Annotated in this window: 51 protein-coding genes (1 of these 51 only partly in view); 29 read left to right on the plus strand and 22 right to left on the minus strand. The window is 71.3% G+C overall.

Annotated features, from left to right (window positions below):
• The first annotated feature begins 306 nt into the window (after positions 1-306).
• Positions 307-756: a DUF192 domain-containing protein gene (locus tag ACQYVW_RS05130; RefSeq protein ID WP_434936934.1), complete on the plus strand. Its 450-nt coding sequence runs from the start codon at positions 307-309 to the stop codon at positions 754-756.
• A 51-nt stretch (positions 757-807) separates the two neighbouring features.
• Complete coding sequence (locus ACQYVW_RS05135) at positions 808-1,653, plus strand: SirB1 family protein (RefSeq protein WP_434936932.1); 846 nt, start codon at positions 808-810, stop codon at positions 1,651-1,653.
• Between the two features lie 16 nt (positions 1,654-1,669).
• Here the strand turns inward: ACQYVW_RS05135 and ACQYVW_RS05140 are convergent, their stop codons facing one another.
• On the minus strand, positions 1,670-1,849 hold the full coding sequence (locus ACQYVW_RS05140) for a rubredoxin (protein ID WP_434936930.1): 180 nt from the start codon (positions 1,847-1,849) through the stop codon (positions 1,670-1,672).
• A 32-nt stretch (positions 1,850-1,881) separates the two neighbouring features.
• Here ACQYVW_RS05140 and thiE point away from each other — a divergent pair, with 32 nt between their 5' ends.
• The 3 genes from thiE to ACQYVW_RS05155 are packed head-to-tail and all read left to right on the plus strand — an operon-like array spanning position 1,882 to position 4,530.
• The gene (gene thiE, locus ACQYVW_RS05145) at positions 1,882-2,574 is read left to right on the plus strand and encodes a thiamine phosphate synthase (RefSeq protein WP_434946267.1); all 693 of its coding nucleotides are present in this window, start codon (positions 1,882-1,884) and stop codon (positions 2,572-2,574) included.
• A gap of 37 nt (positions 2,575-2,611) precedes the next feature.
• Positions 2,612-3,907: a glutamate-1-semialdehyde 2,1-aminomutase gene (gene hemL, locus ACQYVW_RS05150; RefSeq protein WP_434933705.1), complete on the plus strand. Its 1,296-nt coding sequence runs from the start codon at positions 2,612-2,614 to the stop codon at positions 3,905-3,907.
• On the plus strand, positions 3,904-4,530 hold the full coding sequence (locus ACQYVW_RS05155; protein ID WP_434946268.1) for an HAD-IA family hydrolase: 627 nt from the start codon (positions 3,904-3,906) through the stop codon (positions 4,528-4,530). The genes hemL and ACQYVW_RS05155 overlap by 4 nt, the downstream gene beginning before the upstream one ends.
• Positions 4,531-4,664: 134 nt before the next feature.
• On the opposite strand, the gene ACQYVW_RS05160 is transcribed toward ACQYVW_RS05155, so the two are convergent.
• Together ACQYVW_RS05160 and ACQYVW_RS05165 are read right to left on the minus strand one after the other, a co-directional pair.
• A complete protein-coding gene (locus tag ACQYVW_RS05160; protein ID WP_434946269.1) occupies positions 4,665-5,888 on the minus strand; it encodes an acetylornithine/succinylornithine family transaminase in 1,224 nt (407 codons plus the stop codon).
• A gap of 142 nt (positions 5,889-6,030) precedes the next feature.
• Positions 6,031-6,468, minus strand: coding sequence for a VOC family protein (locus ACQYVW_RS05165; RefSeq protein WP_434933702.1), 438 nt, complete (start codon positions 6,466-6,468; stop codon positions 6,031-6,033).
• 72 nt (positions 6,469-6,540) lie between these two features.
• Here ACQYVW_RS05165 and ACQYVW_RS05170 point away from each other — a divergent pair, with 72 nt between their 5' ends.
• The gene (locus tag ACQYVW_RS05170; RefSeq protein WP_434946270.1) at positions 6,541-7,674 is read left to right on the plus strand and encodes a trans-sulfuration enzyme family protein; all 1,134 of its coding nucleotides are present in this window, start codon (positions 6,541-6,543) and stop codon (positions 7,672-7,674) included.
• Between the two features lie 52 nt (positions 7,675-7,726).
• On the opposite strand, the gene ACQYVW_RS05175 is transcribed toward ACQYVW_RS05170, so the two are convergent.
• Positions 7,727-8,545 carry an SDR family oxidoreductase gene (locus ACQYVW_RS05175; RefSeq protein ID WP_434933700.1) on the minus strand — a complete coding sequence of 273 codons (819 nt, stop codon included), beginning with the start codon at positions 8,543-8,545 and terminating at the stop codon, positions 7,727-7,729.
• 84 nt (positions 8,546-8,629) lie between these two features.
• Complete coding sequence (locus tag ACQYVW_RS05180) at positions 8,630-9,292, minus strand: protein kinase family protein (RefSeq protein ID WP_434946271.1); 663 nt, start codon at positions 9,290-9,292, stop codon at positions 8,630-8,632.
• A gap of 47 nt (positions 9,293-9,339) precedes the next feature.
• Between ACQYVW_RS05180 and ACQYVW_RS05185 the strand changes: the two genes are divergently transcribed.
• Entirely contained in the window at positions 9,340-11,355 is a 2,016-nt protein-coding gene (locus ACQYVW_RS05185) for a bifunctional DedA family/phosphatase PAP2 family protein (RefSeq protein WP_434946272.1), read from the plus strand.
• 52 nt (positions 11,356-11,407) lie between these two features.
• On the opposite strand, the gene ACQYVW_RS05190 is transcribed toward ACQYVW_RS05185, so the two are convergent.
• Entirely contained in the window at positions 11,408-11,977 is a 570-nt protein-coding gene (locus ACQYVW_RS05190) for an LON peptidase substrate-binding domain-containing protein (RefSeq protein ID WP_434946273.1), read from the minus strand.
• A gap of 64 nt (positions 11,978-12,041) precedes the next feature.
• Positions 12,042-13,424, minus strand: a complete 1,383-nt coding sequence (mpl, locus tag ACQYVW_RS05195; protein ID WP_434933695.1) for a UDP-N-acetylmuramate:L-alanyl-gamma-D-glutamyl-meso-diaminopimelate ligase — start codon at positions 13,422-13,424, stop codon at positions 12,042-12,044.
• A gap of 110 nt (positions 13,425-13,534) precedes the next feature.
• Between mpl and ACQYVW_RS05200 the strand changes: the two genes are divergently transcribed.
• Positions 13,535-14,047 (plus strand): DUF411 domain-containing protein, encoded by a 513-nt coding sequence (locus ACQYVW_RS05200; RefSeq protein WP_434933694.1) that lies wholly within the window; start codon positions 13,535-13,537, stop codon positions 14,045-14,047.
• Between the two features lie 21 nt (positions 14,048-14,068).
• On the opposite strand, the gene ACQYVW_RS05205 is transcribed toward ACQYVW_RS05200, so the two are convergent.
• Complete coding sequence (locus ACQYVW_RS05205; protein ID WP_434933693.1) at positions 14,069-14,647, minus strand: adenylate kinase; 579 nt, start codon at positions 14,645-14,647, stop codon at positions 14,069-14,071.
• A gap of 126 nt (positions 14,648-14,773) precedes the next feature.
• On the opposite strand from ACQYVW_RS05205, the gene ACQYVW_RS05210 reads away from it, so the two are divergent.
• The 3 genes from ACQYVW_RS05210 to ACQYVW_RS05220 all read left to right on the plus strand — a co-directional run bounded on the left by ACQYVW_RS05210 (position 14,774) and on the right by ACQYVW_RS05220 (position 16,626).
• Positions 14,774-16,030, plus strand: a complete 1,257-nt coding sequence (locus ACQYVW_RS05210) for a 6-phosphofructokinase (protein ID WP_434933692.1) — start codon at positions 14,774-14,776, stop codon at positions 16,028-16,030.
• Positions 16,031-16,144: 114 nt separating this feature from the next.
• Entirely contained in the window at positions 16,145-16,417 is a 273-nt protein-coding gene (locus ACQYVW_RS05215; protein ID WP_434933690.1) for a helix-hairpin-helix domain-containing protein, read from the plus strand.
• Between the two features lie 8 nt (positions 16,418-16,425).
• On the plus strand, positions 16,426-16,626 hold the full coding sequence (locus ACQYVW_RS05220; RefSeq protein WP_434933689.1) for a hypothetical protein: 201 nt from the start codon (positions 16,426-16,428) through the stop codon (positions 16,624-16,626).
• A 103-nt stretch (positions 16,627-16,729) separates the two neighbouring features.
• On the opposite strand, the gene ACQYVW_RS05225 is transcribed toward ACQYVW_RS05220, so the two are convergent.
• Both ACQYVW_RS05225 and ilvD read right to left on the minus strand, forming a co-directional pair.
• Positions 16,730-17,557 carry a phosphate/phosphite/phosphonate ABC transporter substrate-binding protein gene (locus tag ACQYVW_RS05225; RefSeq protein ID WP_434946274.1) on the minus strand — a complete coding sequence of 276 codons (828 nt, stop codon included), beginning with the start codon at positions 17,555-17,557 and terminating at the stop codon, positions 16,730-16,732.
• Positions 17,558-17,674: 117 nt separating this feature from the next.
• Entirely contained in the window at positions 17,675-19,513 is a 1,839-nt protein-coding gene (gene ilvD, locus ACQYVW_RS05230; protein WP_434946853.1) for a dihydroxy-acid dehydratase, read from the minus strand.
• Positions 19,514-19,874: 361 nt separating this feature from the next.
• On the opposite strand from ilvD, the gene ilvC reads away from it, so the two are divergent.
• From ilvC to gdhA, 8 genes are all read left to right on the plus strand, one after another.
• Entirely contained in the window at positions 19,875-20,867 is a 993-nt protein-coding gene (gene ilvC / locus ACQYVW_RS05235) for a ketol-acid reductoisomerase (protein WP_434946275.1), read from the plus strand.
• Positions 20,867-22,630 (plus strand): acetolactate synthase 2 catalytic subunit, encoded by a 1,764-nt coding sequence (ilvG, locus tag ACQYVW_RS05240; RefSeq protein WP_434933685.1) that lies wholly within the window; start codon positions 20,867-20,869, stop codon positions 22,628-22,630. The genes ilvC and ilvG overlap by 1 nt, the downstream gene beginning before the upstream one ends.
• Positions 22,614-22,850: an ACT domain-containing protein gene (locus ACQYVW_RS05245; RefSeq protein WP_434933683.1), complete on the plus strand. Its 237-nt coding sequence runs from the start codon at positions 22,614-22,616 to the stop codon at positions 22,848-22,850. Before ilvG ends, ACQYVW_RS05245 begins: the two co-directional genes overlap by 17 nt.
• 56 nt (positions 22,851-22,906) lie before the next feature.
• Positions 22,907-23,842 (plus strand): aminotransferase class IV, encoded by a 936-nt coding sequence (locus ACQYVW_RS05250; protein WP_434933682.1) that lies wholly within the window; start codon positions 22,907-22,909, stop codon positions 23,840-23,842.
• Positions 23,842-24,957 carry a threonine dehydratase gene (locus tag ACQYVW_RS05255; protein ID WP_434946276.1) on the plus strand — a complete coding sequence of 372 codons (1,116 nt, stop codon included), beginning with the start codon at positions 23,842-23,844 and terminating at the stop codon, positions 24,955-24,957. The genes ACQYVW_RS05250 and ACQYVW_RS05255 overlap by 1 nt, the downstream gene beginning before the upstream one ends.
• Complete coding sequence (locus ACQYVW_RS05260) at positions 24,954-26,504, plus strand: 2-isopropylmalate synthase (RefSeq protein ID WP_434946277.1); 1,551 nt, start codon at positions 24,954-24,956, stop codon at positions 26,502-26,504. The genes ACQYVW_RS05255 and ACQYVW_RS05260 overlap by 4 nt, the downstream gene beginning before the upstream one ends.
• A gap of 100 nt (positions 26,505-26,604) precedes the next feature.
• Positions 26,605-27,699: a 3-isopropylmalate dehydrogenase gene (leuB, locus tag ACQYVW_RS05265; RefSeq protein ID WP_434933680.1), complete on the plus strand. Its 1,095-nt coding sequence runs from the start codon at positions 26,605-26,607 to the stop codon at positions 27,697-27,699.
• Positions 27,700-27,758: 59 nt separating this feature from the next.
• The gene (gene gdhA / locus ACQYVW_RS05270) at positions 27,759-29,099 is read left to right on the plus strand and encodes an NADP-specific glutamate dehydrogenase (protein ID WP_434933678.1); all 1,341 of its coding nucleotides are present in this window, start codon (positions 27,759-27,761) and stop codon (positions 29,097-29,099) included.
• Between the two features lie 587 nt (positions 29,100-29,686).
• On the opposite strand, the gene leuD is transcribed toward gdhA, so the two are convergent.
• Positions 29,687-30,334, minus strand: a complete 648-nt coding sequence (gene leuD, locus ACQYVW_RS05275) for a 3-isopropylmalate dehydratase small subunit (RefSeq protein ID WP_434933677.1) — start codon at positions 30,332-30,334, stop codon at positions 29,687-29,689.
• Between the two features lie 10 nt (positions 30,335-30,344).
• Complete coding sequence (gene leuC / locus ACQYVW_RS05280; protein ID WP_434933676.1) at positions 30,345-31,772, minus strand: 3-isopropylmalate dehydratase large subunit; 1,428 nt, start codon at positions 31,770-31,772, stop codon at positions 30,345-30,347.
• A gap of 130 nt (positions 31,773-31,902) precedes the next feature.
• Here leuC and ACQYVW_RS05285 point away from each other — a divergent pair, with 130 nt between their 5' ends.
• Entirely contained in the window at positions 31,903-32,784 is an 882-nt protein-coding gene (locus tag ACQYVW_RS05285; protein ID WP_434933675.1) for a LysR family transcriptional regulator, read from the plus strand.
• 104 nt (positions 32,785-32,888) lie between these two features.
• Here the strand turns inward: ACQYVW_RS05285 and ACQYVW_RS05290 are convergent, their stop codons facing one another.
• Both ACQYVW_RS05290 and ACQYVW_RS05295 read right to left on the minus strand, forming a co-directional pair.
• Entirely contained in the window at positions 32,889-36,179 is a 3,291-nt protein-coding gene (locus ACQYVW_RS05290; protein WP_434946278.1) for an efflux RND transporter permease subunit, read from the minus strand.
• Positions 36,180-36,257: 78 nt separating this feature from the next.
• Positions 36,258-37,385, minus strand: a complete 1,128-nt coding sequence (locus tag ACQYVW_RS05295) for an efflux RND transporter periplasmic adaptor subunit (RefSeq protein WP_434946279.1) — start codon at positions 37,383-37,385, stop codon at positions 36,258-36,260.
• Between the two features lie 70 nt (positions 37,386-37,455).
• On the opposite strand from ACQYVW_RS05295, the gene ACQYVW_RS05300 reads away from it, so the two are divergent.
• The 3 genes from ACQYVW_RS05300 (at position 37,456) to ACQYVW_RS05310 (ending at position 40,279) form a co-directional block, all read left to right on the plus strand.
• Positions 37,456-38,121 (plus strand): TetR/AcrR family transcriptional regulator, encoded by a 666-nt coding sequence (locus ACQYVW_RS05300; RefSeq protein WP_434936702.1) that lies wholly within the window; start codon positions 37,456-37,458, stop codon positions 38,119-38,121.
• A 134-nt stretch (positions 38,122-38,255) separates the two neighbouring features.
• On the plus strand, positions 38,256-38,909 hold the full coding sequence (locus ACQYVW_RS05305) for a protein-L-isoaspartate O-methyltransferase family protein (protein WP_434936704.1): 654 nt from the start codon (positions 38,256-38,258) through the stop codon (positions 38,907-38,909).
• A 32-nt stretch (positions 38,910-38,941) separates the two neighbouring features.
• Positions 38,942-40,279 (plus strand): TolC family outer membrane protein, encoded by a 1,338-nt coding sequence (locus tag ACQYVW_RS05310; protein WP_434936706.1) that lies wholly within the window; start codon positions 38,942-38,944, stop codon positions 40,277-40,279.
• 310 nt (positions 40,280-40,589) lie between these two features.
• On the opposite strand, the gene waaA is transcribed toward ACQYVW_RS05310, so the two are convergent.
• Positions 40,590-41,891 carry a lipid IV(A) 3-deoxy-D-manno-octulosonic acid transferase gene (waaA, locus tag ACQYVW_RS05315; RefSeq protein ID WP_434946280.1) on the minus strand — a complete coding sequence of 434 codons (1,302 nt, stop codon included), beginning with the start codon at positions 41,889-41,891 and terminating at the stop codon, positions 40,590-40,592.
• A gap of 91 nt (positions 41,892-41,982) precedes the next feature.
• Between waaA and lpxL the strand changes: the two genes are divergently transcribed.
• Positions 41,983-42,897, plus strand: a complete 915-nt coding sequence (gene lpxL, locus ACQYVW_RS05320; protein WP_434946281.1) for an LpxL/LpxP family Kdo(2)-lipid IV(A) lauroyl/palmitoleoyl acyltransferase — start codon at positions 41,983-41,985, stop codon at positions 42,895-42,897.
• 207 nt (positions 42,898-43,104) lie between these two features.
• On the opposite strand, the gene ACQYVW_RS05325 is transcribed toward lpxL, so the two are convergent.
• From ACQYVW_RS05325 to ACQYVW_RS05345, 5 genes are all read right to left on the minus strand, one after another.
• The gene (locus tag ACQYVW_RS05325) at positions 43,105-44,445 is read right to left on the minus strand and encodes an O-antigen ligase family protein (protein WP_434946282.1); all 1,341 of its coding nucleotides are present in this window, start codon (positions 44,443-44,445) and stop codon (positions 43,105-43,107) included.
• Positions 44,402-45,541, minus strand: coding sequence for a glycosyltransferase (locus ACQYVW_RS05330; RefSeq protein WP_434946283.1), 1,140 nt, complete (start codon positions 45,539-45,541; stop codon positions 44,402-44,404). Before ACQYVW_RS05330 ends, ACQYVW_RS05325 begins: the two co-directional genes overlap by 44 nt.
• A 19-nt stretch (positions 45,542-45,560) precedes the next feature.
• Positions 45,561-45,761 carry a zinc-finger domain-containing protein gene (locus ACQYVW_RS05335; protein ID WP_434937070.1) on the minus strand — a complete coding sequence of 67 codons (201 nt, stop codon included), beginning with the start codon at positions 45,759-45,761 and terminating at the stop codon, positions 45,561-45,563.
• Positions 45,762-46,116: 355 nt separating this feature from the next.
• Entirely contained in the window at positions 46,117-46,821 is a 705-nt protein-coding gene (locus tag ACQYVW_RS05340; protein WP_434946854.1) for a YceI family protein, read from the minus strand.
• Positions 46,822-46,918: 97 nt separating this feature from the next.
• On the minus strand, positions 46,919-47,506 hold the full coding sequence (locus ACQYVW_RS05345; protein ID WP_434937080.1) for a malonic semialdehyde reductase: 588 nt from the start codon (positions 47,504-47,506) through the stop codon (positions 46,919-46,921).
• 74 nt (positions 47,507-47,580) lie between these two features.
• Here ACQYVW_RS05345 and ACQYVW_RS05350 point away from each other — a divergent pair, with 74 nt between their 5' ends.
• A complete protein-coding gene (locus ACQYVW_RS05350) occupies positions 47,581-48,567 on the plus strand; it encodes a mitochondrial fission ELM1 family protein (protein WP_434946284.1) in 987 nt (328 codons plus the stop codon).
• Positions 48,568-48,703: 136 nt separating this feature from the next.
• Here the strand turns inward: ACQYVW_RS05350 and ACQYVW_RS05355 are convergent, their stop codons facing one another.
• Positions 48,704-49,057 (minus strand): EF-hand domain-containing protein, encoded by a 354-nt coding sequence (locus ACQYVW_RS05355; protein WP_434935544.1) that lies wholly within the window; start codon positions 49,055-49,057, stop codon positions 48,704-48,706.
• Positions 49,058-49,106: 49 nt separating this feature from the next.
• Positions 49,107-50,315 (minus strand): DesA family fatty acid desaturase, encoded by a 1,209-nt coding sequence (locus ACQYVW_RS05360; protein ID WP_434935546.1) that lies wholly within the window; start codon positions 50,313-50,315, stop codon positions 49,107-49,109.
• 107 nt (positions 50,316-50,422) lie between these two features.
• Here ACQYVW_RS05360 and ACQYVW_RS05365 point away from each other — a divergent pair, with 107 nt between their 5' ends.
• The 4 genes from ACQYVW_RS05365 to ACQYVW_RS05380 form a co-directional block, all read left to right on the plus strand.
• On the plus strand, positions 50,423-51,247 hold the full coding sequence (locus tag ACQYVW_RS05365; RefSeq protein WP_434946285.1) for an ABC transporter ATP-binding protein: 825 nt from the start codon (positions 50,423-50,425) through the stop codon (positions 51,245-51,247).
• Positions 51,240-52,067, plus strand: a complete 828-nt coding sequence (mutM, locus tag ACQYVW_RS05370; protein ID WP_434935549.1) for a bifunctional DNA-formamidopyrimidine glycosylase/DNA-(apurinic or apyrimidinic site) lyase — start codon at positions 51,240-51,242, stop codon at positions 52,065-52,067. Before ACQYVW_RS05365 ends, mutM begins: the two co-directional genes overlap by 8 nt.
• A 70-nt stretch (positions 52,068-52,137) precedes the next feature.
• Positions 52,138-52,698 carry an ECF-type sigma factor gene (locus tag ACQYVW_RS05375; protein WP_434935551.1) on the plus strand — a complete coding sequence of 187 codons (561 nt, stop codon included), beginning with the start codon at positions 52,138-52,140 and terminating at the stop codon, positions 52,696-52,698.
• Positions 52,699-52,783: 85 nt separating this feature from the next.
• Positions 52,784-55,497: the 5' portion of a serine/threonine-protein kinase gene (locus ACQYVW_RS05380; protein ID WP_434935553.1), read on the plus strand. It continues 109 nt past the right edge of the window; the window shows 2,714 of its 2,823 coding nt (coding positions 1-2,714); its start codon is at positions 52,784-52,786; the stop codon falls past the right edge of the window.

Genomic DNA, 55,497 nt, shown 5'->3' on the forward strand with positions numbered 1-55,497 from the left:
CGCACATTCTGTCACGGCCTTCTCGCTTCGTCAACACCCCGTGAGGGGTCTCGACCTCCCTTCCAGTCCGGCCCGAAGCGAGCGTTTCGTCGAAGGGAGCCGCACATTCTAGCCCGTTCTTCCTTTCCGTCAACACCTCGTTTCCTGAGGTGATGGCGGAGCGGGTGGGCCGTCCGCTTGCGGCGGCGGCCCCGGTGCCACGCGGGGCGCGCATTCTGCGCCTTCGCCGCCGCTTTGCATAGCCCTTCCCTTGACTCTCCCCCACGGCTGCCGGATGTTGCGCGCTGACCACACAGAGCGCCCGTCATGCCGCCTTCCAGATACCTCGCAGCTCTGCTTGCCCTGTCGCTGTCGGGCTGCGCCAGCGCCGGCGACGATTGGGTGGAGCTGTCCGGTCACCGATACTCGGTGGAAGTGGCCGATGACGACGCAGAACGCGCCCGCGGCCTCATGTTCCGCGACACGCTGGCGGACGGCCACGGCATGTTCTTCATCCATGAGCACACCGGGCCATTGGCCTACTGGATGAAGAACACACGCATTCCGCTGGATATCCTGTATTTCGACGAGTCGCTGCGGCTGGTCTCGCAGCAGCGCGACGTGCCGCCGTGTTCCGGCGGGAACGCCTGCCCGGCGTATCCGAGCTCGGCGCCTGCGCGCTACGTGCTGGAACTCAACGCCGGCGAGGCCGCGCGGATCGGCCTGACCGATGGCGCGCGGCTGGAACTTTCGCCGTCCCTGCACCAGGCGCGCTGAACCCCGTACCGCAGCCTTGCGCATACCGGTCTGCCGGAGCAGTCTTCCGCGATGAGCCACGCCCGCCCGTTGCCTGAATGGCAGGCACTCGCTTCGCTCGAGGACGCCGCCCTGCCGCTGCTCGACGTGGCGCTGCTGATCGCGCGCGACGAGTACCCGGCGCTCGATCCTCGACGCTACGCGCTACGGGTGCAGGGCCACGCCTCGCACCTGCGTCGCGCGGTCGAGCGCGAATCCCAGCTTGCGCTGAAGATGCGGACGATCAACCAGTACCTGTTCGAGGAAGTCGGCTACGCCGGCAACCACGACGAGTATTACGATCCGCGCAACAGCTATATCAACGAGGTGTTCGAGCGCAGGCTCGGCAATCCGATCTCGCTGGCGCTGGTGCAGATGGCGGTCTCGCGGGAGGTCGGGCTGCCCCTGGACGGCGTGTCGTTTCCCGGGCATTTCCTCGTACGGCTGCCGGTCGACAACGGCGTGCTGGTGATGGATCCATTCAACCGTGGCCGCCCGCTCGACGTCGACGAACTCAGGGAACGGGCCAGCGCCCACCTGGGCGGGGGCGTCCCGGACGATGAGGCGCTGTCGCAGATCCTCAACCCCGCTTCGAACAGGGCGATCCTGGTGAGGATGCTGCGCAACCTCCACGGCGTCTACCAGAAGCACGGCGACTGGGAACGTTCGGTGCGCTGCGCCGATCGCGTGTTGCGACTGCTGCCGGACGATCCGGAAGCGCTGCGCGACCGCGGCGTGGGCTATCTGGAGATCGGCCATCACGCCGGCGCGCGTGCAGACCTGCAGCGCTACCTGCAGCGCCAGCCGGGCGCCCCGGAAGCGGCGCGGATCCGGCTGCGCCTGATCGAGGCGGGCATCCAGCCGACGCGGCTGCACTGAGCCGGCCGCGAGGGCTTCACAGGGTGACCATCTCGAAATCGTCCTTGGTCACGCCGCAATCCGGACACGTCCAGGTGTCGGGCACCTCGTCCCAGCGCGTGCCCGGCGCAATGCCGTCGTCGGGCAGGCCGGCCGCCTCGTCGTAGACGAAACCGCAGACCACGCACATCCAGCTGCGGTAGGGCATGTCGTTCATCGGATAATGGGCGCGCAAGCGTCGGAGGAATCATGACATTGTCCCATCCCCCGCGCCGGGGCGAAACCGGCGCGACGCCCGCACGCGGGCTTTACGCGATCACGCCCGACCTGGCCGATACGGCGCGCCTGCTGTCCCTGGTGCAGGCCGTGCTGTCCTGGACGCGCTGGCTGCAATACCGAAACAAGACAGCGACGCCGGCGCTGCGGCATGCGCAGGTCGCCGCCCTGCTGCCGGCCTGCCGGGCGCAGGGCGTGCCGCTGATCGTGAACGACGACTGGCGCCTGGCGGCGCGCTGCGGCGCCGACGGCGCCCACCTGGGCGAGGACGACGGCGACCTGCGCGAGGCGCGTGCGGCGCTGGGGCCGGGGGCGGTGCTCGGCGCGTCCTGCTACGACTCGCTGGACCTGGCGCGGCGCGCGGTGGCGGCAGGGGCGGACTATGTCGCGTTCGGCGCCTTCCATCCCAGCACCACCAAGGCCGCGACGCGGCGCCCGGAGCCGGCGCTGCTGCAGCAGGCCGCGGCCCTCGGCGCGACCCGCGTGGCGATCGGCGGCATCACCGTCGACAATGCACCGGCACTGGTCGCCGCCGGCGCGGATCTGGTCGCGGTGGTCAGCGGCGTGTTCGGCGCCGACGATCCCGCCGCGGCGGCGCGCGCCTACCTGCGCGTGTTCGACCGCGACGGCGCTGCGACGCATGCCGGCGCCGCCCCACCCCACTGACGGCTCCGCCCCACCCCGATCCAGGATTGCAGACACCATGAACCACGAAAGCTCCCACGACCTGTTCACCCGCGCGCGCGCGCTGATGCCCGGCGGCGTCAACTCGCCGGTGCGCGCCTTCAAGTCGGTCGGCGGCGAGCCCTTCTTCGTCGCGCGCGCCGACGGCCCCTGGCTGTACGACGTCGACGGCAATCGCTACATCGACTACGTGGGTTCGTGGGGGCCGATGATCGTCGGCCACAACCACCCGGCGGTGCGCGCCGCGGTGGAGCGTGCGATCGGCAACGGCCTGTCCTACGGCGCCCCCTGCGCAGCCGAGGTGACGATGGCCGAGCGCATCACGCAGCTGGTGCCGTCCTGCGAGATGGTGCGCATGGTCAACTCGGGTACCGAGGCCACGCTGTCGGCGATCCGCCTGGCGCGCGGTGCGACCGGCCGCACGAAGATCGTGAAGTTCGAGGGTTGCTACCACGGCCACGGCGACTCGTTCCTGGTCAAGGCCGGCAGCGGGGCGCTGACCTTCGGCGTGCCGACCTCGCCGGGCGTTCCCAAGGCGCTCGCCGATCTCACCCTGACCCTGCCCTACAACGATTTCGAGGCCGCCACCGCGCTGTTCGAGGAAACCGGGGCGGACATCGCCGGGCTGATCATCGAGCCGGTGGTGGGCAACGCCAACTGCCTGCCGCCCCGCGCGGGCTATCTGCAGCATCTGCGCGACCTGTGCTCGCGGCATGGCGCGCTGTTGATCTTCGATGAAGTGATGACCGGGTTCCGCGTGGCGCTCGGCGGCGCGCAGGCGCGCTATGGCGTCACGCCCGACCTCAGCACCTTCGGCAAGATCATCGGGGGCGGCATGCCGGTGGGCGCCTATGGCGGGCGTCGCGAACTGATGGAACAGGTGGCGCCGGCCGGCCCGGTCTACCAGGCTGGCACGCTCAGCGGCAATCCGGTTGCGATGGCGGCCGGCCTGGCGATGCTCGACCTGGTCTCGGAGCCGGGTTTCCACGACCGGCTCGAGGCCGTCACGCATGCGCTGTGCGACGGGCTCGAAGCCGCGGCCCGCGAGGCCGGCGTGCCCTTCACCACCACCCGCGTCGGCGCGATGTTCGGCCTGTTCTTCACCTCGGAGCCTGCGGTCGACACCTATGCGCAGGCGGTGGCCTGCGACACGGGCGCATTCAACCGCTTCTTCCACGCGATGCTCGAGCGCGGCGTGTTCCTCGCTCCGTCCGCGTTCGAGGCGGGTTTCGTATCCAGCGCGCACGACGCCGCAGCGATCGACGCGACCCTGGCCGCGGCGAGGGAGGCCTTCGCGGTGGTCGCCGCGGGATGAAGCCGCGGATCCACAGGATCCTGTTCGACTTCGACGAGGTGCTCGCGCCCTACCGGCACGAGAAGCGGATCGCGGCGCTGGCGACTGTGGCCGGCTGCGCGCACGAGACGGTGCGCGCGGCGCTGTTCGCCTCGGGGCTCGAGGCCGAGTACGACAGCGGCGCGATCGACACGGCCACCTATCTCGACCGCCTCGCCGGGGCGGTCGGCGCGCGCATCGACGAGGACGCCTGGATCGGGGCCCGCATGGCCGGCAGCGTCGCGGAGCTGGCCATGCTCGAGCGGGTCGCGGCGCTGGACGAGGCGCTGTCGCTGGCCGTGCTGACCAACAACGGCGTGCTGATGGAGCGCGCGATCCCGCGCATCCTCGGGCCCCTTGCCGCGCGCTTCGATGGCCGGGTGCTGTGCAGCGGTGCGCTGCGGGTGCGCAAGCCGGATCCGGCCGTGTTCCTGCAGGCGCTCGAGCGTCTGGGATGGACGGCCGCGGGCACCCTGTTCGTGGACGACTCCTTCGCCAACGTGCGGTCGGCCCGCACGGTCGGGCTGCACGCGGAAACGGTCACCGACGCGCGTTCGCTGGGGCGGGTGCTCAGGCGGTATGCACTGGTGGGCGCGGCGGGCTGAATCCTGCCGGGCAGCTGGCGCGCGAGGCCTGGTCCAGCGCAGGGCAGCCGGCGCAGGACGACGCGCGATCTGCATGGCCGCCGCGATCCGGGCCGGGCAAACGCGCCCGTGGAACTGCGCCGCGCCGGCCGCCGTCAGGCCCTGGCCAGCGCCCGCTCCAGCCGCGCCAGGCCTTCCGCCAGCTCCGCGTCGGTAATGTTGAGCGGCGGCACGAAGCGCAGCACGTCCGGGCCGGCCTGCAGCAGCAGCAGGCCCTCGGCCGCGGCCAGGTCCAGCAGTTCGCCGGCGCGGCCGGCATGCGCTGGCGCCAGTACCGCACCCAGCAGCAGGCCGCGGCCGCGTACCTCCGAAAACAGCGCAGGCCCGCGCCCCGCCGCCTCCAGGCCCGCGCGCAGCGCGGCGGCCTGTCGACTGACGTTGGCCATGATGGCGGGCGAGGCCAGCTTGCGCAGCGCGACACGCGCGACCGCCGCGGCCAGCGGATTGCCGCCGAAGGTGGTGCCGTGGTCGCCGAACTGCATCGCGCCGGCAACCCTGGGGCCGGCCAGCATCGCGCCGATCGGGAAGCCGCCGCCCAGCGCCTTGGCCAGGGTGACGATGTCGGGCACGACCCGGTCGTGCCAGTGCGCGAACAGGCTGCCGGTACGGCCCATGCCGCTCTGGATCTCATCCAGCACCAGCAGCGCGCCATGGTGGTCGCACAGTTCGCGCACCGCGCGCAGGAAGCCGGGCGCGGCCGGCGTCACGCCGCCCTCGCCCTGAACCGGTTCGACCATCACCGCAGCCACATCGCCCGTGGCCATGGCCACCTCGAGCGCGGTCGCGTCGTTGAACTCCACGTAGCGGAATCCCGCCGGCAGCGGCTCATAGCCGGCCTGGTACTTCGGCTGCGCAGTCGCGGTCACGGTGGCGAGGGTGCGGCCGTGGAAACTGCCGCGGAAGGTGACGATCACGCGGCGGGCGGGCTCGCGCCCCTGCGCCGCGGCCCACTTGCGCACCAGCTTGATCGCCACCTCGTTGGCCTCTGCGCCGGAGTTGCACAGGAACACGCGCTCTGCGAAGCGCGAGGCCGCGACCAGCTCCTCGGCCAGGCGCAGCGGCGGCTCGCTCAGGAACACGTTGCTGGTGTGCCAGAGGCGGCCGGCCTGCTCGCCGAGCACGGCCACCAGGTCGGGATCGGCGTGGCCGAGGCTGCACACGGCGATGCCCGCAGAGAAGTCGATGTAATCGCGACCCTCGATATCCCACAGACGCGCGCCCTGGCCGCGGTCGAGAATCATCGGCCGCTGCCGGTAGACCGGCAGGTAGCGCTGCTGCCCGAGGGCGACGAGATCGGCGGTGCTGGCGGGGTCGGTCATGGCGCGTTGGCGTGCGAGCGGCAAGGCCGGTCATTGTGCCGTGTTCACGCCGGATACGCGTCCGGCGCGAGGCAGCGACCGTGGGTCGGCGGCAACTCCGCAGGCGCCGCCCGTCCCCCGGCTGCGTGCGGGCGGGCGAGACCTACCAGACGCCCGTGTTCGCCATCGACGCCCAGGGTTCGGCCGGCGCCAGCGCGCCGCCCTTCTGCAGCAGTTCGATCGAGATCTGGTCGGGCGTCCGCACGAACGCCATGCGGCCGTCGCGCGGCGGCCGGTTGATGATCACGCCCAGCGACTGCAGGTGCGCGCAGATGGCGTAGATGTCATCGACCTCGAAGGCGAGATGTCCGAAGTTGCGGGCGCTGCCGTAGTCCTCCGGCGCCGAACCGTCCTCCGGCGGCCAGTTGTAGGTGAGCTCGACCTCGGCCTCGGGGTTCTCCGGCGCGCCGAAGTAGACCAGGGTGTAGCGCCCCGCGTCGCTGTCCATGCGCCGCGTCTGGCGCAGGCCCAGGCCCTCGGTGAGGAAACGGCTGGTGGCCTCCAGGTCGTGGACCCGGAGCATGGCGTGGAGGTACTTCATGGCGAGGTTCCTGTGCGGACGGAGACAGTCCGGGCTGGCATTATCGCCCCCTCCTCCGCTTCCGGCGCCGTCATGAACCGCACGCCCCGTTTCGACACGCTTGCCGCCCACGCCGGGGTGGAGGCGGATCCTGCCAGCGGCGCGCTGTCGCCACCGCTGCAGCTGGCCACGACCTTCGAACACGCGCCCGACGCCAGCACCCCGCAGGGCTATCTGTACCAGCGCTACGGCAGCCCCAACCAAGCCCAGCTCGAGCAGGCGTTGGCGCTGCTGGACGGCGCTGCGCGGGCCATGTTCTTCGCCACCGGCATGACCGCCGGCACCACCGCCATGCAGGCGCTTGCGGCGGGCAGCGAACTGCTGATCGCGAACGACGCCTACTTCGGCTATCGCACCATCGGCGCGAAGTGGCTCGACCGCTGGGGCGTACGCCACCGGGTCGTGGACATGAGCGATCTGGATGCGGTGCGCGCGGCGATCACGCCGGCCACCCGCCTGCTGTGGGCGGAGACACCGTCCAACCCGCTGCTCAAGGTCTGCGACATCGCCGCGCTGGCGGGGATCGCGCACGATGCCGGCGCCCGGCTGCTGGTCGATGGCACCTTCGCCACACCCGCGCTGCAGCAGCCGCTGGCGCTGGGTGCGGACATCGTGCTGCATTCGGCGACCAAGTACCTGGGCGGGCATGGCGACGTGATGGGCGGCGTGCTGGCGTTCGCGGCCGACGACGATTTCGCGGCCGAGTGCAGCGACCTGCGCGGCCAGACCGGCAACACCGCCTCGCCGTTCTCGGCCTGGCTGGTGTTGCGCGGCCTGCGCACCCTGCCGGTGCGGGTGGAGCGGCACTGCCGCAACGCGATGGCGGTCGCGCAGTTCCTGCAATCGCATGCGCGCGTGGAGGCCGTGCACTATCCAGGCCTGTCCGGACACCTCGGCCACGCCACGGCCGCGCGCCAGATGCGCGGCGGCTTCGGCGGCATGCTGTCGTTCGAGGTGCGCGACGGCCGCGATGCGGCGCTGGCGGTGGCGGGGCGCCTGGCGCTGTTCACCAATGCGACCTCGCTGGGTTCGACCGAGTCGCTGGTCGAGCATCGCGCGTCGATCGAAGGCCCGCTCTCGGCCTCGCCGCCCGGGCTGCTGCGGCTGTCGGTGGGGCTGGAGGATGCGCAGGACCTGATCGAGGATCTTGCCGGCGCCCTGGGGTGATCGGAACGATGTGCGCGACCGGGGCCGCCGGAGCGGTCGGGACGCAGCGCGTTCAGTCCAGGAACAGGTCCGGCAGCAAGGGCTGCGCGGGATCGACCGCGTAGCCGGACAGGTCGGTGACGCCGGCGTCGGCCAGTACCTCGTCGTCGATCAGGAAACGGCCGTTGACGTCGGCCGCCGGGCGACACAGGACCGCGTGCGCCGCGTCGGCCATGATCGCCGGGGAACGCCCGTTGCCGGTGGAGACGCCCGGGATCATGTTCAGCGCATCGGTCGCGATCAGGGTGCGCGGCCACAGCCCGTTGATGGCGATGCCCCGCCCGGCGAACTCCGCCGCCAGGCCCAGGGTGACGAAGCTCATCCCCATCTTGGCCAGGGTGTAGCCGGTGTGCGGCGCCCACCACTTCGGATCCAGCGAAGGCGGCGGGCACAGGGTGAGGATGTGCGGATTCGACGCCTGCAGCAGGTGCGGCAGGCAGGCCTGGGCGCACAGGAAGCTGCCGCGGGCGTTGACCTGCTGCATCAGGTCGAAGCGCTTCATGGGGGTGTCGAGCACCCCGCGCAGCCAGATCGCGCTGGCGTTGTTCACCAGGATGTCGATGCCGCCGAAGGTTTCGACGGCCCTGGCGACCGCCTCGTGGACCTGGTCTTCCTCGCGGATGTCGCAGCGGATGGCGAGGGCGCGACCGCCAGCCTCCTCGACTGCCAGGGCGGCGGTGTGGATGGTGCCGGGCAGCCTGGGGTTGGGGACGCTGGACTTGGCGGCGATGACCACGTTGGCGCCGTCGCGGGCGGCACGCAGCGCGATCGCCAGGCCGATGCCGCGCGAGGCGCCGGTGATGAAGAGGGTCTTGCCTTGGAGAGACGGCATGGCGGGTTGTGTGGTCCGGGACCCCGAGAGCCTACCCCACCGCGCCCTTCTGAATCCGCAATCCCGAATCCCGAATCCCGGCCGTCAAGGCTTCGGCCCCTGGCCCTCGTTGTCCTCCCACTTCAGCAGCCGCCGCGTCACGAAGCGATACACCGGCTTGCCGGTACGGAACCACACCTCGCGCACCCAGGAACTGCGCTTGAGCAGCCGCCGCTCCACCGGGGTCAGCGTCTCGCGGCAGTACATGCGCTTGTGCTTGAGCAGGTGCCGCAGGTCTTCGCGGAACAGCAGCCGCATCCATGGGGCGCGCGGGTTGCCGCGGCTGGCGAGCTGGAAGTCGATGAGCGCCGGGCGGCCGTCCTCGAGCACCAGCCAGTTGGCCTCCTTGGCCAGGTCGTTATGGGCGATGCCGCGGCGGTGCAGCTGCAGCAGCAGCCGGCGCGCGGCGTGGAAGTAGGCCAGGTCGCCGCGCGGCGGCTTCTGGTACATCGCCGCGCCCGCCATGAAGCTGCGGTCCAGCCGGCGCCCGTCCCAGGCCAGCAGTTGCGGCACGTCCGCCATGCCGTGGATGCTGCGCAGCGCCAGCGCCTCGCGCCGGGCCAGCCACCACGCCGGCAGGCGCAGCCACAGCGGCACGTGCGCCATGTCGCGTCGCACGAACGGCCCGTCCGCCCCGCGCATCAGCGAGATGCGGCCGAAGCTGTCGGCCTTGAGCGCATGGGTTTCGGTGGCGGCATCGCGATGCATGCCTACAGTGTAGGCGAGCAGTCAGCGACGGCTGTCATAATCGGCCGATGGACTCCGGCTGGTTCGACGCCACGCTCGCCTGGATCAGCGCGCACCCCGTCGCGGCCGGCGGCCTGATCTTCCTGATCGCATTCTGCGACGCGATCGTCGTGCTCGGCATCGTGGTCCCGGCGCTGCCCTTGCTGTTCGCGATCGGGGCCCTGATCGGCCTGGGCCACATCGACGGCACCTATGCGATCACCTGCGCCGCGCTCGGCGCTTTCGCCGGCGACGGCATCGGCTACTGGGTGGGGCAGCGCTGGGGGTCGCGGCTGCGCGACCACTGGCCGTTCCGGCGCTATCCGCAGTTGCTCGACCGTGGCGAACAGGTGTTCCGCCGGCACGGCATCAAGGGCATCCTGATCGCGCGTTTCGTCGGTGCCATCCGTGCCTTCGTCCCCGCCATCGCCGGCATGCTGGGCATGCCGCTGCGGCGCTACGTGCCGATGAGCCTGCTGGCCTGCTTCCTGTGGGCCGGGCTGTTCCTGGCGCCGGGCTGGATCTTCGGCGCTTCCTACGACGCGGTCGCGGCGGTGGCGGACCGCCTGGTGCTGGTCCTGGGCGGCCTGCTGGTGCTGCTGGCCCTGGTGTGGGCCGGCGTGCTCTACAGCTACCGGTGGTTCGACCGGCATGCCAACGACCTGCTCGCCCGGCTGCTGCGCTGGACGCGCCTGCATCCCAGGCTGGGACGATACGCGGCGGCGCTGGTCGACCCGCGCCGCCCCGAATCCGCCTCGCTGGCGATCCTGGCCGCCTGCCTGCTGGCGATCGGCTGGGCCTGGTTCGCCCTGCTCGGCACGGTGTGGATGCGCGGCGAACCCTTGTCGCTGGACCTGAGCGTGTTCCAGGCGATGTACACCCTGCGCAACCCGCTGGCCGACCGGCTGATGGCCGGGCTGGCCTCGATCGGCGACTGGGAGGTGCTGGTCCCCGCCTCTGCGCTCGCCCTGCTGTGGCTGCTGTGGCGGCGGCGCTGGATCGCCGCGGCGCACTGGGTGGCCGCGCTCGCCTTCGGCCTGGTGCTGACCACCGGCCTGTCGCAGCTGATCGACATGCCGCTGCCGCCGACCGCGCACAGCGGCTTCGGCTTCCCGTCGGTGTCGGTGACGATGACCACCATCACCTTCGGCTTCTTCGCGGTGCTGATCGCGCGCGAACTGCCCGGGCGCAGCCGGGTCTGGCCTTATCTGGTAGCCGGGATCGTCGGTGTGCTGCTGGGCTTCGCGCGCCTGTACCTCGGCGCGCACTGGCTCAGCGACGTGGTCGGCGGCATGCTGCTGGGCATCGTCTGGCTGCTGGTGCTGGGGCTGGCCTATCGCCGCCACGTGGCGCGCTCGTTCTGGATGCGGCCCCTGGCGGCAGTCTTCTACGTGAGCTTCGCCGCGGCCGCCCTGTGGCACGCGCCGCGGGCCGTGGACCCTTTGCTGCAGCGGTTCCACGCGCCGGAGCCTGCGGTGGTCTTCGATCGCGAGGCCTGGTGGGACAGCGACTGGAGCCTGTTGCCTGCGCAGCGCCGCGAACGCGATGCCAGCCGCCGCTGGGCCCTGGAGATCCAGGTTGCCGGGCCACTGGCGCCGCTGCAGGGACACCTGGAGTCGCTGGGCTGGGCCGTGCAGCCGCAGGCGGACTGGATCGACACCCTCGGCCTGCTCGACGACGACACCGCGCCCGAGGAACAGGCGGTGCTGCCGGCCACGGTCGACCTGGAGGCCGAAGCGCTGCTGTTGCGGCGGCCGTCGGGCGATGGGCGGATCCAGGCGCTGCGCCTGTGGCGCGCCCCGGCGCGCCTGGGCGACGGCACCCCGCTGTGGATCGGCACCACCCAGACGCTCTCGTTCGAGCGCCCGCTGGGTGGGCTGTTCGGGGTCTGGCTGCCGGTGCCCGACGACGATGCGGCCCATGCCGCCGTGCACCGCGCGCTGACCGGCTTCCCGATGCGGCAGGCGCCGCATCCTGACACCCTCACGCCGGTGCTGCGGCTGCGCACCGACCGCGACGCGCTGGCGGTCGGCGGCGGAGACTGATCCCCGCCCTCCGTCTGCCTGCAGGATCCACCGGGCGCCGCGCTCGATCCGCTCAGCGGATCAGGTCGAGCAGCGCGTCCAGACGCGCGTCGGGATCGTCCTCCTCGAGCAGTTGCTGGCGTTGGGCCAGGCTGAGCGGCAGCACCTCGGCCAGCCGCCAGCTCACCCACGCGGCCTCGTCGAAGCGCTGTTCCGGAACCGCGATATCGGCATCCAGCTGCTCCAGGATCCGTCGCAGCACCTCTCCCAGCAGCATGTGCTGGGGCTGCAGTTCGGTGGCCGGGTCCGGGTCGCACCAGACCACCTCGGCCACGACCAGTCCGTTGTCGCGCAATCGGGTGGACTCCACCCGGAAGCGGCGATGCCCGCGCAGGCGCAGCTGCAGCAGGCCGTCGGTGCCGGTGTCGAAATCCTCGATCCGCGCCTCCGTGCCGCAGGACTCGGGCACCGCCGGCCTGCCGGCCTCCTCGCCTTCGGCGATCAGGCAGACGCCGAAGCCGCTGCCGCGCCGTCCGCACTCGCGCACCAGGTCCAGGTAACGCGGCTCGAACACCCGCAGCCCCAGCGCGGCGCCGGGGACCAGCACCGTGTGCAGCGGGAACAGGGGCAGGATCTCCGGCATGGGGACAGTCTAGGCCGGTTTGCGCAGGCCGGGCCTTCGCTCGCAGAGGGGAAGCGCAGCCGTCTCAGCCGGCGCGCAGCAGTTCCAGGAACCTGCGCGGCGCACCGTCGAAGCCGCCGTTAGACATGAACACGACATGGTCGCCCTCGCCGGTGCTGTCCTGCAGCGCTGCCAGCAGGGCATCGGGGTCGGCGACGGCGCGCGCGTCGCCGCGCATGGCACCGGTCACCTTCGCCGCATCCCAGGGCAGTTCGGGGCGAGCCAGGAACACCACCGCGTCCGCGCCCTCCAGCGAGGGCGCCAGCGCATCGGCATGCGCACCCAGCCGCATCGAATTGCTGCGCGGCTCCATCGCCACCACGATCCGCGCCGCCCCCACCTTCGCGCGCAGGCCGGCCAAGGTGGTGGCGATCGCGGTCGGGTGGTGGGCGAAGTCGTCGTATACGCAGACCCCGCGCGCCTGCCCCAGCAGCTCCATGCGCCGCTTCACGCCGCGGAATTCCGCCAGCGCCGGCAGCAGGGTCGCCACGTCCACGCCCACCGCCGCGCAGGCCGCCAGCGCGGCCAGGCCGTTGAGCACGTTGTGGTCGCCCAGCAGCGGCCACTCCACCGTACCCAGCGCGCGTCCGTCGTGCAGGACTTCGAAAGCGCTGCCATCCTCCCGCAGCTTGCGCGCCCGCCACTCGAAGCCCGCGTCGAAGCCGAAGCGCTCGACCGGGGTCCAGCAGCCCATCTCCAGCACTTCGCGCAGCCGCGCGTCGTGACCGTTGACCACGAGCCGGCCGCGCCCGGGCACGGTACGGACCAGATGGTGGAACTGGCGCTGGATCGCGGCCACGTCCGGGAAGATGTCGGCGTGGTCGTACTCGAGATTGTTGAGGATCGCCACCAGCGGCCGGTAGTGGACGAACTTGCTGCGCTTGTCGAAGAACGCCGTGTCGTACTCGTCCGCCTCGACCACGAATTCGCGGCCGGCGCCGATGCGCGCGGAAACCCCGAAATCCTCCGCCACGCCGCCGATCAGAAAGCCCGGCTGGCGCCCGGCGGCCTGCAGCAGGAAGGCCAGGATCGTGGTGGTGGTAGTCTTGCCGTGGGTGCCGGCCACGGCCAGCACATCGCGCCCAGGCAGTACCTGCTCGCGCAGCCATTCGGCGCCGGAGGTGTAGGCGCGACCGCTGTCGAGCACCGCTTCCACCGCCGGATTGCCGCGCGACAGCGCATTGCCGATCACCACCGTCGCGGCATCCCCGGAGATGTGCCCGGGCAGGTAGCCCTGGCGCAGGGCGATGCCCAGGCGTTCGAGCTGGGTGGACATGGGCGGGTACACCGCCTGGTCGCTGCCCTCGACCTCATGGCCGAGTTCGCGCGCCAGTGCCGCGACGCCACCCATGAAGGTGCCGGCGATGCCGAGGATGTGGAGTTTCAAGGCGGATCCTGCGTGCTGCATGACAGCCACGCACTTTACCCAAAGCCGCGGACGGCAGGCTGACGCCGGTCAAGGCCCGCAACCCCAGGCAGCGCTAGACTCCACCATCCCGATCGACCCTGGAAGGCCCGATGTCCCGATTCGCCCTCGCCGCCCCGGCGCTGGCCCTGCTGCTCGGCTGTCACGCCGTCGGCAGCGCGCCGGCCGGCCCTGCGGCCACCGACGCCACCGACGCCGCAGTCGCCGCCCCGACCGCCAGCCTGCCGCCGCTGACCGTGCGCAAGCACCCCACCTGCGGCTGCTGCAGCGTCTGGATCGAACACGTGCGCGATGCCGGCTTCCCGGTCGAAGCCCACGATATCGAGGAGATGGCGACGGTGAAGAAGGTGGCGGGCGTGCCGCAAGCGATGGCCTCCTGCCATACCGCCGAAGTCGGCGGCTATTTCATCGAAGGCCACGTGCCGGCCGCCGACATCGTGCGCCTGCTGCGAGAGCGCCCCGCGGCACGCGGCCTGGCCGTCCCGGGAATGCCGCTGGGGTCGCCGGGCATGGAGCATCCCGAGGGCATCGTCCACCCCTACGCGGTGATGCTGGTACTGGAAGACGGCAGCACGCGCGAGTTCAGCCGCTACCCGCGCGACTGAACCGCGCCACCTCGGCTCGGATCAGCCGACCGCCTTCTCCGGCGCGATCGCCTCGATGATGCGGGTGAACACCTCGTCCTGGCCGCCCACGCCATCGACGATGGTGAGCTGGCCGTGCTGGCGGTAGAACTCGATCACCGGCGCGGTCTGCTGGTCGTAGACCTCCAGCCGCTTGCGCACCGACTCCGGGTTGTCGTCGGCGCGCCCTTCCGCCTTGGCCCGGCCCGCGAGGCGTTCGACGATCATGTCGTTGTCGACCGTCAGCTGCACCGCGGCGTCGAACTTCTGACCCAGGCTGCCCAGCAGTTCGTCCAGCGCGGCGGCCTGCGCCAGGTTGCGCGGGTAACCGTCGAGGATGAAGCCGGCGCGGGTGTCCTCGCGCGAGAACCGGTCCTTGAGCATGCCCAGCAGGATGTCGTCGCTGACCAGTTCGCCGCGGGCCATCACTTCCTTGGCCTGCAGGCCCAGCGGCGAGCCGGCGGCGACTTCGGCGCGCAACAGATCGCCTGTGGAAATATGCGGGACCTGCAGGTGCTCCTTGAGCTTCGCCGCCTGCGTGCCCTTGCCCGAACCGGGCGCTCCCAGTAATACCAATCGCATCGAGGACTCCCACCAGAACCAGACCGGAAGCGGCCACGGACCGTTGCTACACTCGGGCCGCCACCGCCGATTCAGCCCTCACTTTAACCCATCGAACCGCCCCTCCGATCCCTACAGAAGGCGCATATGGCTTCCGGAACCCTGCTCTACTCCCAGTCCGGCGGTGTCACCGCCGTCATCAACGCCACCGCCTCGGGCGTGATCGGCGAAGCGCGCGCGTGCGGGATCAAGGTGCTGGCGGCGCGCAACGGCATCCTCGGCGCCCTGCGCGAAGACCTCGTGGATACCTCGAAGGAGACCGCGGCGAGCGTACGCGGCCTGGCCCACACCCCGGGTGGCGCGTTCGGCTCGTGCCGTTACAAGCTCAAGTCGCTGGATGAGGACCGGGCCAAGTACGAGCGCCTGCTGGAGGTGTTCCAGGCCCATGATGTGAGGTACTTCCTCTACAACGGCGGCAACGATTCGGCCGACACCGCCAACAAGGTGTCCAGGCTTGCGGCCCAGTTCGGCTACCCGCTGACCTGCATCGGCGTGCCCAAGACCATCGACAACGACCTCGCCGTGACCGACTGCTGCCCGGGCTTCGGCTCGGCGGCCAAGTACACCGCGGTCTCGGTGCGCGAGGCGGCGCTGGACGTGGCGGCGATGGCCGAGACCTCGACCAAGGTCTTCGTCTACGAGGCCATGGGCCGCCATGCCGGCTGGCTGGCCGCCGCCGCCGGCCTGGCCGGCCAGGGCCCGGACGAGGCGCCGCACCTGATCCTGTTTCCCGAGCGACCCTACGACGAGGACGACTTCCTGAAGAACGTGCAGAAGGTGGTCGACCGCGTGGGCTATTGCGTAGTGGTCGCCAGCGAGGGCATCCAGACCGCCGACGGCCGTTTCGTGGCCGATTCGGGCGGCGGCAAGGACTCCTTCGGCCATACCCAGCTGGGCGGCGTGGCCTCGTACCTGGCCGGCAAGGTCAAGGACCGGCTGGGCCTCAAGGTGCACTGGACCCTGCCCGACTACCTGCAGCGCAGCGCCCGCCACCTGGCCTCGAAGACCGACGTCGAGCAGGCCATCGCCGTAGGCAGGGCCGCGGTGCAGTTCGCGCTCGAGGGGCAGAACGCCACCATGCCGGTGATCGTGCGCACCTCCGACAAGCCCTATCGCTGGAAGATCGGCAGCGCGCCACTGGACAAGGTGGCCAACCACGAGAAGACCTTCCCCAAGGGCTATATCCGCCGCGACGGCTATGGCATCACCGACAAGGCCCGCGCCTACCTCGAGCCCCTGATCCGCGGCGAGCTGCCGCCGCCGTACGGCAAGGACGGCATCCCGGCCTACGTGAGCCTGAAGAACGTCGCGGTGAAGAAGAAGCTGCCCGCCTGGGAAGGTTGAGCAGGCATCCCGCGCGCGACCGCTCCGTTCGCCGGAGACACCCGCGCGCAACATCGGCGCGGGCCTCGCCGCCCGCGCCGCTCGCCGGGCACTGGAGCGCTGCAAGGAAGCGGGATGGGGTTTTCCGACGAGGAGCGCGACCTGCTGATGACGGTCAAGGGCGTCGGCCCGACCGTCGTCCAGCGGCTCGAGCAGCTCGGCTTCGCATCGCTCGAGCAGCTCGCTGACGCCGACGCGGTCGAGATCGTCAGCTCGGCGGCTGGACTGACCGGATCCACGTGCTGGAAGAACAGCCCGCAGGCGCGCGCGGCCGTCGTGGCCGCCCTCGACCTGGCGAAGGCCTACGCGGCGAGGCGCAAGTCGACAGGGCCGACAGACCGGCCATGACGGCGGGCATGACGTTCTGGATCGTCCTGGCCGCCGCCGCGGTGGCCCTGCTGGCGGGATTCGTCGCGACGATCCTGCGCACCCAGGCCCGCTTCGGCGCTGGCCAGCGCGCGGCCACCGGCCGTGATCGCGGCGACGGTGGCGGCACGACTGCAGGCGGCGGCGACGGAGGCTCGGGAGGCTGCGACGGCGGAAGCAGTTGCGGCTAGCGGCTCGGCGCGCGCACTCAAATCAGGGGTGTCTGGCGCACATCCATCGCTCCGGCGACCGCCGCCTGCCGGCAGGTTCGTCGACCACCGCTCACGCTCGCTTTCAGGGCGTCTCTCCCGGCAAGCGCGCCAGCACGTCCCCCGCGTCCACGAACCGCTCAGCCTCGCCGAACTCGGGCCAGCCTGCACGCAGTGCGCGCATCACTTCAGGCGCATCGACATGGGCCCCCAGCAGCCAGGCCGCAATGTCGTTGCAGGGCAGGCCGGCAGTCCGGCGGCACAGCAGGGGGCCGGGCGGCAGCGGGTCCGAGCGCCAGAGTTCATGGACACCGTCGGGCGGACTGGCGTCGTAGATGTCCGCCGCCAGGCCGGCCACGTCGGCCTCGCCCTCGCGCAGCCTCGCCAGCACTGCTTCGTGCGAGCCCGCATGGACGACGGCCGCGAACCGGTCCTGTTCCAGTCCCAGCGCGCGCAGCCGCGCGAGCGGCACGAAGCCGCCGGTGGCCGAGTCGGTCGATACCAGGGCCAGCCGCAACCCCTTGGCGCGCCGCGCCAGGTCCTCCAGGCGCGTCACATCGCGCCCCACCAGCACGCTGCGGTAGCGATCGGCCTGCGCCAGCGGCACATCCGGCACCGGCAGGACCGCCGCCTGCCCGCGCGCCTGCAGGAACGCATGCAGGTTGGGCACGATGACGTCGGCCTCGCCGGCACGGAACCCTGCCACCAGCGCGGAGGGCGAAGGCCACAGCCGCAATTGCACGGCGCGGCCGCTGCGTCGAGCGAGGAACTCGGCCAGTGGCGCGATTGCCGCGGCGCGGCCGCGTCCGGGGTATTCGTAACTGCCCACCACGAGCGGCGGCGGCTCAACGGGCAGGGCCGCACCTGGCGCCAGGGCCAGCAGGCAAGAGAGAAGACATGATCGCAGGCGCATTCGGCCACGCTAGCACGGGGCTCGCGCCGCAGCCTGTGCGGCGGGAGACGGCCGGCCTTGCCCCACCTGTCGGCTGCCGGCGCATGGCCACGGCCGCCGACACCGACCAGCCGCGGCTCAGCCGTCCAGCAGCGTCAGGTCGCGCACCGCGCCCTTGTCGGCACTCGTGGCCAGCAGCGCGTAGGCCTTCAGGGCCGCCGTCACCTTGCGCGGCCGCGGCTGCGCCGGCTTCCAGCCGGCGGCATCCTGCGCGGCGCGGCGGGCCGCAAGCTCGGCCTCCGGCACCAGCAGTTCGATCGAGCGCGCGGGAATGTCGATCCGGATCCGGTCGCCATCGCGCACCAGGCCGATCGTCCCACCGGCCGCGGCCTCGGGCGACACGTGGCCGATCGACAGACCCGAGGTGCCCCCGGAGAAGCGACCATCGGTGAGCAGGGCGCAGCGCTTGCCCAGGCCCTTGGACTTCAGGTAGCTGGTCGGATACAGCATCTCCTGCATCCCCGGGCCGCCCTTGGGGCCTTCGTATCGGATCACCACGACTTCGCCGGCCTGCACCTCGTCGCCGAGGATGCCCTGCACCGCGGCGTCCTGGCTCTCGAACACGCGGGCATGGCCTTCGAAGACATGGATGGATTCGTCCACGCCCGCGGTCTTCACCACGCAACCATCGAGCGCGATATTGCCGTGAAGCACGGCCAGGCCACCTTCCTGCGAGTAGGCGTGCGCGACGCTGCGGATGCAGCCGCCGGCGCGGTCGGTGTCGAGCGTCGGCCAGCGCGTGGACTGGCTGAAGGCGACCTGGGTCGGAATGCCGGCCGGACCGGCGCGGAAGAAGTTCGACAGCTTGGGGTCGTCGTTACCGGCGACATCCCACTTGGCGATGGCCTCGCCCAGCGTCCTCGCATGCACGGTCGCGGCGCCGGTGTGCAGCAGGCCGCCGCGCGCCAGTTCGCCGAGGATGGCCATGATGCCGCCAGCGCGGTGCACGTCCTCGACGTGGTAGTCGGGCGTATTGGGCGCCACCTTGCACAGCTGTGGCACGCGCCGCGACAGGCGGTCGATGTCGCGCAGGGTGAACGGCACCTCCGCCTCCTGCGCCGCGGCCAGCAGGTGCAGGATGGTGTTGGTCGAACCACCCATCGCGATGTCCAGCGTCATCGCGTTCTCGAAGGCCTCGAACGTGGCGATGCCGCGCGGCAGCGCGCGCGCGTCGCCATCGCCGTACCAGCGGTGCACCAGTTCCACCGCGGTGCGGCCGGCACGCAGGAACAGCTGCTCGCGGTCGGCATGCGTGGCCAGCACCGTGCCGTTGCCCGGCAGCGACAGGCCCAGGGCCTCGGTGAGGCAGTTCATCGAGTTGGCGGTGAACATGCCCGAACACGAGCCGCAGGTCGGACAGGCGCTGCGTTCGACCGCGGCCACCTGCTCGTCGGAGGCCGTCGGATCGGCGGCCATCACCATCGCGTCGACCAGGTCGAGCTTGTGGTCGGCCAGGCGCGTCTTGCCGGCTTCCATCGGCCCGCCGGAGACGAACACGGTCGGGATGTTGAGCCGCAGCGCGGCCATCAACATGCCGGGCGTGATCTTGTCGCAGTTGGAAATGCACACCAGCGCGTCGGCGCAGTGCGCATTGGCCATGTACTCGACCGAGTCGGCGATGATCTCGCGACTGGGCAGCGAGTACAGCATGCCGTCGTGGCCCATCGCGATGCCGTCGTCCACGGCGATGGTGTGGAACTCCTTGGCCACGCCACCGACGCGCACGATTTCGCGTGCGACCAGCTGGCCCAGGTCCTTCAGGTGGACGTGCCCGGGCACGAACTGGGTGAAGGAGTTGGCGATGGCGACGATGGGCTTCTGGAAATCCTCGTCGCGCATGCCGGTCGCGCGCCACAGCGCGCGTGCACCGGCCATGTTGCGGCCGTGGGTGGAGGTTTTCGAACGGTATTCGGGCATGGACTTCACGCGGATGACGCAACGCGTCAAAGCCGGGATTCTGCGGGCTTTGCGACGTTACGGCTGCAATGATTTCACCCGCAACGAAAGTCGAAGCGATTTGTCAAGACTTGTGCTTGACAAGCCCCGAAACGCGGGGTTAGTTTGCAGGAATGTTGCAGCGCCACACACCCACGACGAATGCCCACGACGCCAGCGCGGCGTCCATTCTCGTACTCGTGCTTATTACCTCGCCGACAGGTGCGGGACGATCGGGCGCGTAAGCAGGAAGCGCCAAATCGCAAAACCCCGCACCGCAAGGGCGGGGTTTTTTATTGCCTTGCACTCACCCTTCCAACACCGTTCCGCAGAGAGCCCTGAAATGACCCAGTCTTCCCTTCCCAAGCCCAGCATCGCCATCGTCGGTTATGGCAGCCAGGGCCGTGCCCATGCGCTCAACCTGCGCGACTCGGGCTTCGACGTGACCGTGGGCCTGCGTCCGGGCGGCCCGACCGAGGCCAAGGCCAAGGCGGACGGGTTCAGCGTCAAGGCTCCGGCCGAGGCGGTGAAGGAAGCCGATCTGGTCGCCATCCTCACCCCGGACATGGTGCAGAAGCAGGTCTACGAGGACGCCATCGCGCCGAACATGAAGGCCGGCGCCTGCCTGCTGTTCGCGCACGGGCTGAACGTGCATTTCGGCATGATCGCGCCGCGCGAGGACCTGGACGTGGTGCTGGTCGCGCCGAAGGGGCCGGGTGCGCTGGTGCGCCGCGAATACGAGATCGGGCGCGGCGTGCCCTGCATCTACGCCATCTACCAGGACAGGAGCGGCAAGGCCCGCGACCTGGCGCTGGCCTATGCCGGCGGCCTCGGCGGCGCGCGCGCCAACCTGATCGAGACCACCTTCAAGGAAGAAACCGAGACCGACCTGTTCGGCGAGCAGGCGGTGCTGTGCGGTGGCGCCTCGTCGCTGGTGCAGGCGGGCTTCGAGGTTCTGGTCGAGGCGGGCTACCAGCCGGAGATCGCCTACTACGAAGTGCTGCACGAACTGAAGCTGATCGTCGACCTGTTCTACGAAGGCGGCATCACCCGCATGCTCGAGTTCGTGTCCGAGACCGCGCAGTACGGCGACTACGTCAGCGGCCCGCGCGTGATCGACGCCGGCACCAAGGAGCGCATGCGCGAAGTGCTCAAGGACATCCAGGACGGCACCTTCACCCGCAACTGGGTGGCCGAGCACGCCGCGGGCCTGCCGAACTACAACAAGTTCAAGCAGGCCGACCTCGATCATCCGATCGAAGTGGTGGGCAAGCAGCTCCGCGCGAAGATGGTGTGGCTGGACAACTCCCCGAAGGAAGAGAAAGAGGCCGCGTGATGAACGGTGCGCACTGGCTGGTGCAGGCACTCGAGGCCGAGGGCGTCGACGCGCTCTTCGGCTACCCCGGCGGCACGATCATGCCGTTCTACGACGCGCTGCACGGCGCGTCGCTGAAGCACGTGCTGGTGCGCCACGAGCAGGGCGCGGCGTTCGCCGCGAACGGCTATGCGCGCGCCAGCGGCCGCGTCGGCGTCTGCGTGGCCACCTCCGGCCCGGGCGCGTCGAACCTGGTGACCGGCATCGCCGACGCCATGTTCGACTCGGTGCCGATGGTCGTGCTCACCGGCCAGGTGCCGACCTTCCTGATGGGCACCGATGCGTTCCAGGAGCTGGACGTGTTCGGCATGACCATGCCGATCGTCAAGCACAGCTTCCTGCCGCGCAGTGTCGACGACCTGCCACGCATGTTCGCCGAAGCCTTCCGCATCGCCCGCAGCGGGCGCCCGGGGCCGGTGCTGATCGACCTGCCCAAGGACGTGCAGATGGCGGATGCCTCGCACCTGCCGGTGCACTCGCCGCTGCCGGTCGAGCCGGTGCCGGGTCCGCCCGATGCCGCACTCCACGAAGCAGCCGCGCTGGTCTCCCAGTGCACCAGGCCGGTGGTCTACGCCGGCGGCGGCGTGGTGCTGGGCGATGCGATCGATGCGTTCCGCGAGTTCGTCGACCTCACCGGCCTGCCGACCGTGCTCACGCTCAAGGCGCTGGGCGCACTGCCGGCACAGCACCCGTCCAACCTGGGCATGCTGGGCATGCACGGCAGCCGCGCGGCCAACATGGCGGTGCAGGAATGCGACCTGCTGTTCGTCGTCGGCGCGCGCTTCGACGACCGTGCGACCGGCAAGCTGGCCGAGTTCGCGCCCAATGCACGCGTGGTGCACCTGGACGGCGATGGCTGCGAGATCGGCAAGCTGCGCAGCGCCGACGTTTCGGTGCCTGGCGACATCGCCGCGAGCCTGAGCCGCCTGGCCGCGCCGCTGGCCGCGCAGATGGAAGGCCGCCACGCCGCGCCTCGCAAGGCCTGGCGCGACCTCTGCGCCGAGCGCAGCCGTCGCCACGCCGCGCGCTACGACGCGCCCGGCGAGATGGTCTACGCACCGGCCCTGCTCAAGCGCCTGAGCGAGCTGGCGCCGCATGCGGTGGTCGCCTGCGATGTCGGCCAGCACCAGATGTGGGTGGCGCAGCACTGGCGCTTCCAGCATCCGCGCCAGCACCTGACCAGCGGCGCGCTGGGCGCCATGGGCTTCGGCCTGCCGGCGGCGATGGGCGCGCAGATGGAAAGCCCGGCGGCGCAGGTGATCTGCGTCAGCGGCGACGGCTCGTTCATGATGAACATCCAGGAACTGGCCACGATCCGTCGCTACCGGCTGCCGGTGAAGATCGTGCTGCTGGACAACTCCGCGCTGGGCATGGTCCGCCAGTGGCAGGAGCTGTTCTTCGAGAAGCGCTACTCGGAGATCGACCTGTCCGACAACCCGGACTTCGCCGAGGTGGCGCGCGCCTTCGGCATCCAGGCGCTGCACGTGGACAAGGCGGCGGGCGTGGACGCCGCGCTCAAGGCGCTGCTGGCCGCTGAAGGCCCGACCCTGCTGCACGTGGCGATCGACACCGCCGCCAACGTCTGGCCGCTGGTGCCACCCAACCACAACAACGCGCAGATGATGGATCCGGACGACGCCGGCACGCTGGATACCGGCGAAGCCGCGGCGCCCCCCACCAACACGCCCGCCCCCGGAGCACCGAGCAATGCGCTACCAGCTTGATTTCGTCCTGCGCCGCGCCGAGGGCGCGCTGCCGCGCGTGCTGGGCGCCACCGAACGGCGCGGTTTCCGTCCGCTGGCGGTCGACGGCGAGGCCGGTGCCGATGGCGAACCGTGGCGGCTGCGGCTGACCGTCGAGGGCGAGCGTGCGGACGCGACCCTGCAGTCGCAGCTGGCCAAGCTCTACGACTGCCTGTCGGTGCAGGTACAGCCCTGCCCCTGACCGGGCGCGCCATCTCCCCACCTCCCTCCACCGAAGCCCGTCCCACGGACCCCCCCATGAGCGCCACTGTCACCCCCATCGCCGAAGCCCAGGCCCGCCACGCGGCCGCCGCGCAGCCGCTCGCCGCACCCGACCAGATCCTGGCCTGGTTCGACGGGGCGCTGGTGGCCGCCGACACCCTGCAGGCCGGCCTGACCACGCACGCCATGCACTACGGCAGCGGCGTGTTCGAAGGCGTCCGCGCCTATGCCACCGATACAGGCGCGGCGGTGTTCCGCCTGCCCGAGCATGTCGAGCGCATGCGTCGCGGCGCCGAGATGTTCGGCCTGCCCTTCGATCCGGCGCAGTGCACCCAGGCCACCCTGGCCACCCTGCGCGCCAATGGCCACCGCGATGCCTACATCCGTCCGCTGGCCTGGTTCGGCGAAGGCAGCTTCGGCCTGGATGTCGAAGGCCACGTGCCGCACCTGATGGTCGCCACCACCGCCACCCAGGTGCACCTCAACGGCAGCCGCGCGCGCCTGGGCGTGAGCCGCTGGCGGCGCAACCCGGCCGACTCGCTGCCGCCGCTCAAGCTGTGCGGCGGTTACGTGAACTCGATCCTGGCCAAGCGCGAGGCCAAGGCGCGCGGCTTCGACGAGGCGCTGTTCACCGACCGCGAGAACAACGTGGTCGAATGCACCGGCGCCAACGTGTTCATGGTCAAGGACGGGCGTATCACCGCGGTCGAACACCGCGATGCGCTGTCCGGCATCACCCGCGACACGCTGCTGCAGCTCAGCGGCGCGGAATCGCGCACGGTGCCGCTGTCGGAACTGCTGGACGCCGACGAGGTGTTCGCCTGCGGTACCGCGGCCGAAGTCGCGCCGGTGGCCCAGATCGAGGATCGCCAGTACGGCGACAACCCGGTGACGCGGGAACTACAGGCGCTGTATGGCCGCGTCGTGCGCGGCCAGGAAGCCGCATACCGCCACTGGCTGACCGCGGTCTGATGGACCCTGCCGTAGCCAGCACCATCGACGTGTCCGCCAGCGACGTGCTGGCGGCGCAGGCGCGGCTGCGCAGGTACCTGGACGTCACCCCGACCCACTACGCCGAGCGCTTCGGCACCTGGCTCAAGCTCGAGAACCTGCAGCGCACCGGCTCGTACAAGGTGCGCGGCGCGCTGAACGCGCTGCTGGCTGCGCGCGAGCGCGGCGACGACCGCTACGTCATCACCGCCTCGGCCGGCAACCACGCGCAGGGCATGGCCTGGGCCGCGTACCGGCTCGGCATTCCGGCGATCACGGTCATGCCGAAGAACGCGCCGGAAACCAAGGTCGCCGGCGTCGCCCACTGGGGCGCCACCGTGCGCCTGCACGGCGACACCTACGACGAGGCCAAGGCCTTCGCCAGGGAACTGGCGGAGCACAACGGCTTCCGCCTGCTGTCGGCCTTCGACGATCCAGACGTGATCGCCGGCCAGGGCACGGTGGGGCTGGAGATCGCCGCGGCGATGAATCCGGACGTGGTGCTGGTGCCGATCGGCGGCGGCGGGCTCGCCTCGGGCGTCGCGCTGGCGCTGAAGTCGCAGGGCGTGCGCATTATCGGCGCCCAGGTGGAGGGCATCGACGCCATGGCGCGCGCCCTCCAGAACGACCGCAGCCTGGTCGACCCGCGCGCCACGCTGGCGGACGGCGTGCGGGTGAAGGAGCCGGGCTACCTCACCGAACGCATCCTGCGCGAGCTGCTGGACGACGTGGTGATCGTGCGCGAGGCCGAACTGCGCGAGACCCTGGTCCGGCTGGCGCTGGAAGAACACGTGATCGCCGAGGGCGCCGGCGCGCTGGCGCTGGCCGCCGGCAAACGCGTGGCCGGAAAGCGCAAGTGCGCGGTGGTGTCGGGTGGCAACGTCGACGCCGGCGTCCTGGCCACCCTGCTTTCGGAGGTCCGCCCGCGTCCGCCGCGCAAGCCGCGTCGGCGCGCGCGCGAGCGACTTCCCTTGCCGGCGGCGAAGCAACCCCCGCTTCCCGCCGGCCTTCTCCCTGCATCCGCACCACCGTCGCCGCGGCCGAAATCCGCACCGAGTAACATCCGCAAGGATCTTCCCGAGGAACTCCTCGCATGAGCGCCACCCCCGAATTCGTACGCATCTTCGATACCACCCTGCGCGACGGCGAGCAGTCCCCCGGCTGCAGCATGACCCCGCAGCAGAAGGTGGTGATGGCGCGCGCCCTGGCCGAACTGGGCGTCGACATCATCGAAACCGGCTTCCCGGCCAGCTCGCAGTCCGACCGCGACGCCACCGCGCAGATCGCGCGCGAACTGCGCGAAACCACCCTGGCCGTCCTGTCGCGCTGCCTGCCCGCCGACATCCAGGCCTCCGCGCGGGCGCTGGAAGGCGCGGCGAAACCGCGCATCCACGTATTCCTGTCCACCAGCCCGCTGCACCGGGAGCACAAGCTGCGGATGAGCCGCGAGCAGGTGATCGACTCGATCGGCACGCACGTGGCGATGGCGAAGCGCTACGTGGACGACATCGAGTTCTCGCCCGAGGACGGTACCCGCACCGAGGAGGACTTCCTGCATGAGGCCGTCGGCGTGGCGATCGCCGCCGGCGCCACGACCATCAATGTGCCCGACACGCTGGGCTACACCACCCCCGAGGAGATCCGGGGCCTGTTCGAGCGCATGATCGCGAACATCCCCGGTGCACGGGAGGTCGTGTTCAGCGCGCACTGCCACAATGACCTCGGCCTGGCCGTGGCGAACTCGCTGGCGGCGATGGAGGGCGGCGCGCGCCAGATCGAGTGCACCATCAACGGCATCGGCGAGCGTGCCGGCAACGCCGCGCTGGAGGAACTCGTCATGGCGCTGAAGGTGCGCAATGCCTTCTACAACATCGACACGCGCGTCGACACCCGCCGCCTGGTGCCGACCTCGCAGCTGCTGCAGCGCCTGATCGGCATGCCGGTCCAGCGCAACAAGGCCATCGTGGGGCAGAACGCATTCGCGCACGAGTCGGGCATCCACCAGCACGGCATGCTGCGCAACCGCAGCACCTACGAGATCATGAACCCTTCCGACGTGGGCTGGCCCGACACCAAGATGGTGCTGGGTCGCCACAGCGGCCGCGCCGCGGTCGGTCACCGCCTGCGCGCGCTCGGCTACACCATGGAGGACGAGCAGCTCGACCAGGTGTTCGCACGCTTCAAGGACCTGTGCGAGCAGCAGCGCGTGGTGGAGGACCACGACCTGGAACGGCTGATCGACGGTGGCGTGGTGGGACAGGGCTATCGGCTGTCGTCGATGACCATCAGCGATCGCGGCCAGCGCGCCAGCGCCCAGGTGGAGCTGTCGGATCCGGAGGGCAGGAAGATCAGCGAGAGCGCGCTGGGCGACGGCCCCGTGGATGCGTTGTTCGCGGCGCTGTCCAACGCGACCGGGGTGAAACTGTCGCTGGAAAGCTACAGCGTGCACAGCGTGGGCCTGGGCGCGGACGCGCAGGGCGAGGCGTCGTTGAGCGTCCACCACGACGGCGTCGAGTACCAGGGCACCGGCACCAGCCGCGACATCATCGAGGCCAGCGCCCTGGCCTGGCTGGACGTGGCCAACCGCATCCTGCGTCGCGCCCCTGCCGGCCGGCCGGACGTGGACACGCGCGCAACCGCCTGACCACGGCACATCGCCGGTCGCCGCCTGGCGCGCCCGGCCCGCACACAGGCGGCCGGCGCCTTCGCCGACCGCCCCTCTTCCACGTTCGCCTTCGAAATCCATGCACGCTGACATCGTCGTACTGCCCGGGGACGGCATCGGCCCCGAGATCGTCTCCGCCACACTGCCCGTCCTGAACGCCGTCGCCGCACGCTTCGGCCACACGTTCTCGTTCGCCGAGCACGACATCGGCGGTATCGCCATCGACCGCCACGGCGAGCCGCTGCCGGCGGCGACGCTCGAGGCCGCCCGCAAGGCGGACGCCATCCTGCTGGGCGCCGTCGGCGGCCCGAAGTGGTCCGATCCGAATGCGAAGGTGCGCCCGGAACAGGGTCTGCTGGCGATCCGCAAGGCGCTGGGCCTGTTCGCCAACCTGCGCCCGGTCAAGCCGCATGCTGCCGCGCTCGGCGCATCTCCGATCAAGCCCGAGCTGCTGCAGGGCGTGGACATCGTGGTGGTGCGCGAGCTCACTGGCGGGATCTACTTCGGCGACAAGACCCGAAGCGACACCGAGGCGACCGACCTGTGCCGTTACAGCGTGGCCGAGATCGAGCGCGTGGTGCGCAGCGCCGGGGCGCTCGCGCGCCAGCGCCGCGGCCACCTGACCTCGGTCGACAAGGCCAACGTGCTGGAAACCTCGCGCCTGTGGCGCGACGTCGCCACGCGGGTGATGCGCGAGGAGTTTCCCGACGTGACCGTCGAGCACCAGCTGGTCGACTCCATGGCGATGCACCTGCTGTCGAAGCCGCGCGCCTACGACGTGATCGTGACCGAGAACATGTTCGGCGACATCCTCACCGACGAGGCCTCGATGCTGGCGGGCTCGCTGGGGCTGCTGGCTTCGGCCTCGCTGGGCGCGGGCAAGGTGGGCCAGGACGGATCGCCGCAGGCGGAACGTCAGATCGGATTGTTCGAGCCGATCCACGGCTCGGCTCCCGACATCGCCGGCAAGGGCATCGCCAACCCCTACGCCACCATCCTGAGCGCGGCGATGCTGATGCGCCACTCGCTCGGGCTCGAGGCCGAGGCGGTCGCGATCGAGGCCGCGGTGGCCGGAGCGCTGGACGCGAAGGTGTTCACCGCCGACCTCGCCGCGCCCGGGGAGGCGGTCGACACCGCGCGCGCCGCACAGGCGGTGCTCGAACGACTGGCCTGAACCAGCAGCGGGCGCGCGATCGCGCACCGGACACGATACTGACCAGAAAAGGGATGCAGATGCCGCTATCGAGGGACGAGTTTCTCGCGCGCGTACAGCGCCGCGATCCAGGCCAGCCGGAGTTCCTGCAGGCGGTGAAGGAAGTCACGGCCAGCCTGTGGCCGTTCCTCGAGCGGTTTCCCGAGTACAACCGGGACGGGCTGATGGATCGCCTGGTGGAACCCGAGCGCGTGGTCCAGTTCCGGGTGAGCTGGGTCGACGACCGTGGCGACGTGCAGGTCAACCGCGCCTGGCGCGTGCAGCACAGTTCTGCGATCGGCCCGTTCAAGGGCGGCATGCGCTTCCATCCGTCGGTGAACCTGTCGATCCTCAAGTTCCTGGCCTTCGAGCAGACCTTCAAGAATTCGTTGACCACGCTGCCGATGGGCGGCGGCAAGGGCGGCGCGGACTTCGATCCCAAGGGCAAGAGCGACGGCGAGGTGATGCGCTTCTGCCAGGCGCTGATGCTGGAGCTGCATCGCCACCTCGGCCCGGACACGGACGTGCCGGCGGGCGACATCGGCGTCGGCGCGCGCGAGGTCGGCTACATGGCCGGCATGATGAAGAAGTTATCCAACCAGGCCGGCTGCGTGTTCACCGGCAAGGGACTGTCCTACGGCGGCAGCCTGATGCGACCGGAAGCGACCGGCTACGGCACGGTCTACTTCGTCGAGCAGATGCTGCACCACGCGCGGCGCGAGACCCACGGTGCGCGCGTGCTGATTTCCGGCTCCGGCAACGTGGCGCAGTTCGCGGCGATCAAGGCCGAGGAGCTGGGCGGCAAGGTGCTGACCTTCAGCGACTCCGACGGCACGCTCTACGCACGCGACGGCTTCGGCCCGGATGCGATCCGCGAGATCGCCGAGTTGAAGAACCTGCGCCGCGGGCGGCTGTCGGAGCTCGGCGAGGATGCGCGCTTCGAGTACCTGCCCGGCAAGCGGCCCTGGCACATCCCCGCCGAGATCGCGCTTCCCTGCGCGACCCAGAACGAACTCGACGAAGACGATGCGCGCACGCTGGTGCACAACGGCGTGGTCTGCGTGGCCGAGGGCGCCAACATGCCGAGCACGCTGGAGGCGGTCGACGTGTTTCTCGAAGCCGGAACGCTGTATGCGCCGGGCAAGGCCAGCAATGCCGGCGGCGTGGCGACCTCGGGCCTGGAGATGAGCCAGAACGCGTTGCGGCTGTCGTGGCACCACGCCGAGGTCGACGAGCGCCTGCACGCAATCATGAAGGACATCCACGGCAACTGCGTGCGCCACGGCAAGCGCGAGGACAGCAGCGTCAACTACGTCGACGGCGCCAATATCGCCGGCTTCGTGAAGGTGGCCGACGCGATGCTGGCGCAAGGGGTGTACTGAGGGTCGCAGCTGGCGGGGTGTGGACGCCAGCCGGCTGATCCCCAACTGCGGTCGCTGCGGGATGCTGCGGACGTGGTGGCTTCATGCGAGACGTACTCGCCGGCCGATTGGAGCGGCCGCTCCATCGCAGGCGCAGAGAAGCGCACAGCTTCGGTTGGGGGCCGCCGCATTCCGGCCGGGGGTAGCGCACCGCTCGGGCAGACGTCCCTGTCCGCACTCGCGGCCACGGCACATCCATGTGGCGCTTGCGCCACCCCCGCCCGGAACGCGACGGCCTGGCGACCTGCGGGTGTTCCGCATCTTCGGCGTGGATGTAGGGGGCGGTCGCGTCGTGCGGTGTCAGTCCTGATGTCGTGACGTCGGACCTGGTCGTGACGCATCCACCTACGGTCGTGCAGTGCAGGCTTGTCGTGGTGGCGTGCGGTGCCAGGCTTCCGGCAACACGAGTTATCGTCGGGACCGCCCCTGTCAGTCGAGCTAGGTGGGGATCACGCCAGATGGCGATGCCGGAAAGGGGATCACTGTCCGGGCTGGAGAGCTCGGAGGACGGCGCCGTAAGCGCCCGCGCGACTGCGACGCCTGGCGTCTCATCGCATCGCGTCGAACAGCCACGGCTGCGCCGCGCGATGCGTCGCCTCGAACGCGGCGATCGTCTCTCGCTCCTGCAGGGTCAGGCCGATGTCGTCGAGGCCATTGACCAGGCAGTGCTTGCGGAACGCGTCGATCTCGAAGGCGTAGCGCACGCCGTCGGGCCGGGTCACCGACTGCGCGGCGAGATCCACCGTCAGCGTATAGCCGTCGTTGGCCTCGCACTGCGCGAACAGGGCGTCGACTTCGCCGTCGGCCAGCACGATCGGCAGCAGGCCGTTCTTGAAGCTGTTGTTGTAGAAGATGTCGGCGAAGCTGGGCGCGATGATGGCGCGGAAGCCGTACTCCTCCAGCGCCCAGGGCGCATGCTCGCGCGAGGAGCCGCAGCCGAAGTTCTCGCGCGCCAGCAGCACGCTGGCGCCGGCATAACGCGGGAAGTTCAGCACGAAATCGGGGTTGAGCGGACGCCGGCTGCTGTCCTGCCCGGGTTGGCCGACGTCGAGATAGCGCCACTCGTCGAACAGGTTCGGGCCGAAGCCGCTGCGCCTGATCGACTTGAGGAACTGCTTGGGGATGATCTGGTCGGTATCGACGTTGGCGCGGTCCAGGGGCGCAACCAGGCCGGTGTGGGTCGTGAAGGCTTTCATGCTCTGTTCCTCAGGCCTGCATCAGGTCGCGCACGTCGACGAAGTGCCCGGCGACGGCGGCAGCCGCGGCCATCGCCGGGCTGACCAGGTGGGTGCGCCCGCCTGCGCCCTGCCGCCCCTCGAAGTTGCGGTTGGAAGTCGAGGCGCAGTGTTCGCCGCTGCCGAGCTTGTCCGGATTCATCGCCAAGCACATCGAGCAGCCCGGTTCGCGCCATTCGAATCCCGCCTCGATGAATATCCGGTCGAGTCCTTCGGCCTCGGCCTGCGCCTTGACCAGGCCCGAACCCGGCACCACCAGCGCCTGCTTCACGCTCGCGGCAACCTTGCGTCCGCGCGCGACCTCGGCAGCCGCGCGCAGGTCCTCGATGCGCGAGTTCGTGCAGGAGCCGATGAACACGCGGTCGAGCCGGATACTGGTGATCGGCTGGTTGGCCTCCAGCCCCATGTACTTCAGCGCGCGCTCGATCGAGCCCTTCCTGACCGGGTCGACTTCGCGCGCGGGGTCCGGCACCGCCTGGTCCACCGCCAGCACCATCTCGGGCGAGGTGCCCCAGCTGACCTGGGGGCGGATGTCCTCCGCGCGCAGTTCGACCACCGTGTCGAACACCGCGTCCTCGTCCGACACCAGCGTCTTCCACAGCGCCGCCGCAGCGTCCCAGTCGGCGCCCTTGGGCGCGAACGGGCGCCCCTGCACGTAGTCGAGGGTCTTCTGGTCCACCGCCACCATGCCCACGCGCGCACCGGCCTCGATGGACATGTTGCAGATCGTCATGCGCCCTTCGATCGACAGGTCGCGGATCGCGCTGCCGGCGAACTCGAGCGCGTGGCCGTTGCCGCCGGCGGTGCCGATCCGGCCGATCACCGCCAGCACGATGTCCTTGGCGGTCACGCCCGGACCGAGCCGGCCTTCGACGCGCACCTGCATGTTCTTCATCTTCTTGGCCACCAGGCACTGCGTGGCCAGCACGTGTTCGACCTCGGAGGTGCCGATGCCGTGCGCCAGCGCGCCGAAGGCGCCATGCGTGGAGGTGTGCGAATCGCCGCAGACCACGGTCATGCCGGGCAGGGTCGCGCCCTGCTCGGGGCCGACCACGTGGACGATGCCCTGGCGCGCGTCGTTCATCTTGAACTCGAGGATGCCGAAGTCGTCGCAGTTCTCGTCCAGCGTCTGCACCTGCAGCCGCGAGACCTCGTCGACGATGGCTTCCAGCCCGCCCTGGCGCTCGGCCTTCGTCGTGGGCACGTTGTGGTCGGGCGTGGCGATGTTGGCGTCGACGCGCCAGGGCTTGCGGCCCGCCAGCCGCAAGCCTTCGAAGGCCTGTGGCGAGGTCACTTCGTGGAGGATGTGGCGGTCGATGTAGATCAGCGAGGAGCCGTCGTCGCGACGCTTGACCTCGTGCATCTCCCACAACTTGTCGTAGAGGGTCTTGCCTGGCATGGCGGGTGTCCGTGTGGCTTGGCGGTGGTGCCGGGCCTCGCCTGCGCGCAGCCCGACGCCCGATCCTAGGCACTTGCCTTCGATAACTCCAATTCATATTTTTCATCCATTGCATAACCGGTGCGACTTGATGGACCTGGCCAGCCTGGAAGCGTTTCTCGCCGTGGCGGAGAGCGGCGGCTTTTCCAACGCGGGCGAACGGCTGCACCTCACCCAGCCGGCGGTGAGCAAGCGCATTGCGGCGCTGGAACAGCATCTCGGGCGGCGCCTGTTCGATCGTGTCGGCCGCGAGGTCGCCCTGACCGAGGCTGGCCGCGCCCTGTTGCCCCGCGCGCGCGGCATCCTCGGCGAGATGGAGGACACGCGCCGCGCCCTGGGCAATCTCGACGTGGACGTCGGCGGCAGCCTCAGTCTGGCCACCAGCCACCACATCGGCCTGCACCGGCTGCCGCCGCTGCTGCGCGCCTTCCTGCGCACGCATCCGCAGGTGGCCGTGGATCTTCGCTTCCTCGACTCGGAACAGGCCTGGTCCGAGGTCCTGCATGGCAGGCTGGAACTGGCGATCACCACCCTGGGGCCCGCCGCCGCGCCGCTGCAAGCGGTACCCGTCTGGGACGATCCGCTGGAGTTCGTGGTCGCGCCCGACCATCCGCTGGCCGCCCGCGGCCGTGCCACCCTGGCCGAGCTGGCGCGGCACCCGGCGGTGCTGCCCGACGCCAGCACGTTCACCCATCGCATCGTCGCCGGCCGCTTCGCCGACGCGGGCCTGACGTTGCGCCTGCACATGACCACCAACGCCATGGAAACGCTGAAGATGCTGGCCGGGGTCGGGCTGGCCTGGAGCGTGCTGCCGCATACGATGCTGGACGCATCGACCGTGGCGCTGCGCGTGCCCGGCACGCGGCTGCGTCGCCAGCTCGGCTATGTCACCCATGCCGGGCGCACCTTGTCGAACGCTGCGCGAGCGTTCATGGCGCTTCTGGATGCAGCGGCAGACCGCGGGAAGCGCTGATACGGACCGCTCTCACCTCGCATCGCCCGTGGGCGACAGGCTGGCAGGGAGCGGGCGCGTCAGCCCCGCCACGGACCGCGAGAGAACAGATCGCGAAGTGGGCGTTACCGCTCCGCGACGGCCGCGGGTTCTTCGCGCCGCACCTTGAACCAGGCCGCGTACAGGGCCGGCAGGAACACCAGGGTCAGCACGGTGGCCACGGTCAGCCCGCCCATGATCGCCACCGCCATCGGCCCAAAGAAGGCGCTGCGCGAGAGCGGGATCATCGCCAGGATCGCCGCCAGCGCGGTCAGCACGATCGGCCGGAAGCGGCGCACCGTGGCGTCGATCACCGCGTCCCAGCGCGCGTGCCCGGCGGCGATGTCCTGCTCGATCTGGTCGACCAGGATCACCGAGTTGCGCATGATCATGCCCGCCAGCGCGATCGTGCCCAGCATCGCCACGAAGCCGAACGGCACGCGGAAGGCGAGCAGGAACAGGGTCACGCCGATCATCCCCAGCGGCGCGGTCAGCAGCACCAGCAGCGAGCGCGACAGGCTGCGCAGCTGCAGCATCAGCAGGGTCACCACCACCAGCAGGAACAGCGGCAGCCCGGCCTTGATCGAATCCTGGCCACGCGCCGAGTCCTCGACCGTGCCGCCGGTCTCGAGCAGATAGCCCGGCGGCAGCGCGGTGCGGATGTCCTCGAGCGTGGGCAGGATCTGCGCCACCACCGTCGGCGGCGTCACGCCGTCGCGGATGTCGGCGCGCACGGTGATGGTGGGCAGGCGGTCGCGGTGCCAGATGATGCCGTCCTCGTAGCCGTACTCGAGCGTGGCCACCTGCGACAGCGGCACCGGCCCGCCCTCGCCGCCGGGAATCGCCAGGCTGTCCAGCAGCTCCAGGTGGGCACGCTCCTCGCCGGTGCCGCGCAGCAGCACGCCGATCAGTTCGTTGCCTTCGCGGAAGGTGCTGACCTGCAACCCGCTAAGCGAGCCGGACAGGAACTGCGCCACGCGCTGCGAGCTGATGCCGAGCGCGCGCGCGCGATCCTGGTCGATGCGCAGGCGCACCACCTTGCTCGGTTCGCTCCAGTCCAGATGCACGTTGTCCAGGTGCGGATTCGCCCGCACGCGCTCGGCGACCTGCGCGGCCAGCGCGCGGACGCGCTCGACATGTTCGCCCGACACGCGGAACTGGACCGGATAACCCACCGGCGGACCGTTCTCCAGCCGGGTGACGCGCAGCTGCAGTTCGGGAAACCGGACGAAGACCTCGTCGAGCAGCCAGGCGCGCACCGACTCGCGCGCGGCCAGGTCGCTGGCGCGCACCACGAACTGGGCGAAGTTGGTCTGCGGCAGTTGCTGATCCAGCGGCAGGTAGAAGCGCGGCGAACCGGTGCCGACATAGGCGACGTAGTTCTCCACGCCCTCGTGGCCATCGAGCATCGCTTCCAGCCTGCGCACCTGCGTCTCGGTGGCGCGCAGCGAGCTGCCCTCGGCCAGCTCCATGTCGATCATCAGCTCCAGCCGCGTGGAGTCGGGGAAGAACTGCTGCGGCACGAAGCGGAACAGGGCCAGCGACAGCGCGAACGCGGCGACCGTGGCGACGATCACCAGCCAGCGATGGCGCAGCGACCAGTCGAGCAGGTCGCGGAAGCGCAGATAGAAGCGGGTCCGGTAGGGATCGTGGCCAGGCACCGCCACGCTACCGGGCTCCGCGCCTGCGGAAGCTGGAGAGGCGCGTTCGGGTATCGCAGGCCCGTGGGCGGTCGGGTGTCCGGCCGTCCCGAGGGGCGCGCGCGGAGGCAAACCGGCCTCCGCGTCATCCAGCGGACCGCCACGTCGCGCACCCGCTGCGCGGCCCGTCAGACGCAGGCGCGACAGGACGGCGGCCGAACGCCGCAGCAGGGACGGCCTGCCCGCGTGCGCCTGCATGTCCGGCAGCATCTTCTCGCCCAGCCAGGGGATGAACAGCACCGCCGCGATCCACGACACCACCAGGGCGATCGTGACCACCTCGAACAGCGAGCGGGTGTACTCGCCCACGCCCGAGGCCGCGGTGGCGATGGGCAGGAATCCGGCCGCCGTCACCAGGGTGCCGGTGAGCATCGGGAAGGCGGTGTTGGTCCAGGCGAAGCCTGCGGCGCGGAAGCGGTCGAAGCCCTGCTCCATCTTGATCGCCATCATCTCCACCGCGATGATCGCGTCGTCGACCAGCAGCCCCAGCGCCAGCACCAGCGCGCCCAGCGAGATCTTGTGCAGGCCGACGCCGAACCAGTCCATGACCACGAAGGTCATCGCCAGCACCAGCGGGATCGACACGGCCACCACCAGGCCGGTGCGGAAGCCGAGCGAGAAGAAGCTCACCAGCAGCACGATCGCCACCGCTTCGGCCAGCACTTTGACGAACTCGCCCACCGAGTCGCGCACCGCCGCCGGCTGGTCGGCGACCGGACGCAGCTCCATGCCCACGGGCAGGGTGAGCCGGATCCGCGCGAAAGCCGCGTCCAGGTTCTCGCCCAGGCGCAGGATGTCGCCGCCTTCGCGCATCGACACGCCCAGTCCGATCGCGTCCTGGCCCATGAAGCGCATGCGCGGGGCGGCCGGGTCGGAGAAGCCGCGGCTGACCGTGGCGATGTCGCCAAGCCGTATCGTGCGGTCGCCGGCGCGTATCGGGAACCGGCGGATGTCCTCGACCGAAGCGAAGGCGCCGTCCACCCGCAACTGCACGCGGTCGCTCGGGGTTTCGAAGAACCCGGCCGGCACCACCGCGTTCTGCTGCGCCAGCGCCTGCTGCACCGCCTGCATCGGGATGCCGAAGGTGGCGAGTCGGGTATTGCTGACCTCGATCCAGATGCGCTCGTCCTGCAGGCCGATCAGTTCGACCTTGCCGACGTTGTCGATGCGCTGCAGCTCCAGCTGGACCCGGTCGGCATAGTCCTTGAGCACGGCGTAATCGAAGCCCTCGCCGGTGAGCGCGTAGATGTTGCCGAAGGTGTCGCCGAACTCGTCGTTGAAGAACGGCCCCACCACGCCTTCGGGAAGGGTGGCGCGGATGTCGCCGATCTTCTTGCGCACCTGGTACCAGAGCGCGGGCACGTCGCGCGAATGCATCGAGTCGCGCGCCATGAAGATCACCTGCGACTCGCCCGGCCGCGAGTACGAGCGGATGAACTCGTACTCGCCGGTCTCCATCAGTTTCTTCTCGATGCGCTCGGTGACCTGGCGCGCAACCTCGTCCGCGGTCGCGCCCGGCCACAGGGTGCGCACCACCATCGCCTTGAAGGTGAACGGAGGATCCTCCGAACGCCCCAGCTGCAGGTAGGACAGCGCACCGCCGATGGCGACCACGATCATCGCGTACAGCACCAGGCTGCGGTTGCGCAGCGCCCACTCGGACAGGTTGAAGCGCATGGGCTCAGCGCTCCGGGTGCGCGCGCCGCGCCACGCGGCGGGGCCGGTGGCGGGCCGCCGCGCGGCAGCTGGCGACGCTCACCGCGCCGTCCCGGCAGCGGCCGGCACGGGCCGGTTGTCGCGATCCACGGGCGCGACGAGCTCGCCCTCGCGCAGCAGATGGCCGCCGGCGGACACCACCCAGGCGTCCGGATCCAGCCCGGACAGCACCGGCACCCGCTCCTGCCCCAGGCGACCGGTCCGGACCGGCGCCAGCCGCAGCGCACCCGTGCCCGGATCGACGATCCACACCGCGTGGCCGCCGCCCGCGGCCGGCTGCAGCGCCGCCAGCGGCACGCTCAGGGCCGCATCCTCGCCCTGCTGGCGCACATACACCCGCGCGCTCTGGCCCAGTTCGACCCGATCCGCGGCCCCCGGCTCCAGCGCCACGCGCGCGGCGAAGGTACGCGCCTGCGGGTCCGCGGCCGCGGCGATCTCGCGGATACGGCCCGGCAGACGCCGCGCCGGACCGTCCCAGAGTTCGACCTCGACCGGCTGGCCCAGGCGGAACTCGGCGACGCGGGATTCGGGCAAGGCGATCGCCACCTCGCGGCCGTCGCCGGCGAGCGTGTAGATCGCCTGGCCGGCCGCGACGACCTGGCCGGCTTCGGCCAGCCGTCCTGCGATCACCCCGTCGCGCGGCGCCCGCAACTGCGCGTAAGCGGCCTGGTTGCGGGCCACGTCCAGCTGCGCACGCGCGGCGCGCGCCTGTTCCTCGGCCGCCCGCCAGGCCGCGTCCTGCGCGTCCATGGCCGACTGGCTGACCAGCCGGTCCCGCGCCAGGGCCTGGAAGCGGACACGATCGGCGCGGACCCGGCCCAGCTCCGCCTCGGCCGCCGCCAGCTGCGCACGCGCAGCCTCCGCCTGCAGGCGCTGGTCGCCTGGATCCAGTTCGGCCAGCAACTGGCCCTTGCGCACCCGCTCGCCGGCATCCACGGTGCGCCGCGCGAGATTGCCACCGATCCGGAAGGACAACGGGCTTTCCTCGCCCGCGCGGACCTCGCCGGCATAGCTCGAGATCCCGGCCGCCTCGCCGCCGCCGGGCTGCTCCACCAGCACCGGTCGCGGGGCGGGCGCGTCCCCGCCTTCACTCCCACAGGCCGAAAGCAGCCCCGCCAGCGCCACGCCGGAGAGCCATACGGGAAACAGGCAGGCCTTGAGGTGCATCCGCAGCGCCGGGTGAATGCAAGGACGCGCAGAGTATAAATAGCAAACCGATTAGTCTAGTATTGCGCGCATGGTTCCCAAGCTTCCGCCTGCTGTCGATCCGCCCCGGCCCGCCGCCGGCCCCGGTCGGCCCAAGGACCTGGCCAAGCGCGCGTCGATCCTGGATGCCGCTGCGCGCATGTTCACCCGGTTCGGGTTCGAGGGCGCCAGCATGGACCAGATCGCGTCCGAGGCCGGGGTTTCCAAGCTCACCGTCTACAGCCATTTCGGCGACAAGGAAGCGCTGTTTGGCGAAGCCGCGCGCGTGGTCTGCGACTCGCTGATGCCCGACGACCTGTTCGTGGCCGATCCGTCGGCGCCGCTGCGCTCGCAGTTGGCCGGGATCGCCCGCGCGTTCTTCGCCATGATCACCAGCGAGGAAGCGCTCGCCATCCACCGGATGATGATGAGCCCGAGTGGCGACGAACGCCTGCGCCAGCTGTTCTGGCAGGCCGGGCCCGAACGCGTCCAGCGCGCCTTCACCGCCTTCCTCGAAGCGCGCGCGGCCGAGCTGGAGATTCCCGACCTGGCGCGCGCGGCCCGGCAGTTCTTCGCCCTGCTCAAGGGCGACCTGCACACGCGCATGGCCTGCGGCTTGTGCGAGCGCCCCAGTGCGGCCGGTGTCGACGAACACATCGACGCGACCGTGGACATGTTCCTGCGCGCCTACGGCCGGCGGCCCGGGCCAGCGCCCTGAACCGGCAGGCCATCGGTCGCGGTGACTTCCGGCACTCAGCCGGTTCCGGCCCGCTGGCGATGATGGCCGCGGGGGAAATTGCCCGACCGGGCCGGTAGAATCGCGTTTCCTCCTTACCCATCACGGACCGCAAGATGACGTTCGATTACGCCAAGGCCCGCGAGTTCATGGTCGAGCAGCAGATCCGTCCGTGGGACGTGCTCGACGGGCGCGTGCTGGACGTGCTGGCCAGGCTGCCGCGCGAGGCTTTCGTGGGCGAGCGCCACCGCGCCCTGGCCTATGCCGACCTGGAGCTGCCCATCGGCCATGGCGAAACCATGTTCAAGCCCGTGCTCGAAGGCCGCGCCCTGCAGGCGCTGGAGCTGCGGGGCGGCGAGTCGGTGCTGGAAATCGGCGCCGGCAGCGGCTTCATGGCCGCCTGCCTGGGTTCGCTGGCGCGCGAGGTGGTGAGCATCGAACGCCATGCCGACCTCGCCGACGCCGCCGCCGATCGCCTGCGCGCGCAGGGCATCGGCAACGCCGCGGTCGTGGCCGCCGACGCGTTCGGCTGGACACCAGGCCGCCAGTTCGACGCGATCTGCGTGTCCGGCGCGGTCGATACCATTCCGTCACGTTTCCTCGAGTGGCTGCGTCCTGGTGGCCGGATGTTCGTGGTGCACGGGCGCGCGCCGGCGATGGAAGCGGTGCTGGTGCACGGCGACGTCAACGCGCCGCGCTTCGAATCGTTGTTCGAGACCGGCCTGGCCTACCTCGCCGGCGCCGAACCGGCGGCCGAATTCAAGTTCTGACACGTCCCCGCTTTCTTCGCCAAGGATTCCCGATGCTCCGCCGCCCCCTCGTGCTCTCCCTCGCCCTGGCCCTGGCGTCCGCGCCGGTCTTCGCCGAAGACCTCATGCAGACCTACGAGCTGGCGCGGACCAACGACCCGCAGCTGTCGATCGCCGAGTCCAGCCGCCTGTCCACCCGCGAGGATGCCGTGCAGGCGCGTGCCGCGCTGCTGCCCCAGATCGACGGCACCGCGACCCTGGGCCGCGGTTACGCCGCCGGCGAGACCGGCTCGGGCCGCAGTCGCAATTACCAGGCCAGGCTCTCCCAGAGCGTGTTCGACTTGGGCACGATTTCCAACCTGCGCGCGCGTCGCGACTACGCCACCGCCGCGGACTACGACCTGGAGGCCGCGGGCGACGAGTTGATCTCGCGGACCGCCAACGCCTATTTCGACGTGCTGGTGGCGCTGGAAACGCTGAACGCGGCCGAAGCCGCCGAAGCCGCCTTCCAGAAGCAGTTCGACTACGCCGATCGCCGGCTCGAGGTGGGCCTGGCGCCCATCACCGACGTGCACGAAGCCCGCGCCCAGTACGACGGCGCGCGCGCCAACACCATCCTCGCGCGCAACGCGCTGCAGGATGCCTACCAGGCGCTGGCCGAGATCACCGGCACGCCGATCAACGCCCTGCGCGCCCTGCCCGAGGACTTCCGCCCCGAGCTGCCGGCCGGCGGCGATGCCGAGGCCTGGGTGCAGCGCGCGCTCGAGACCAATCCCGTCCTCCAGGCCTCCCAGTACGCGGTGCAGGGCGCCGAGCACGGCGTGACCACGGCACGCGCCGGACACCTGCCTTCGCTGGGCCTGGGCGTGACCTACAGCAACAACACCGACTGGTACTCGCCCTCTCCCGGCTCGGTGGCCGTGACCGACGAAGGCCATTCGATCGGCCTGACCCTGACTGTGCCGATCTTCGCCGGCGGCGCCACGCAGTCGCGCGTGCGCCAGGCGATCAACAGCCGCGACATCGCCCAGGACCAGCTCGAGCAGAACCGTCGCGCGATCGAGCGCAATACCCGCTATGCCTACCAGGCGCTGGTCGCCGGCATCAGCGAGGTCGAGGCGCGGCGCCTAGCGCTGGTCTCGGCGCAGAGCGCCTACGATGCCTCGCAGGTCGGCCTGGAGGTCGGCACCCGCACCGTGATCGACGTGCTGATCAACCAGCAGAACCTGTTCGTGGCGCGCCAAAACTACGCCACCGCGCGCTACAACTACCTGCGCAACCGGCTGCTGCTCGAGCAGGCTGCGGGCACCCTGGATGCGTCCACGGTCCAGGATGTGAACCGGCTGCTGACGGTCGAGACCACGGCGCCGTCGACCAACCCCCGGCAGTAGGCGCTACTGTCGCCCAAGGTACCCCGGAGCCGGCGTTCGCGCCGGCTTCGTCGTTCCTGGACCCGCGGCGCGCGGGGGCGGATCGCGACCATGCCGGCCCGCGGCTGCGCGGCCGGGCGTCGCCGGCCGAAGGACCGGTGCTGCGGGCGGCGTCGGCGCCGGTCCCGGCCCTTGCGACGCGACCTGCCCGTGCCGGCACCAAGGGCGCCAGCCCAACTCCGCACTCGGCCCTGCGCCCTCTGGGCCGCGGGCGGATCGGATCCTCGCTGCCCGTTCACGGTGGCGCCGCGCGCAGAGCGCCTGCAACCGCTCAGCTGCCGCCGGGCAGATCCGGGCCGATGACCTCCAGCGTGCGCTGCAACGCACCGCGGCCATCGCGCACCAGCGCCAGGCCTGCCTCGCGCATGGCCTCGCGCGCAGGCGCGTCCTGCAGCAGCTTCGCCAGGATGGTGGCCACGGCCCCGGCATCCTGGCCCACGCGCAGCGCCCCTGCCGCCTCCATCTGCCGCGCGATGTCGGCGAAGTTGTGCAGGTGCGGGCCGCTGGCCACCGGCGTGCCCACGGCGGCTGGTTCGAGCAGGTTGTGGCCGCCGATGTCCTGCAGGCTGCCGCCGACGAAGGCCACGTCGGCGCAGGCGTAGAACTGCTGCAGTTCGCCCAGGGTATCGAGCACGAACACCGCGTCTTCCGCATCCGGCCACTGCGTCAGCCGGCGCGTGGCCACCCGCCAGCCGGCATCCACCGCCTGTTGCGCCGCCCCGCGGAAACGCTCGGGATGGCGCGGCGCCCACAGCATCAGCAGGTCCGGCCAGCGCTCGCGCAGCTGGCGGTGCATGTCGAGCACCGCGGCTTCTTCTTCCGGATGGGTGCTGGCCGCGATCCAGACCGGCCGCTCGCCGATGCGTTCGCGGAAGGCGCGGGCCGCGCCCGCCAGCGTCTCGACATCGATCGCGATGTCGTATTTGAGGTTGCCGGCCACCACCAGCGACGCCTGCGGCGCGCCGAGTTCGCCGAAGCGGCGCGCGTCGTCCTGCGACTGCGCCACCACCCGGCGCAGCGTGGCCAATACCCGCGACAGCAGCGGCCGGAGCACGCGATAGCCGCGCAGCGAGCGTTCGGACAGGCGCCCGTTGACCAGGTACGCAGGAACGCCCGCGTCGCGGCAGCACAGCAGCAGGTTGGGCCAGAGTTCGGTTTCCACCACCAGCGCGATCCGTGGCCGGAAATGGGCGAGGAAGCGGTGCACCGCGCCGTCCAGGTCGTAGGGAAGATAGACATGGTCCACGCGTTCGCCCCAGATCGCGCGCACGCGCGCCGAGCCGGTCGGGGTGATCGTGGTCACCAGCAGGCGCCGCGCAGGGTCGGCGGCGAGCAGCGCATTCACCAGCGGGGCGACCGCGTTCACCTCGCCCACCGAGACCGCGTGCACCCACACCGGCGTCTCGCGCGCAGGCATCGCATAACGCGCGTAACGCTCGCTCCAGCGTTCGAAGTAGGCTTCCTGGCGGAAGCCGCGCCAGATCAGGTGGTAGACCGTCACCGGCACCAGCAGGTACAGCACGGCCGAGTACAGGCCACGCAGCAGGCGTTCGGTCTTGTCGGCGGCGGGCATGGGAACAGGATAACGGCAATGGATTGGAGACCGTGCGGGCGGCGCCGCCGCGCGCCCCTGCCCGTCGCGGCCCTCCGACTACAATCCACGCATGGATTCCCGGACCAGCTCCTTGCCCCCACCGCCGCGCTCGCCGCGTCACTGGCCGACCTGGCTGGGCATCGGCCTGATGGCGCTGGCCGCGCGCCTGCCCTGGCTGTGGCAGCGCGCCATCGGTCGCGGCCTGGGAACGCTGTTGCGGGTCCTGTTGCGCGATCGCCGCGAGGTGGCCGCGCGCAACCTGGCGCTGTGCTTCCCGGAACTGGACGCCCCGGCCCGCGAAGCACTGCTGCGCGACCACTTCACCTCGCTGGGCGTCGGGCTGTTCGAGTTCGTGCGCGCCTGGTGGGGCTCGGTGGAGCCGATGCGGCGCGGCCTGACGGTGGAGGGGCTGGAACACATCGCCGCGGCGCGCGCGAACGGGCGCGGCGTGATCGTGGTGTCGGGCCACTTCAGCACGCTGGAGATCTGCGGCCGGTTGATGTGCGACCACGTGCCCCTGGCCGGCATGTACCGGCCGCACGCCTCACCGGCCATGGAATGGGCGGTGCGACGCGGACGCGCGCGCTATGCGGCCGCCATGTTCCCCAAGCAGGACGTGCGCGGCGCGGTCCGTCACCTCAAGAAGGGTGGGCTGCTGTGGTACGCACCCGACCAGGACCCGAGCCGCGGCGAGGCGGTGTTCGTGCCCTTCTTCGGCCAGCCCGCGCACAGCCTCACCTCGACCCATTCGCTGGCGCGCCTGTCGGGCGCGGCGGTGGTGCTGTTCCAGCACCGGCGACGCGCCGACGGCAGCTACGCGTTGTGCCTGTGGCCGGCGCTGGAGGACTTCCCGTCGACGGACGCCGCCGCCGACACCGCGCGCGTGATTGCCGGCATCGAGGACATGGCGCGCGCCGCCCCCGCGCAGTACCTGTGGATCCATCGCCGCTTCAAGCGGCAACCGGACGGCGGCACGGTGTATTGAGGCTCCATCCAGGCCCGACAGGCCTGGCCCGGCGGTCGGCCGTCGGCACAGCGGCAGGGGCCGCGGCCCGGGGACACCGCATCGCGGTCGGATGGCAGGCTGCCGATACCCGCATCGTGCCGGGGTAAGGCCGCGACGGGCGGCGAGCGCGACAGGCCGCACCGCGCAGGCCGCACCGAGAGCCCGGCCGGCCCGCCGACAACTGCGTCAGGCTGTTGTCCCGGACTCGCGCCCGGCCAGCAGGCTGCCGGCGTAAAGCGCCGCCAGCAGCAGCGTGAGCCCACCCCAGAAGGTCGAATAGAACGCCAGGTGGGTGTTGAACGGGAACACCGTCACCGCCAGCGCCAGCATGGCCGGCCGGGCCCGGTCGCGGGCCTCGGTTCCCGAGAACCGCCAGGCACGCCAGGCCATGGCCGCGCCGGCCAGCCACAGCAGCAGGCCGAACACACCGGTCTCGCTCAGCACCTCCAGCACGATCTGGTGCGCGTGAAAGGCCGGCCCCTCGCCCCAGGCCGCCGGCTGCCCGGGTTCGGGATCGCAGGCGGGAAACGCGCCGCGGAAGCCGCGCGCACCGACGCCGTTGAACGGATGTTCGCGCGCCATGCACAGCGCCGCGCCCCAGATGCGGGTGCGTCCGGACAGGGCGGTATCGACGCCCTCCCCGCCTTCCACCGTCCAGGCCTGGGCGGTGCGCGCGACGCGATCCTGCACCTGCGGCGAAAACCAGGCCAGCGCCGCCAGCGCGACCGCACCCGCGGCGAACACGCCCAGCAGCCGCTTCCAGCCCAGCAGGCTCCAGCCGCTGGCGGCCAGCACCAGGGCAAAGGTGATCCAGGAGGCGCGCGATCCGGCGAACAGCACCACGATGCCCACCATCAGCGCCGCCACGATCCAGCCCGCGCTGCCGAAGCGGCGCCCGGCGAAGTACAGCGCGAACGGAGACAGGCTGGCCAGCACCACGCCCAGCTTGAGGTTGCACGGGCCCAGCACGCCGCCGAGGCGGTCGGCCAGCGCAAGCTGCTCGACGCTGCACATCGGCCGCCCGCTGATCGCCTGCTTGAGCGCGTCGATGCCCCAGAACAGCGGACTGGTGCCGCTGACCACCTGCGCCAGCGCATCCAGCGTCCAGACCAGCACGATCACCGCCAGGCCACCAAAGGTGATGCGTCGCCCACGCGCCGAAGCCACGGCCGACGCCGCCAGCCACAGGAACGGCAGGTACCGCAGGTCGACCAGCGACTCGCGGAAGGCGCGACCATGGTCGAGCGCGTCGAACGAGGACACCAGCTGCGGCAGCCAGTAGGCGCAGAACAGCACGCTGGTCAATGCCCAGGCCTGGTGGCTGAGCAGGCGCATGCCGCCGCGGAAGCGTCCGACCAGCAGATGCACGATCGCGGCCAGCGCGCCCAGCACCATCACGCCTTCCGCGTAACCCGGCGCCGGCCAGAGCGCCACGAATGCGAGCACCCAGTGCGGCGCCCAGCGCCAGCCGGCAGAGGGCGCCTCAGCGGAGGCGGAAGGCGGTGGGATCGTCGCAGAGTTCGTCATAGACCGACAGCGTGGCGTCCTGCATCGCCTGCAGGGTGTAGGGAATGGTATCGGGAAGCGGCGGCGGACGTTCGAGCAGGGTGCGCGCCGCCAGCGCCAGCGCGGGCGCGTCGAATGGCGGCACGGCACCGCCCGGCAGCAGTTCGCGCAGCAGTTCGCCGCTGCCGCCGTGTTCCCAGCCCAGCACGGGCCGGCCGCAGGCCAGGGCCTCGATCACGGTGCGGCCGAAGGCCTCGGGCTTGCGCGAGAGCTGCAGGACCAGGTCGCTGGCGGCATAGGCCTCGGCGATGGCGGAGGTGGGCGCGGTGAGCGCGAGCGCGCCGCCCACGCCCTGGCGCGCGGCTTCCCGCTCCAGCTCGGCGATGTAGCGTTCGCGGCCGGCCTCGCGCGCGCCGGGCATCCACAGCCGCGCGTCCATCCCGCCGGCCCGCAGGGTCGCCAGCAGGGCCAGCGCATCGACATGCCCCTTCAAGCGCGTGCCGCGCCCGGGCAGCAGCAGCAGCGGACCATCGCCGCCCAGGGCCGGATGCTGCGCGGCCGCGCGCGCGCGCGCCTCGCGGTCCGGTCGCGGCGCGCGCGGGAAGGCGGCAGGATCGATGCCGCGCGGGACCAGCCGCAGGCGCAGCGGATCGGTGGCCGGGTAGTGCTGCAGTACGTAGTCGCGAACCGTGCGCGAGACGCAGATCACGCGCTCGCCGCGCGCCATGATCGCGCTGTAGCGCGACGGCGAGTTCAGCCCGTGCACGGTGGTGACGAAACGCGGCCGCGTCGCTGCCGGCATGCCGGCCAGCGCGCGCCAGCCCAGCCAGGCCGGCAGCCGCGAGCGGGCATGCACCAGGTCGGCGCGCTCCTGCGCGAACAGCCTGCGCAGTGCGGGCACGTGGCGCAGCACCAGCGGCGACTTGCGCCCGATCTCCAGCGCCACGTGTTCGGCGCCCAGGCCGCGCAGGCTGGGCACCAGCCGGCCGCCGGCGGAAACCACGATGGCACGGTGTCCCGCACGCACCAGGGCGTCGGCGATCTCGAGGGTGGAACGTTCGACGCCGCCGGACTCCAGCGCCGGCAGCAGTTGCACCACGGTCAGCGGGCGCGGCATGCAGGCGCCGCCCGCCGGATCAGTCGACGAGGACGAAATGCGCGCCGCAGTAGGGGCAGTCGCACTGCCCGCCGTCGGCCTCGATCGGCAGGTAGACACGCGGATGCGAGTTCCACAGTGCCATCGACGGCAGCGGACAGCTCAGGGGCAGCTCGGCGCGACGGACCTCGTAACGGGTCTGCGCATTGGCCTGCGTGGTCTGGGGCTGCGTGGCGGTCATGAGGTGCGGCATCCGGATGGAACTGCCGCATTCTAGCGCGGAGCGGTCATCGGCAGTGAGCTGGCGAAGGTGTGCGCGCCGCGACGGGCGCGGATACATCGACACTGTCCGCGCACGCGCGCATGGCGCGGAAAGCGGCGGCGAAATCCGTGCAGCGCGGGACGCACGCTGCCGCCGGGCAGTCACCCGGCTGCGGTCGATCGCGTCGGGCACGGCCGGCAGGGTCCGGCCAATGCCGCGACCCCATCCGGCAGCGCTTGCGGCAGCGGCCGGACTGGGCACCGGCCGGCCGCTGCCGGCAGCAGGCCCCGGCCTGACGCCCGCCGGCGGCGCGGCGGGCGGTGCAGGTGCTGGCTCAGCCCGCGGCCGCTTCGGCCTCGGGCGCGGCGACGACCGCCTCGGTGGTGATGCGGATCTGCACCTCGTCGCTCACGTTCGGCGCGAAGGCGCCCACGCCGAAGTCGCTGCGCTTGATCGTGGTCGTGGCATCGAAGCCCGCCGCCGCGCGCTTGAGCATCGGATGCTCGGCGAACCGGTTGATGGTGACGTCCAGCACCACCGGACGGGTCTGGTCCTTGATGGTGAGATCGCCGGTGACCTTGAGGCGGTTGCCGCCGGCGGACTCGACCGCGGTGCTGCGGAAGGTCGCGGCCGGATACTTGTCGGCCTCGAAGAAGTCGGCGCTGCGCAGGTGCGCGTCGAAGTCCGCCACGAACGAGTTCAGGCCGGCGAGCGGCAGGGTCACCTCCACCGACGAGGCCGAGACATTGTCGGCGTCGTAGACGATCCGCCCTTCGGCCTGGCCGAAGTTGGCGACCGGATTGGAGAAGCCGAAGTGGCTCCACTGCGCGACCACGGTGGTGTGGGTGGGATCGATGACGTAGGTGCCGGACACGCCCTGGACGGCGTCGGCCGCCGGCGCGGCGGCTTCGGGGGTCGCGGCGGCGGCTTCGGCCGCGGGTCCGGCGGCTTCGGCCGGGGCCGGCGAATCGGCCTGCTGGCAGGCGGCCAGCGCAACGGTCAGGGCAAGCGGAAGCAGGAGTCTGGTGGCGGTAAGCATGGTCTGGTCTCGGAGGGGCGGTGGACGGGCGCGGCGCCGATGCGCGCCGCAGGCGTACTGCACCGCGGGCAGGCCGCCCGCGGGGTGGATCATGCGCTCATTCGATCCGGGCGGCCTCGTCGAAGGACAGGCGCGGGGACCGCGGATACACCGCCGCCGGATCGCCCTGGCCGAGGTTGACGAGCACGTTGGAGCGGATGGTGGTGCCGGCGAAGAAGGCCGCGTCGACCTTCGCGTTGTCGAAGCCGGTCATCGGGCCGGTGTCGAGGCCCAGCGAGCGGGCGGCCATGATCAGGTAGGCCGTCTGCATGCTCGAGCCGCGCAGCGCCACGCGCTGCAGTCGCTCGTCCGGCGAGCCCTCGAACCAGGACTTCGCGTCCACGTGCGGCATCAGCACCGGCAGCTTGTCGAAGAAGCGCAGGTCGTGGCCCACGATCACCGTGACCGGCGCGGACATCGTCTTGGCCAGGTTGCCCTCGCTCAGCGCCGGCCGCAGCTTTTCCTTGGCTTCGGGCGAGGTCACGAACACGAACCGCGCAGGGCAGGAGTTCGCCTCGGTGGGACCCAGCTTGAGCAGGTCGTAGAGCCGGCGCAGGCTGGCCTCGTCGACGCTGCCGGAGAAGGCATTGTGGGTACGTGCGGTGCGGAACAGCTGGTCGAGCGAGGGATCGGGCAGCGCGGTCATGGGCGTCCTGGCAGTAGCGGAATGGCACAGTGTAGTGTTCCATGTGCGGTGCTTTGCTTCAGCCCTCGCAACTGATGATCGCAAAATTGGAACGACTCGCGGGCCACGGCAACAATTCGCCCCAAATCTGGGCGCTCAGCGACGGCCGGGCAGGCAATGCGCGCCAGGCCGAAGCGCTGGCCGCGGCGCTGGGCGGACCCACCCGGACGCTCCAGCTGGCGCCGCGTGCGCCATGGCGATGGGCGGCCCCACGCGCGCTGCCGGGCGCCCGCGCCGCGTTCGGGTCGGGATTCGGCGACGACCAGGCCACTCCGCCGTCACTGGCCATCGGCTGCGGTCGGCAGGCGGCGCTGGCCACCCGCCTGCTGCGCCGATGTGGCGCGGCCGCGGTGCAGATCCTCGATCCGAGGATCGATCCGCGCCACTGGGACGTGGTGGTCGTCCCCGAGCACGACGGACTGGACGGCCCCAACGTCGTCCAACTGCTGGGGAGCCTGCACCCGGTCGACGACGACTGGCTGTCGCGCGCGCGCGCGCAGTTCCCGCAGTTCGCGCTGCTGCCGGGTCCGCGCACCGCTCTCCTGCTTGGCGGCCCGACCGGCAATGCGCCGTTCGACGCCGCGGGCCTGGAGGCCGTGCTCGACCGGCTCGAGCGCCTGCGCGCGGCCGAGGGCGGTAGCGTGCTGGCGACTGTGTCGCGACGCACGCCGCCGGCACTGGCGGCACGGCTGCGCCAGCGGCTCGCATCGGTACCGGGCCTGTGCTGGACCGGCACGCAGGACGGCGCCAACCCCTACCCCGGCCTGCTGGCCTGGGCCGACCGCATCGTGTGTTCGCCGGACTCGGTGAACATGGTGTCCGAGGCCTGCGCCACCGGGGCGCCGGTGCATGTCTTCGACCGCGACCGCTGCCGCGGACGCATCCGGCGCTTCCTCGACGTCCTGGATGCGCGGGGGCGCCTGGGGCCGCTCGAGGCCAGCGCGGGCGGGATCGTGCCGCTGCGCGAGACCCGTCGTGTCTCCGACGAGATCCGCGCCCGGCTCGGCCTGGGCACAGGCTGATCGCCGCTCCCGCACCCCGCCGCGCGCAGGCGCATCGCCGCCGTCCCCGGGCGCTGGCGAAGCGCGGCCTGGGCTTCGCCCCGGTGGAGATACGGCTGCCGCGGCCCGCGCGCCGGCGCTGACCGGGTCCGCGGTTTCAGCGCGGCGGCGCCGCCAGCTCGCGCGCGTCGAGGAAGCCGTTGCCGTCCACGTCCTGCCTGGCGAACCGTTCGGCCAGCCGCGCGAGATGCCGGGCCCGCGTCAAGGACGTCCCGCGGCCGCCGGGCTGCTCCTGCGGCGCCAGGACGCCGTCGCCGTCGCGGTCCATGCCGTCGAAGGCGTAGCTCATCCAGGCCTGGTATTCGGCCAGCGAGACGCGGCCATCGCCGTCGCCGTCCATCCTGGCCAGGTAGTCGCCCGTTTCCGTCACCTGCGCCCGGCCGGCGAGCGGCCAGGCGAGCACGCAGATTGCCAGCGTCGCTGCCGCACGGCGGCCGATGGCCCCGCTCATGCGCGGAACAAGGCGTCCGCCCGCCCGTCGGCGAGGGACGCCTGCGGCATCAGGCGCGCACCGACTGCAGCGAGTAGCCCTTCAGGCGCGCCGCGTAGTCCTGCAGCGCGCGGATACCGGTGGCCTCGGCTTCGCGGCACCAGGTCTGCAGGTTGTGCAGCGCCTCGTTCGCGTTGCTGGTCCGCGTCTCGAGGACCGCCGCCAGCCGGCGCCGGTACTCGACCAGCAGCTGGATGCGCGGACGCTGCGCGACCCACTGCTGCATCTGTTCGCGCGACTCGGGGCTGAGCCAGCGGCCGTCGTCGACCAGGCCCTTGCGCAGCTTGCGCGGCAGCAGCGAGCGGAGCCTCGCGCCCGCCGCCTGCGCTTCTTCCCGCAGCGCCGGCATCAGCACGTTGCGCTGGTAGTCGGTCATCGCCTGGAAGCGGTGCGCCAGCAGCGCCTTCATGGTGTCGGTATCGGGCGCCTGGATGTTGGGGCGCACGTCCAGCGACGGCGCCACGCGCAGCACCTTGGCCAGGCGCAGCTTTTCCAGCCCCTTGATCACCACCCAGCCGATGTCGAACTCCCAGCGGCGCAGCGAGAACTTGGCCGAACTCGGGAAGGCGTGGTGGTTGTTGTGCAGTTCTTCGCCGCCGATCCACAGCGCCCAGGGCGTGAGGTTGGTGGCGGTGTCGGTGGTCTCGAAGTTGCGGTAGCCCCACCAGTGGCCGAGGCCGTTGACCACGCCGGCGGCCCAGAACGGGATCCACAGCATCTGGATCGCCCAGATCGCCACGCCGGCGAAGCCGAACAGGGCGAACGAGACCAGCAGCAGGAAGGTCGGGCCGAGGTTGGCGTGCGGCGTGTACAGGCGCCGCTCGATCCAGTCGTCCGGGGCGCCCTTGCCGTACTGCTCGATGTCCTCGCGCATGCCGCGCGCTTCGCGGTACAGCTCCACGCCGCGCCAGAACACCGTGCGGATGCCCTTGAACTGCGGGCTGTGGGGATCGTCCTCGGTCTCGCACTTGGCGTGGTGCTTGCGGTGGATGGCGACCCACTCGCGGGTGATCATCGAGGTGGTCAGCCAGGTCCAGAAGCGGAAGAAGTGCGCGATCACAGGGTGGAAGTCCACGCCGCGGTGCGCCTGGCTGCGGTGCAGGTAGAGGGTGACCGAGAAGATGGTCAGCTGGGTCGCGACCAGCAGGTAGAGCGCGAGCTGCCAGAAGCCGAACTGGAGCAGGCCGCCGGCGAGGAAATCGATGAGGGACGCAGGCATGACGGTGTCGAAGCGGAGGGATCCCCGGCATGATGGGGCCCGCGCTGTCCCAAGGCCAGCCCCGTGGGGGCCTCGCAGGCCGGCCTGTTCATCCCCATGTCCCGTTCATGACCGGCACCCCGCTTTCACCTCCCCTGATCGAACTCGATGACGCACGTGTCCTGCGTGAAGGCCGCGCGGCGCTGGATGGCGTGAGCCTGCGCCTGCCGCAGGGGCGGCATACCGCCATCCTCGGGCCCAACGGCTGCGGCAAGTCGAGCTTCATCCAGCTGCTGACCCGTCAGCTGTACGCGTCGGCGCATGCCGACGGGCGCCCGCCGGTGCGCATCCTGGGCGAACACCTGTGGGATGTGCGCACGCTGCGCTCGCGGCTGGGGATCGTCACCGGCGCGATGCACGAGGAGCTGCGCTCGCTGCCCGGGCTGAGCGCCCGCGACGTGGTGCTGGGCGCCTTCGATGCCCGCCTCGCGCCGCAGGACGAGGACATCGAGCCCGCCCGCCTCGCCGCCGCCGAAACCGCGCTCGGCCGCGCCGGCGCCGCCCACCTGCACGACCGCGCCTACGAGGCGCTGTCCACCGGCGAAGCCCGCCGCGTCCTGCTGGCGCGTGCGCTGGTGCACGCGCCGATGGCCCTGCTGCTGGACGAGCCCGCGGCGGGGCTGGACGTGGTCGCGCGCGCACGGCTGCTGCACACGCTGCGCCGGCTGGCGGCGGAGGGCGTGACCCTGCTGCTGGTCACCCACCACGCCGAGGAACTGCTGCCCGAGATCGGCCACGTGGTACTGCTGCGCGCGGGCCGGGTGGTGGCCGACGGGCCGCGCGCCCAGGTGCTCACCGACGCCCTGCTGTCGCAGGCCTTCGGCGCGCCGCTGCATGTGGTCGACGGCCCGTCGCCGGTGTTCGCGCTTGCCGCGGAGGCCGTCGATGCCTGAGCTGCCCGAGGTCGAGACCACCCGCGCCGGGCTGGCGCCGCATGTCGAGGGCCGGCGCGTGCAGGCCCTGGTGCTGCGCCGCCCCGACCTGCGCTGGCCGATCCCGCCGGAACTGGGCGAACGGCTGACCGGCCAGCGCATCGACGCCGTGCGCCGGCGCGCCAAATACCTGCTGCTCGATACCGCCGCCGGCAGCGCGCTGCTGCACCTCGGCATGTCCGGCAGCCTGCGCGTGCTGGCGCCCGACACGCCCCTGCGCGCCCACGACCACGTCGACATCGTGCTGGCGTCCGCGGCACGCGTGCCGTCCCGGGTGCTGCGCTTCAACGACCCGCGCCGGTTCGGCTGCCTGCTCTGGCAGCCCGCCGGCGAGGTCCACCCGCTGCTCCGCGGGCTGGGGCCGGAGCCGCTGTCGGACGGGTTCGACGGCGACTACCTGTTCGCCCGCAGCCGGGGCCGCAGCGCGCCGGTGAAGAGCTTCCTGATGGACCAGCGCATCGTCGTGGGCGTCGGCAACATCTACGCCGCCGAGGCCCTGCACGCGGCCGGCATCTCGCCGCTGCGCGCGGCCGGACGGGTCTCCCGCGAGCGCTACCGGCTGCTGGCCGAGGCCGTGCGTCGCATCCTGGGACATGCGATCGCGCGTGGCGGCACCACCCTGCGCGACTTCCTCGCCCCCGACGGCGCGCCAGGCTATTTCGAACAGGAACTCTCGGCCTATGGCCGCGGCGGCGAGCCCTGCCCGCGCTGCGGGCGACCCCTGCGCCAGGCCAGCATCGGCCAGCGCGCGACCGTCTGGTGCGCCCGCTGCCAGCGCTGAGCGGCCGGAAATCCGCGGGCGAGGCGGCTTCGCGGTATAGTCCGGGCCGCTGAAGGGAGCACAGCGCCACATGTCCGACACCGCAGACATCACTCTCTGGCTGGACGCGGCGCGCGGCGGAGACCGGGGCGCGCTCGACCGGGTCCTGGCCACGCTGTACCAGGAACTGCACACCATGGCCCGGCGCCAGCTGTCGGGCCAGATGGGCCAGACGCTCGACGCCACCGCCCTGGTGCACGAGGCCTACCTCAAGCTGATCGGCCGGCGCGAGATCCAGTTCGACGACCGCGCGCACTTCTTCGCCTATGCCGCCTCGGCGATGCGCAGCGTGGTGGTCGACTACGCGCGCCAGCGCCTGGCGCAGAAGCGTGGCGGCGACCTGCACCGCGTCACCGACCTGCCGCACGATCTGGAAGGCGGCCTGCGCATGGACGAGGACATGCTGGCGCTGGACGTGGCCCTGACCCGGCTCGCCGGCGTCGACGCCAAGCTCGCGCAGGTGGTGGAGCTGCGCTATTTCGGCGGACTCTCCGAAGCCGAGATCGCCACCCTGCTCGACCGCTCCGACCGCAGCATCCGCCGCGACTGGCAGAAGGCGCGGATGTACCTGCTGGCCTCGCTGGGCGGCTGACGCCGCGCAACGTGGCTCCGGGGGGAACCATGCACCGCAAGCATTCCGGCCGCGGCCCGCGTGGCACCGCCGGCAGTCTCCGCTGATGGACGCCGACCGCTGGCAGCGCCTGTCGCCGCTGCTCGATGCCCTGCTGGAACTCGACGAGGCCGCCCGCGCCAGCAGCCTGGCCTCGCTGCGCGACGACGATCCGCAGCTGGCCGACGACCTGGAGGAACTGCTCGCGCTCGAGGCCGGCAGCGACTTCCTGACCGAACCTCTGATCACCCCGCATCCGGGCGTGCATGCCGGCGCTTCGGTCGGGCCCTACGCGCTGGAGCGCATGCTCGGCGAGGGCGGCATGGGCCAGGTCTGGCTGGCGCGCCGCGCCGACGGCCTGTACGAGCGTCGCGTGGCGCTCAAGCTGCTGCGCCCGGGCCTGGCCGATCCGGGCCTGCGACTGCGCTTCACCCGCGAGCGGCAGATCCTGGCGCGGCTGGAGCACCCGCACATCGCGCGCCTGCTCGACGCCGGCATCAGCAGCGACAACCAGCCCTACCTGGCGCTGGAGTACGTCGAGGGCGAGCCGATCACCGACTGGTGCCGCGCGCGCGATCCGGGCGTGGTCACCCGGGTGCAGCTGTTCATGCAGGTCTGCGAGGCGGTGAGCCACGCGCATACCAACCTGATCGTGCACCGCGACCTCAAGCCGTCGAACATCCTGGTCACGCCGCTGGACGACGTGCGTCTGCTCGACTTCGGCATCGCCAAGCTGCTCGACACCCCCGACCACGCGCCGGAGCAGACCCGCACCGGCCTGCGCGCGTTCACCCTGCACTACGCCGCGCCCGAACAGATCCGCGGCGAACCGGTCACCACCATGACCGACGTCTACTCGATGGGCGTGGTGCTGTACGAGTTGCTGGCCGGGCGCAAGCCCTACCAGCTCAAGCGGCCCAGCGACGCGCAGTGGGAGGACGCGATCCTCAACGTGGACCCGCAGCGGCCGTCGCTGGCGCTGCAGCGCGACGCCGATGGCGCCACCGCCAGCCCCGCCGTGCGGCGGCGCGCGCGCGAGGTGGCCGGCGACCTCGACAACATCGTGCTCAAGGCCCTGGGCAAGAAGCCGGAACAACGCTACCCGTCGGTCGAGGCGATGGCGCTGGACCTGCAGCGCTGGCTCGACGGCAAGCCGGTGCATGCGCGGCCGCAGAGCCTGTCGTACCGCATCGGCAAGTACGTCAGCCGGCACCGCTGGGCGCTGTCCACCGCGGCCGTGGTGTCGCTGGTGCTGGTCGCGGCGCTGGGCATCGTCGCCTGGCAGGCACGGCAGGCGGTCAGCGAGTCGGCGCGCGCCCAGGCCATGCAGAACTTCGTGGTCGGCCTGTTCGAGACCGCAGGCGGCGTGCCGTCCGGGGCGCCAGTGGACATCCATCGCCTGCTCGACGATGGCGAACGGCGCATCGAGCGTGAACTGGGCAACCAGCCGGTCGCGCGCGCCGAACTGCTGGGCGTGGTGGCCCGGCTGCGTTCGGGCCTGGGCGACTACGGCGCCGCGCACGAGCTGCTGCGGCGCCAGGCGGTGCTGGTCGATGCGCTGCCCGACGCGCCACCGAGCCTGCGCCTGCAGTCGGCCACCGACCTGGGCCGGGTGCTGCGCCTGACCGGGGAAGCCGAGGCCTGCCTGGCGCGGATGCAGCCGCTGCTGTCGCTGGCGCGGCGCCATGAGCACCGCCTGCCGCTGCCGGCGTCGGCGTTCTACACCCAGCTCGGGCGTTGCCATGCCGCCAACCGCGGCCTGGCCGACGCGCGCGGGCTGTACCTGCGTTCGCTGTCGCTGCGCCGCGACGCCCTGCAGGACGACGCAGGGGTTGTCGAAAACCTGGGCGACCTGGCCAACCTGCATGCCGCCGCAGGCGATACCGGGCGCGCACTGGCCGCCTCGCGCGCCGCCCTGGGCCTGCTGCAGAGCACTGCGGGCGAGCGGCATCCGCTGGCGATCGACCTGCTGCGGGCGCTGTGTTCCTACGAGCGCGACGCCAGCAACACCGAGGCCGCCGAACGCCACTGCCGCCGCGCCGTGGACCTGGCGATGGACCTGCGCGGCAGGCAGCACCACGCCACCATCGACGCGCGCCGCCAGCTGGCGGCGCTGTACGTGGACCAGGGCCGCTTGGCCGACGCCGAAGCCGAATTCCGCGACGCGCTGGCATGGCTGGTCGCGCGCCTGGGCCAGGACCACGTCGACGTCGCGCGTGCGCGCAGCAGCCTGGCGATCATCGCCTGGGAACGCGGCAACATCGACACCGCGCTGGACGAGCTGGCGCGATCGGTGGACACCTGGCGGCGCCAGCGCAGCCAGCCACAGCTGGCCGGTGGCCTGTTCAACCAGGCCATGGTGCTGCACAGCGCGGGGCGCGACGCGGCGGCGCTGCCGCTGCTGCTGGAGTCGCTGCAGCTGCGACGCGGCATCTACGGCGAGCAGCACGGCCTGGTCGGCGACACGCTGCGCCTGCTGGGCGAAGTGCAGGGGGCCCTGGGACGGGATCAGGCGCTCGACAGCCTGCGGCAGGCGCAGGCGCTGACGCGCCTGGGGTATGGGGCCCAGCATTCGCATACGCGGCGGGCCGAGATCTCGCTGGCGCGCCATGAGGCGCGGCGCGGGGATGCGGCCGCACTCACCCGACTCGATGCGCTGGCCGAGCTGCCGCAGCAGGAAGCCGAAGTGCGCAAGGCCGGGTGGCTGGCGCGCGCCTACGCCGCGGATGTGCGCTGCGGCATCCCGGACCAGCGCCCGCTGGCCCTGGCCAGCCTGCAGGC

It is taken from the genome of Luteimonas campi (assembly GCF_051162505.1).
GTDB lineage: Bacteria > Pseudomonadota > Gammaproteobacteria > Xanthomonadales > Xanthomonadaceae > Luteimonas.

Bases quoted from the DNA above. Each gene is read 5' to 3' on its own strand.
- ACQYVW_RS05355 (WP_434935544.1), bottom strand. From the start codon at position 49,057: ATGAGCGGGGCCATCGGCCGCCGTGCGGCAGCGACGCTGGCAATCTGC.
- thiE (WP_434946267.1), top strand. From the start codon at position 1,882: ATGACATTGTCCCATCCCCCGCGCCGGGGCGAAACCGGCGCGACGCCC.
- ACQYVW_RS05190 (WP_434946273.1), bottom strand. From the start codon at position 11,977: ATGCCGGAGATCCTGCCCCTGTTCCCGCTGCACACGGTGCTGGTCCCC.
- ACQYVW_RS05335 (WP_434937070.1), bottom strand. From the start codon at position 45,761: ATGACCGCCACGCAGCCCCAGACCACGCAGGCCAATGCGCAGACCCGT.
- ACQYVW_RS05130 (WP_434936934.1), top strand. From the start codon at position 307: ATGCCGCCTTCCAGATACCTCGCAGCTCTGCTTGCCCTGTCGCTGTCG.
- leuC (WP_434933676.1), bottom strand. From the start codon at position 31,772: ATGCCAGGCAAGACCCTCTACGACAAGTTGTGGGAGATGCACGAGGTC.
- ACQYVW_RS05245 (WP_434933683.1), top strand. From the start codon at position 22,614: ATGCGCTACCAGCTTGATTTCGTCCTGCGCCGCGCCGAGGGCGCGCTG.
- ACQYVW_RS05375 (WP_434935551.1), top strand. From the start codon at position 52,138: ATGTCCGACACCGCAGACATCACTCTCTGGCTGGACGCGGCGCGCGGC.
- ilvD (WP_434946853.1), bottom strand. From the start codon at position 19,513: ATGCCCGAATACCGTTCGAAAACCTCCACCCACGGCCGCAACATGGCC.
- ACQYVW_RS05215 (WP_434933690.1), top strand. From the start codon at position 16,145: ATGGGGTTTTCCGACGAGGAGCGCGACCTGCTGATGACGGTCAAGGGC.
- leuD (WP_434933677.1), bottom strand. From the start codon at position 30,334: ATGAAAGCCTTCACGACCCACACCGGCCTGGTTGCGCCCCTGGACCGC.
- ACQYVW_RS05185 (WP_434946272.1), top strand. From the start codon at position 9,340: ATGGACTCCGGCTGGTTCGACGCCACGCTCGCCTGGATCAGCGCGCAC.
- ACQYVW_RS05305 (WP_434936704.1), top strand. From the start codon at position 38,256: ATGACGTTCGATTACGCCAAGGCCCGCGAGTTCATGGTCGAGCAGCAG.
- ACQYVW_RS05210 (WP_434933692.1), top strand. From the start codon at position 14,774: ATGGCTTCCGGAACCCTGCTCTACTCCCAGTCCGGCGGTGTCACCGCC.
- ACQYVW_RS05290 (WP_434946278.1), bottom strand. From the start codon at position 36,179: ATGCGCTTCAACCTGTCCGAGTGGGCGCTGCGCAACCGCAGCCTGGTG.
- ACQYVW_RS05330 (WP_434946283.1), bottom strand. From the start codon at position 45,541: ATGCCGCGCCCGCTGACCGTGGTGCAACTGCTGCCGGCGCTGGAGTCC.
- ACQYVW_RS05255 (WP_434946276.1), top strand. From the start codon at position 23,842: ATGGACCCTGCCGTAGCCAGCACCATCGACGTGTCCGCCAGCGACGTG.
- ACQYVW_RS05140 (WP_434936930.1), bottom strand. From the start codon at position 1,849: ATGAACGACATGCCCTACCGCAGCTGGATGTGCGTGGTCTGCGGTTTC.
- mutM (WP_434935549.1), top strand. From the start codon at position 51,240: ATGCCTGAGCTGCCCGAGGTCGAGACCACCCGCGCCGGGCTGGCGCCG.
- ACQYVW_RS05345 (WP_434937080.1), bottom strand. From the start codon at position 47,506: ATGACCGCGCTGCCCGATCCCTCGCTCGACCAGCTGTTCCGCACCGCA.
- ACQYVW_RS05160 (WP_434946269.1), bottom strand. From the start codon at position 5,888: ATGACCGACCCCGCCAGCACCGCCGATCTCGTCGCCCTCGGGCAGCAG.
- hemL (WP_434933705.1), top strand. From the start codon at position 2,612: ATGAACCACGAAAGCTCCCACGACCTGTTCACCCGCGCGCGCGCGCTG.
- waaA (WP_434946280.1), bottom strand. From the start codon at position 41,891: ATGCCCGCCGCCGACAAGACCGAACGCCTGCTGCGTGGCCTGTACTCG.
- ACQYVW_RS05250 (WP_434933682.1), top strand. From the start codon at position 22,907: ATGAGCGCCACTGTCACCCCCATCGCCGAAGCCCAGGCCCGCCACGCG.
- ACQYVW_RS05300 (WP_434936702.1), top strand. From the start codon at position 37,456: ATGGTTCCCAAGCTTCCGCCTGCTGTCGATCCGCCCCGGCCCGCCGCC.
- ACQYVW_RS05310 (WP_434936706.1), top strand. From the start codon at position 38,942: ATGCTCCGCCGCCCCCTCGTGCTCTCCCTCGCCCTGGCCCTGGCGTCC.
- ACQYVW_RS05365 (WP_434946285.1), top strand. From the start codon at position 50,423: ATGACCGGCACCCCGCTTTCACCTCCCCTGATCGAACTCGATGACGCA.
- ACQYVW_RS05325 (WP_434946282.1), bottom strand. From the start codon at position 44,445: ATGACGAACTCTGCGACGATCCCACCGCCTTCCGCCTCCGCTGAGGCG.
- ACQYVW_RS05135 (WP_434936932.1), top strand. From the start codon at position 808: ATGAGCCACGCCCGCCCGTTGCCTGAATGGCAGGCACTCGCTTCGCTC.
- ACQYVW_RS05225 (WP_434946274.1), bottom strand. From the start codon at position 17,557: ATGCGCCTGCGATCATGTCTTCTCTCTTGCCTGCTGGCCCTGGCGCCA.
- mpl (WP_434933695.1), bottom strand. From the start codon at position 13,424: ATGCAGCACGCAGGATCCGCCTTGAAACTCCACATCCTCGGCATCGCC.
- ACQYVW_RS05285 (WP_434933675.1), top strand. From the start codon at position 31,903: ATGGACCTGGCCAGCCTGGAAGCGTTTCTCGCCGTGGCGGAGAGCGGC.
- ACQYVW_RS05165 (WP_434933702.1), bottom strand. From the start codon at position 6,468: ATGAAGTACCTCCACGCCATGCTCCGGGTCCACGACCTGGAGGCCACC.
- leuB (WP_434933680.1), top strand. From the start codon at position 26,605: ATGCACGCTGACATCGTCGTACTGCCCGGGGACGGCATCGGCCCCGAG.
- ACQYVW_RS05180 (WP_434946271.1), bottom strand. From the start codon at position 9,292: ATGCATCGCGATGCCGCCACCGAAACCCATGCGCTCAAGGCCGACAGC.
- ACQYVW_RS05175 (WP_434933700.1), bottom strand. From the start codon at position 8,545: ATGCCGTCTCTCCAAGGCAAGACCCTCTTCATCACCGGCGCCTCGCGC.
- ACQYVW_RS05340 (WP_434946854.1), bottom strand. From the start codon at position 46,821: ATGCTTACCGCCACCAGACTCCTGCTTCCGCTTGCCCTGACCGTTGCG.
- ACQYVW_RS05170 (WP_434946270.1), top strand. From the start codon at position 6,541: ATGAACCGCACGCCCCGTTTCGACACGCTTGCCGCCCACGCCGGGGTG.
- ACQYVW_RS05295 (WP_434946279.1), bottom strand. From the start codon at position 37,385: ATGCACCTCAAGGCCTGCCTGTTTCCCGTATGGCTCTCCGGCGTGGCG.
- ACQYVW_RS05220 (WP_434933689.1), top strand. From the start codon at position 16,426: ATGACGTTCTGGATCGTCCTGGCCGCCGCCGCGGTGGCCCTGCTGGCG.
- ACQYVW_RS05155 (WP_434946268.1), top strand. From the start codon at position 3,904: ATGAAGCCGCGGATCCACAGGATCCTGTTCGACTTCGACGAGGTGCTC.
- ACQYVW_RS05260 (WP_434946277.1), top strand. From the start codon at position 24,954: ATGAGCGCCACCCCCGAATTCGTACGCATCTTCGATACCACCCTGCGC.
- ACQYVW_RS05360 (WP_434935546.1), bottom strand. From the start codon at position 50,315: ATGCCTGCGTCCCTCATCGATTTCCTCGCCGGCGGCCTGCTCCAGTTC.
- ACQYVW_RS05350 (WP_434946284.1), top strand. From the start codon at position 47,581: ATGATCGCAAAATTGGAACGACTCGCGGGCCACGGCAACAATTCGCCC.
- ACQYVW_RS05200 (WP_434933694.1), top strand. From the start codon at position 13,535: ATGTCCCGATTCGCCCTCGCCGCCCCGGCGCTGGCCCTGCTGCTCGGC.
- ilvC (WP_434946275.1), top strand. From the start codon at position 19,875: ATGACCCAGTCTTCCCTTCCCAAGCCCAGCATCGCCATCGTCGGTTAT.
- gdhA (WP_434933678.1), top strand. From the start codon at position 27,759: ATGCCGCTATCGAGGGACGAGTTTCTCGCGCGCGTACAGCGCCGCGAT.
- ilvG (WP_434933685.1), top strand. From the start codon at position 20,867: ATGAACGGTGCGCACTGGCTGGTGCAGGCACTCGAGGCCGAGGGCGTC.
- lpxL (WP_434946281.1), top strand. From the start codon at position 41,983: ATGGATTCCCGGACCAGCTCCTTGCCCCCACCGCCGCGCTCGCCGCGT.
- ACQYVW_RS05205 (WP_434933693.1), bottom strand. From the start codon at position 14,647: ATGCGATTGGTATTACTGGGAGCGCCCGGTTCGGGCAAGGGCACGCAG.